The 56,455-nt window shown below is 46.2% G+C and carries 62 protein-coding genes, 1 pseudogene and 1 riboswitch (2 of these 64 running past the window's edge); of the genes and pseudogenes, 14 read left to right on the top strand and 49 right to left on the bottom strand.

The features are described 5' to 3' along the window. Together rffA and B2M23_RS10760 are read right to left on the bottom strand one after the other, a co-directional pair. Positions 1–1,109, bottom strand: partial view of a dTDP-4-amino-4,6-dideoxygalactose transaminase gene (rffA, locus tag B2M23_RS10765; RefSeq protein ID WP_038353556.1) — the 5' portion only. Its footprint begins 22 nt before the window's first position; only the first 1,109 of its 1,131 coding nucleotides appear in the window; it begins with the start codon at positions 1,107–1,109; the stop codon falls past the left edge of the window. Between the two features lie 117 nt (positions 1,110–1,226). Beyond that, a complete protein-coding gene (locus B2M23_RS10760; protein WP_038353555.1) occupies positions 1,227–1,544 on the bottom strand; it encodes a carboxymuconolactone decarboxylase family protein in 318 nt (105 codons plus the stop codon). Positions 1,545–1,688: 144 nt separating this feature from the next. Between B2M23_RS10760 and B2M23_RS10755 the strand changes: the two genes are divergently transcribed. The 3 genes from B2M23_RS10755 to B2M23_RS10745 all read left to right on the top strand — a co-directional run bounded on the left by B2M23_RS10755 (position 1,689) and on the right by B2M23_RS10745 (position 4,146). Then, complete coding sequence (locus tag B2M23_RS10755; protein ID WP_038353554.1) at positions 1,689–2,324, top strand: ABC transporter ATP-binding protein; 636 nt, start codon at positions 1,689–1,691, stop codon at positions 2,322–2,324. Next, a complete protein-coding gene (locus B2M23_RS10750) occupies positions 2,317–3,111 on the top strand; it encodes an ABC transporter permease (protein WP_038353553.1) in 795 nt (264 codons plus the stop codon). Before B2M23_RS10755 ends, B2M23_RS10750 begins: the two co-directional genes overlap by 8 nt. Before the next feature lie 189 nt (positions 3,112–3,300). Continuing rightward, on the top strand, positions 3,301–4,146 hold the full coding sequence (locus B2M23_RS10745; RefSeq protein WP_038353552.1) for a DegV family protein: 846 nt from the start codon (positions 3,301–3,303) through the stop codon (positions 4,144–4,146). A 59-nt stretch (positions 4,147–4,205) separates the two neighbouring features. Here the strand turns inward: B2M23_RS10745 and B2M23_RS10740 are convergent, their stop codons facing one another. The 7 genes from B2M23_RS10740 to B2M23_RS10710 all read right to left on the bottom strand — a co-directional run bounded on the left by B2M23_RS10740 (position 4,206) and on the right by B2M23_RS10710 (position 10,444). Then, entirely contained in the window at positions 4,206–4,784 is a 579-nt protein-coding gene (locus B2M23_RS10740) for a TetR/AcrR family transcriptional regulator (protein ID WP_038353551.1), read from the bottom strand. A gap of 139 nt (positions 4,785–4,923) precedes the next feature. Further along, positions 4,924–6,372 carry a GntR family transcriptional regulator gene (locus B2M23_RS10735; protein WP_038353550.1) on the bottom strand — a complete coding sequence of 483 codons (1,449 nt, stop codon included), beginning with the start codon at positions 6,370–6,372 and terminating at the stop codon, positions 4,924–4,926. Positions 6,373–6,578: 206 nt separating this feature from the next. Next, the gene (locus B2M23_RS10730; RefSeq protein ID WP_038353549.1) at positions 6,579–7,868 is read right to left on the bottom strand and encodes a putative bifunctional diguanylate cyclase/phosphodiesterase; all 1,290 of its coding nucleotides are present in this window, start codon (positions 7,866–7,868) and stop codon (positions 6,579–6,581) included. A 404-nt stretch (positions 7,869–8,272) separates the two neighbouring features. Further along, a complete protein-coding gene (locus B2M23_RS10725) occupies positions 8,273–8,791 on the bottom strand; it encodes a hypothetical protein (RefSeq protein ID WP_038353548.1) in 519 nt (172 codons plus the stop codon). 154 nt (positions 8,792–8,945) lie between these two features. Beyond that, positions 8,946–9,221, bottom strand: coding sequence for a LysR family transcriptional regulator (locus tag B2M23_RS10720; protein ID WP_038353547.1), 276 nt, complete (start codon positions 9,219–9,221; stop codon positions 8,946–8,948). A gap of 176 nt (positions 9,222–9,397) precedes the next feature. Then, positions 9,398–9,841 (bottom strand): hypothetical protein, encoded by a 444-nt coding sequence (locus B2M23_RS10715; RefSeq protein ID WP_038353546.1) that lies wholly within the window; start codon positions 9,839–9,841, stop codon positions 9,398–9,400. A 249-nt stretch (positions 9,842–10,090) separates the two neighbouring features. After that, complete coding sequence (locus tag B2M23_RS10710) at positions 10,091–10,444, bottom strand: hypothetical protein (RefSeq protein WP_038353545.1); 354 nt, start codon at positions 10,442–10,444, stop codon at positions 10,091–10,093. A 156-nt stretch (positions 10,445–10,600) separates the two neighbouring features. Here B2M23_RS10710 and B2M23_RS10705 point away from each other — a divergent pair, with 156 nt between their 5' ends. Continuing rightward, positions 10,601–11,260 carry a DUF1638 domain-containing protein gene (locus B2M23_RS10705; RefSeq protein WP_038353544.1) on the top strand — a complete coding sequence of 220 codons (660 nt, stop codon included), beginning with the start codon at positions 10,601–10,603 and terminating at the stop codon, positions 11,258–11,260. Between the two features lie 87 nt (positions 11,261–11,347). Here the strand turns inward: B2M23_RS10705 and B2M23_RS10700 are convergent, their stop codons facing one another. The 6 genes from B2M23_RS10700 to B2M23_RS10675 form a co-directional block, all read right to left on the bottom strand. Then, positions 11,348–11,536 carry a ferredoxin gene (locus B2M23_RS10700; RefSeq protein WP_038353543.1) on the bottom strand — a complete coding sequence of 63 codons (189 nt, stop codon included), beginning with the start codon at positions 11,534–11,536 and terminating at the stop codon, positions 11,348–11,350. 101 nt (positions 11,537–11,637) lie between these two features. Then, the gene (locus tag B2M23_RS10695; RefSeq protein WP_038353542.1) at positions 11,638–12,150 is read right to left on the bottom strand and encodes a flavin reductase family protein; all 513 of its coding nucleotides are present in this window, start codon (positions 12,148–12,150) and stop codon (positions 11,638–11,640) included. A gap of 129 nt (positions 12,151–12,279) precedes the next feature. Next, on the bottom strand, positions 12,280–12,480 hold the full coding sequence (locus tag B2M23_RS10690) for a cold-shock protein (RefSeq protein ID WP_013379692.1): 201 nt from the start codon (positions 12,478–12,480) through the stop codon (positions 12,280–12,282). A gap of 257 nt (positions 12,481–12,737) precedes the next feature. Then, complete coding sequence (locus B2M23_RS10685; RefSeq protein ID WP_038353541.1) at positions 12,738–13,484, bottom strand: tetratricopeptide repeat protein; 747 nt, start codon at positions 13,482–13,484, stop codon at positions 12,738–12,740. Next, positions 13,485–13,778 (bottom strand): lipoyl domain-containing protein, encoded by a 294-nt coding sequence (locus B2M23_RS10680; RefSeq protein WP_038353540.1) that lies wholly within the window; start codon positions 13,776–13,778, stop codon positions 13,485–13,487. Positions 13,779–13,787: 9 nt separating this feature from the next. Then, complete coding sequence (locus B2M23_RS10675; RefSeq protein ID WP_052237407.1) at positions 13,788–14,366, bottom strand: DUF5714 domain-containing protein; 579 nt, start codon at positions 14,364–14,366, stop codon at positions 13,788–13,790. 219 nt (positions 14,367–14,585) lie between these two features. Between B2M23_RS10675 and B2M23_RS10670 the strand changes: the two genes are divergently transcribed. Further along, a complete protein-coding gene (locus B2M23_RS10670) occupies positions 14,586–14,801 on the top strand; it encodes a hypothetical protein (RefSeq protein WP_038353538.1) in 216 nt (71 codons plus the stop codon). Positions 14,802–14,910: 109 nt separating this feature from the next. Here B2M23_RS10670 and B2M23_RS10665 read toward each other — a convergent pair whose 3' ends face one another. The 9 genes from B2M23_RS10665 to B2M23_RS10625 form a co-directional block, all read right to left on the bottom strand. Continuing rightward, positions 14,911–16,353, bottom strand: a complete 1,443-nt coding sequence (locus B2M23_RS10665) for an alanine/glycine:cation symporter family protein (RefSeq protein ID WP_038353537.1) — start codon at positions 16,351–16,353, stop codon at positions 14,911–14,913. 44 nt (positions 16,354–16,397) lie between these two features. Beyond that, positions 16,398–16,491: riboswitch (glycine riboswitch) on the bottom strand. A 149-nt stretch (positions 16,492–16,640) separates the two neighbouring features. Further along, entirely contained in the window at positions 16,641–16,904 is a 264-nt protein-coding gene (locus tag B2M23_RS10660; protein WP_038353536.1) for a hypothetical protein, read from the bottom strand. Beyond that, positions 16,897–18,138 carry a Card1-like endonuclease domain-containing protein gene (locus B2M23_RS10655; RefSeq protein WP_038353535.1) on the bottom strand — a complete coding sequence of 414 codons (1,242 nt, stop codon included), beginning with the start codon at positions 18,136–18,138 and terminating at the stop codon, positions 16,897–16,899. The genes B2M23_RS10660 and B2M23_RS10655 overlap by 8 nt, the downstream gene beginning before the upstream one ends. Then, positions 18,122–18,640 carry an O-acetyl-ADP-ribose deacetylase gene (locus tag B2M23_RS10650; protein ID WP_038353534.1) on the bottom strand — a complete coding sequence of 173 codons (519 nt, stop codon included), beginning with the start codon at positions 18,638–18,640 and terminating at the stop codon, positions 18,122–18,124. The genes B2M23_RS10655 and B2M23_RS10650 overlap by 17 nt, the downstream gene beginning before the upstream one ends. Positions 18,641–18,700: 60 nt before the next feature. After that, the gene (locus B2M23_RS10645) at positions 18,701–19,291 is read right to left on the bottom strand and encodes a hypothetical protein (RefSeq protein ID WP_038353533.1); all 591 of its coding nucleotides are present in this window, start codon (positions 19,289–19,291) and stop codon (positions 18,701–18,703) included. A gap of 171 nt (positions 19,292–19,462) precedes the next feature. After that, on the bottom strand, positions 19,463–19,699 hold the full coding sequence (locus tag B2M23_RS10640; RefSeq protein ID WP_038353532.1) for a hypothetical protein: 237 nt from the start codon (positions 19,697–19,699) through the stop codon (positions 19,463–19,465). Beyond that, entirely contained in the window at positions 19,686–19,982 is a 297-nt protein-coding gene (locus B2M23_RS10635) for a hypothetical protein (protein WP_038353531.1), read from the bottom strand. Before B2M23_RS10635 ends, B2M23_RS10640 begins: the two co-directional genes overlap by 14 nt. After that, positions 19,966–20,367, bottom strand: a complete 402-nt coding sequence (locus B2M23_RS10630; RefSeq protein WP_146209144.1) for a phage antirepressor KilAC domain-containing protein — start codon at positions 20,365–20,367, stop codon at positions 19,966–19,968. Before B2M23_RS10630 ends, B2M23_RS10635 begins: the two co-directional genes overlap by 17 nt. 329 nt (positions 20,368–20,696) lie before the next feature. After that, a complete protein-coding gene (locus B2M23_RS10625) occupies positions 20,697–23,045 on the bottom strand; it encodes an ATP-dependent DNA helicase (RefSeq protein WP_038353530.1) in 2,349 nt (782 codons plus the stop codon). A 117-nt stretch (positions 23,046–23,162) separates the two neighbouring features. On the opposite strand from B2M23_RS10625, the gene B2M23_RS10620 reads away from it, so the two are divergent. After that, positions 23,163–23,837, top strand: coding sequence for a DUF3786 domain-containing protein (locus tag B2M23_RS10620; RefSeq protein ID WP_052237405.1), 675 nt, complete (start codon positions 23,163–23,165; stop codon positions 23,835–23,837). A gap of 88 nt (positions 23,838–23,925) precedes the next feature. Then, the gene (locus B2M23_RS10615; protein ID WP_038353529.1) at positions 23,926–24,966 is read left to right on the top strand and encodes a YdcF family protein; all 1,041 of its coding nucleotides are present in this window, start codon (positions 23,926–23,928) and stop codon (positions 24,964–24,966) included. Between the two features lie 48 nt (positions 24,967–25,014). Here B2M23_RS10615 and B2M23_RS10610 read toward each other — a convergent pair whose 3' ends face one another. The 3 genes from B2M23_RS10610 to B2M23_RS10600 form a co-directional block, all read right to left on the bottom strand. Continuing rightward, positions 25,015–26,397: a sn-glycerol-1-phosphate dehydrogenase gene (locus B2M23_RS10610; protein ID WP_038353528.1), complete on the bottom strand. Its 1,383-nt coding sequence runs from the start codon at positions 26,395–26,397 to the stop codon at positions 25,015–25,017. A gap of 175 nt (positions 26,398–26,572) precedes the next feature. Then, the gene (araD, locus tag B2M23_RS10605) at positions 26,573–27,271 is read right to left on the bottom strand and encodes an L-ribulose-5-phosphate 4-epimerase (protein ID WP_038353527.1); all 699 of its coding nucleotides are present in this window, start codon (positions 27,269–27,271) and stop codon (positions 26,573–26,575) included. 182 nt (positions 27,272–27,453) lie between these two features. Then, positions 27,454–29,124 (bottom strand): ribulokinase, encoded by a 1,671-nt coding sequence (locus tag B2M23_RS10600; RefSeq protein ID WP_038353526.1) that lies wholly within the window; start codon positions 29,122–29,124, stop codon positions 27,454–27,456. Between the two features lie 186 nt (positions 29,125–29,310). Between B2M23_RS10600 and B2M23_RS10595 the strand changes: the two genes are divergently transcribed. The 3 genes from B2M23_RS10595 to B2M23_RS10585 all read left to right on the top strand — a co-directional run bounded on the left by B2M23_RS10595 (position 29,311) and on the right by B2M23_RS10585 (position 32,751). Beyond that, positions 29,311–30,075 carry a DeoR/GlpR family DNA-binding transcription regulator gene (locus B2M23_RS10595; protein WP_013379671.1) on the top strand — a complete coding sequence of 255 codons (765 nt, stop codon included), beginning with the start codon at positions 29,311–29,313 and terminating at the stop codon, positions 30,073–30,075. A 71-nt stretch (positions 30,076–30,146) separates the two neighbouring features. After that, positions 30,147–31,493 carry a M20/M25/M40 family metallo-hydrolase gene (locus tag B2M23_RS10590; RefSeq protein ID WP_038353525.1) on the top strand — a complete coding sequence of 449 codons (1,347 nt, stop codon included), beginning with the start codon at positions 30,147–30,149 and terminating at the stop codon, positions 31,491–31,493. 127 nt (positions 31,494–31,620) lie between these two features. Beyond that, positions 31,621–32,751 carry an aldo/keto reductase gene (locus B2M23_RS10585; RefSeq protein WP_038353524.1) on the top strand — a complete coding sequence of 377 codons (1,131 nt, stop codon included), beginning with the start codon at positions 31,621–31,623 and terminating at the stop codon, positions 32,749–32,751. Positions 32,752–32,804: 53 nt separating this feature from the next. On the opposite strand, the gene B2M23_RS10580 is transcribed toward B2M23_RS10585, so the two are convergent. The 8 genes from B2M23_RS10580 to B2M23_RS10545 all read right to left on the bottom strand — a co-directional run bounded on the left by B2M23_RS10580 (position 32,805) and on the right by B2M23_RS10545 (position 42,967). Next, on the bottom strand, positions 32,805–35,606 hold the full coding sequence (locus B2M23_RS10580) for an ATP-binding protein (protein WP_242945792.1): 2,802 nt from the start codon (positions 35,604–35,606) through the stop codon (positions 32,805–32,807). A gap of 96 nt (positions 35,607–35,702) precedes the next feature. Beyond that, on the bottom strand, positions 35,703–36,854 hold the full coding sequence (locus B2M23_RS10575; protein ID WP_038353523.1) for a toxic anion resistance protein: 1,152 nt from the start codon (positions 36,852–36,854) through the stop codon (positions 35,703–35,705). Between the two features lies 1 nt (position 36,855). Continuing rightward, the gene (locus B2M23_RS10570; RefSeq protein ID WP_167617859.1) at positions 36,856–38,067 is read right to left on the bottom strand and encodes a 5-bromo-4-chloroindolyl phosphate hydrolysis family protein; all 1,212 of its coding nucleotides are present in this window, start codon (positions 38,065–38,067) and stop codon (positions 36,856–36,858) included. Between the two features lie 152 nt (positions 38,068–38,219). Next, positions 38,220–38,936 (bottom strand): GTP pyrophosphokinase, encoded by a 717-nt coding sequence (locus B2M23_RS10565; protein ID WP_013379665.1) that lies wholly within the window; start codon positions 38,934–38,936, stop codon positions 38,220–38,222. A gap of 122 nt (positions 38,937–39,058) precedes the next feature. Continuing rightward, the gene (locus tag B2M23_RS10560; protein WP_038353522.1) at positions 39,059–39,664 is read right to left on the bottom strand and encodes an FMN-dependent NADH-azoreductase; all 606 of its coding nucleotides are present in this window, start codon (positions 39,662–39,664) and stop codon (positions 39,059–39,061) included. Between the two features lie 7 nt (positions 39,665–39,671). Next, a complete protein-coding gene (locus tag B2M23_RS10555) occupies positions 39,672–40,622 on the bottom strand; it encodes a 2-hydroxyacid dehydrogenase (RefSeq protein WP_038353521.1) in 951 nt (316 codons plus the stop codon). Between the two features lie 127 nt (positions 40,623–40,749). Further along, positions 40,750–41,427, bottom strand: a complete 678-nt coding sequence (locus B2M23_RS10550) for a RecX family transcriptional regulator (RefSeq protein WP_038353520.1) — start codon at positions 41,425–41,427, stop codon at positions 40,750–40,752. Positions 41,428–41,488: 61 nt separating this feature from the next. After that, on the bottom strand, positions 41,489–42,967 hold the full coding sequence (locus B2M23_RS10545; RefSeq protein WP_052237404.1) for a M23 family metallopeptidase: 1,479 nt from the start codon (positions 42,965–42,967) through the stop codon (positions 41,489–41,491). 201 nt (positions 42,968–43,168) lie between these two features. Here B2M23_RS10545 and B2M23_RS10540 point away from each other — a divergent pair, with 201 nt between their 5' ends. From B2M23_RS10540 to B2M23_RS10530, 3 genes are all read left to right on the top strand, one after another. After that, positions 43,169–44,488: an ATP-binding protein gene (locus tag B2M23_RS10540; RefSeq protein ID WP_038353519.1), complete on the top strand. Its 1,320-nt coding sequence runs from the start codon at positions 43,169–43,171 to the stop codon at positions 44,486–44,488. A 220-nt stretch (positions 44,489–44,708) separates the two neighbouring features. Beyond that, a complete protein-coding gene (locus B2M23_RS10535; RefSeq protein ID WP_038353518.1) occupies positions 44,709–45,155 on the top strand; it encodes a DUF6323 family protein in 447 nt (148 codons plus the stop codon). Between the two features lies 1 nt (position 45,156). After that, positions 45,157–46,128, top strand: coding sequence for a DUF6179 domain-containing protein (locus B2M23_RS10530; protein WP_038353517.1), 972 nt, complete (start codon positions 45,157–45,159; stop codon positions 46,126–46,128). Here B2M23_RS10530 and B2M23_RS10525 read toward each other — a convergent pair. Together B2M23_RS10525 and B2M23_RS10520 are read right to left on the bottom strand one after the other, a co-directional pair. Further along, complete coding sequence (locus B2M23_RS10525; RefSeq protein ID WP_038353516.1) at positions 46,125–46,919, bottom strand: TIGR03915 family putative DNA repair protein; 795 nt, start codon at positions 46,917–46,919, stop codon at positions 46,125–46,127. The genes B2M23_RS10530 and B2M23_RS10525 overlap by 4 nt on opposite strands. Further along, complete coding sequence (locus tag B2M23_RS10520) at positions 46,904–48,214, bottom strand: putative DNA modification/repair radical SAM protein (RefSeq protein ID WP_038353515.1); 1,311 nt, start codon at positions 48,212–48,214, stop codon at positions 46,904–46,906. Before B2M23_RS10520 ends, B2M23_RS10525 begins: the two co-directional genes overlap by 16 nt. Before the next feature lie 148 nt (positions 48,215–48,362). On the opposite strand from B2M23_RS10520, the gene B2M23_RS10515 reads away from it, so the two are divergent. Then, positions 48,363–49,013 (top strand): pentapeptide repeat-containing protein, encoded by a 651-nt coding sequence (locus tag B2M23_RS10515; protein ID WP_052237403.1) that lies wholly within the window; start codon positions 48,363–48,365, stop codon positions 49,011–49,013. 50 nt (positions 49,014–49,063) lie between these two features. Here the strand turns inward: B2M23_RS10515 and B2M23_RS10510 are convergent, their stop codons facing one another. From B2M23_RS10510 to B2M23_RS10455, 12 genes and pseudogenes are all read right to left on the bottom strand, one after another. After that, positions 49,064–49,462 (bottom strand): deoxycytidylate deaminase, encoded by a 399-nt coding sequence (locus B2M23_RS10510; protein WP_341455948.1) that lies wholly within the window; start codon positions 49,460–49,462, stop codon positions 49,064–49,066. Between the two features lie 74 nt (positions 49,463–49,536). Next, the gene (locus B2M23_RS10505) at positions 49,537–51,012 is read right to left on the bottom strand and encodes an IS1182 family transposase (RefSeq protein WP_038354278.1); all 1,476 of its coding nucleotides are present in this window, start codon (positions 51,010–51,012) and stop codon (positions 49,537–49,539) included. 84 nt (positions 51,013–51,096) lie between these two features. Beyond that, a pseudogene (locus B2M23_RS10500) lies at positions 51,097–51,201 on the bottom strand (cytidine deaminase); the annotation flags it as partial. Next, complete coding sequence (gene sdaAA / locus B2M23_RS10495) at positions 51,198–52,094, bottom strand: L-serine ammonia-lyase, iron-sulfur-dependent, subunit alpha (RefSeq protein ID WP_038352564.1); 897 nt, start codon at positions 52,092–52,094, stop codon at positions 51,198–51,200. The gene sdaAA and the pseudogene B2M23_RS10500, both read right to left, overlap by 4 nt. A gap of 10 nt (positions 52,095–52,104) precedes the next feature. Then, entirely contained in the window at positions 52,105–52,773 is a 669-nt protein-coding gene (sdaAB, locus tag B2M23_RS10490; RefSeq protein ID WP_038352565.1) for an L-serine ammonia-lyase, iron-sulfur-dependent subunit beta, read from the bottom strand. A gap of 52 nt (positions 52,774–52,825) precedes the next feature. Next, the gene (mscL, locus tag B2M23_RS10485) at positions 52,826–53,356 is read right to left on the bottom strand and encodes a large conductance mechanosensitive channel protein MscL (protein ID WP_052237275.1); all 531 of its coding nucleotides are present in this window, start codon (positions 53,354–53,356) and stop codon (positions 52,826–52,828) included. An 81-nt stretch (positions 53,357–53,437) separates the two neighbouring features. Then, positions 53,438–53,737, bottom strand: a complete 300-nt coding sequence (locus B2M23_RS10480; protein WP_038352566.1) for a hypothetical protein — start codon at positions 53,735–53,737, stop codon at positions 53,438–53,440. A gap of 107 nt (positions 53,738–53,844) precedes the next feature. Then, positions 53,845–54,288, bottom strand: a complete 444-nt coding sequence (locus B2M23_RS10475; RefSeq protein ID WP_038352567.1) for a hypothetical protein — start codon at positions 54,286–54,288, stop codon at positions 53,845–53,847. A 16-nt stretch (positions 54,289–54,304) separates the two neighbouring features. Then, complete coding sequence (locus tag B2M23_RS10470; RefSeq protein ID WP_038352568.1) at positions 54,305–54,865, bottom strand: TetR/AcrR family transcriptional regulator; 561 nt, start codon at positions 54,863–54,865, stop codon at positions 54,305–54,307. Positions 54,866–55,195: 330 nt separating this feature from the next. Continuing rightward, the gene (locus B2M23_RS10465) at positions 55,196–55,543 is read right to left on the bottom strand and encodes a DsrE family protein (protein WP_038352569.1); all 348 of its coding nucleotides are present in this window, start codon (positions 55,541–55,543) and stop codon (positions 55,196–55,198) included. A 75-nt stretch (positions 55,544–55,618) separates the two neighbouring features. Next, positions 55,619–56,071 carry a large conductance mechanosensitive channel protein MscL gene (gene mscL, locus B2M23_RS10460; RefSeq protein WP_013379644.1) on the bottom strand — a complete coding sequence of 151 codons (453 nt, stop codon included), beginning with the start codon at positions 56,069–56,071 and terminating at the stop codon, positions 55,619–55,621. Positions 56,072–56,146: 75 nt separating this feature from the next. Then, a protein-coding gene (locus B2M23_RS10455; RefSeq protein WP_050814042.1) for a magnesium transporter CorA family protein crosses the window boundary here: on the bottom strand, positions 56,147–56,455 show its 3' end. It continues 612 nt past the right edge of the window; 309 of the gene's 921 nt are visible here — the last part of the coding sequence; its start codon lies beyond the right edge, outside the window; the stop codon is at positions 56,147–56,149.

Below are 56,455 nucleotides of genomic sequence, written 5' to 3'. Positions count from 1 at the left end.
ATGGCACTGACCACCCGGTTCTGGTCTTCCCTTGCCAGTCCATAATACATTGGCAGCCGCATAATCCGTTCACTTTCCCTGGTCGTATAGCGGTCCTCGCCGCTGAAACGGCCAACCTTCAGCCCTTCAGGCGCGGTGTGCAGCGGAATATAATGAAAGATCGCCTGGACGCCGGCTTCCTTCATATGGGCCATAAGCGCGGTTCTCTCCTCAAGATCCCGGGCTTTGATATAAAACATGTGGGCGTTGTGCGTGCACTCCTCTGGAATAAAGGGCAGCTCAATCTGCTCTCTCCTGGCAAGGGGCAGGAGCGCGTCATGGTAATAATCCCAGCTGGCCAGCCGATCATTGTTGATTTCATCCGCGTGCTCCAGCTGTGCCCACAGATAGGCGGCGTTCATATCGCTCGGAAGATAGGATGAACCGTGGTTCACCCAGGTGTATTTGTCGATCTCACCCCGGAAAAAACGGCTTCGGTTGGTCCCCTTTTCCCGGATGATTTCAGCCTCTTCCTTATATTTCAGATCATTGATCACAATGGCGCCGCCCTCGCCCATGCTGTAGTTTTTGGTTTCATGAAAGCTGAAGCATCCAAAATCACCGAGGGTGCCGAGGGCTTTTCCTTTATAAAAGGCCATCACTCCCTGGGCAGCGTCCTCTACCACCTTAAGGCCATGGGCAGCTGCGATGCCGTTTATGGTGTCCATCTCGCAGGAAACACCGGCATAATGCACCGGGACAATGGCGCGGGTTTTTGGGGTGATCGCAGCTTCAATCTGTTTTTCATCAATATTCAGGGTATCCGGCCGGATATCCACAAAAACAATGCGTGCCCCCCGCAGAACAAAAGCATCGGCGGTGGACACAAAGGTATAGGCAGGCATGATGATCTCGTCGCCCGGCTGTATCTGCAAGAGCAGTGCTGCCATCTCAAGGGCGTGGGTACAGGAGGTTGTCAGCAGTACCTCCGGCGCATTACAGCTTTTTTCCAGCCAGGCTTTGCATCTGGCCGTAAAGGCACCGTCACCGCTGATCTGCTTATTGTCGATTGCCTCCTTAATATATTTGAACTCATCCCCCATAAAGGGCGGTTTATTAAATGTAATCATATTGTCGCCTCGTTCGTTTATTTCTCACGCTACCTATTATACGTCATATAAAAAGGCGGGTCAAATTCAACACAAAAAAAGATCCAAAATTCAGATCTTTTTAATTATTTCCTTAAACTATGCCGTCACTGTTTCATCATAGGCGTTAAGCGCCACCTCTAAAGCCTCCAGAACTGCAAGCCCTACTGCCGGCAGCCCCACCAGCACAGCGTCCCTGACTTCGTCTCTGCTTGCCCCCACCTGCTTTGCCATCATCACATGAAAAGCCAGGCCGCCTGTCATTTGCGCGGCCGCCAATGCGGAGATATAAGCCAGAGCATGGGTTTTTTTATCCAACGCGCTGCTTTGGGCCATTGTCTGAACGAGCTGTGAATAGGCTTTGCCTACCTCGCCTGATTCTTCCATAAACATCTGAAATCCTGTGGTTACCTTCATTAATATCACTCCTTTTTAGTATTAAGATCATTTTACGCTGGCTTTCTTTAGTTTATCCCGCACCTTTTAAAAGCACGCCTTCCCTTTTGGGCTACTCCCAGAACGCAAAATGTGCTAAAATAAAAATAAAAAAGGAAAAAAGCTGTGTTTGAAATCTGTAATCTGAAATTCAAAAATATTCTGGACATTGAGGCTCTAACCATTGACCGTCCCATCACCTGTATCATCGGCTCCTCGGGCAGCGGAAAAACTACACTGCTCAAGCATTTAAACAAGCTGTATACCCCCGACAGCGGCGCCATTGCCTACAACGGCAGCGATCTCGCTGATATCCCGGCTGTGTCTTTGCGCCGCGAGGTGGTCATGCTCGGGCAGACTCCGGTAATTTACAGCGGCGACCTGGAAGAAAATTTACAGATCGGCCTCCGTTTTTCTGAGAAGCTGCCCGCGTCCAGAGACCGCCTGCTAAACGCCCTCGAGCAGGTGAAGCTGGATAAGCCGCTGGATGATCCCTGTCTCAGCCTTTCGGGCGGTGAAAAGCAGCGCCTCTGCCTGGCCCGCGTCATGCTCATGGATGCAGAAGTTTATCTGCTTGACGAGCCCTCAGCAGCGCTGGATAAGGAAACGGAACATTTTATCATCACTAATCTGGCCGATTTTGTGACGCGCGAAAAGAAAGCGCTCATCATGGTCACCCACTCCGAGGAGGTCTCCGGCCTTTATCCCGAGGGGACCATCCGCATCGAAAACGGACGGACAGGAGGCTACGCCCATGAATAACAGCACGGTTATGGATCTTTCCATTTTTAATCTCGCCATCGCCTACATCTTTGTGCTCTTGCTGCTGGTCATCTTTAAGGCAAGGGGCATCAAACGTGAAAAGATGATCCTCATCGCCACCACCCGCATGACCCTTCAGCTCACAGTGATGGGCTATATTTTAATGTATGTTTTTGAAAATCCCAGCTGGTGGCTGACGCTGCTCATGCTCTCCGTCATGGTTGGATTTGCCATCTTTAATGCTTTGAAACGTGTGAAAACACCCATGAACAAAAAGCTCAGGCAGCTCATCGCCGTATCGATGGTGGCTGGCTATGGTGTCACTGCAATTATTTTCATGCTGGCAGTGCTGCATGTTACTCCCTGGTTTAACCCGCAGTACATTATTCCCATATCAGGCATGATTGTCGGCAATGCCATGACAGGTATCGCCCTGGGGGCCAACAAGCTGTGCAGCGCCATACTTGAAAGACATGACCAGATTGAAAGCGCCCTCATGCTGGGCGCCACCCCCAAGGCCGCAACCCGGGATATCGTCAACGACGCCTTTGACAGTGCCATTCTCCCCACCATGAACAATATGCTTACCATGGGCATTGTCTCCCTGCCGGGCATGATGACCGGGCAGATCCTCTCCGGGACCTTTCCCCTGACTGCCATCAAATACCAGATCGGTATCATGCTGGCTATTCTGGGCTGCACAGCCATCACCGTGGTTCTGTTTGTCACTCTGGGCTATAAAACCTTTTTCACGAAAGATGCCCAGTTTATCAGCAGCCAGCAGTAACCGCTCCCTTTAATTTTCTGCCAGCTTACCCGCCGCAGCCAGTCTTTGGCTGCGGCTTTTTACTTTAGGAAAATGAAAACTTTTGAAAACTCCTTGACATTTAAGCATTCTTTGATAGAATTATAAATGCTATTAGTTTTAAGTTAAAGTTATTTTAAATTTCAAATGTAAAACAGAGAGGAATTATCCATGTCCATAAAAATTATTACCGACTCAACTTCTGATATCTCACAGGAGGAGGCTAAAAAGCTGGACGTCTCCATCGTCCCGCTTAAGGTTATCGTAGGCGATAACCAATACGATGAAGGGGTGGATATCAGCATTGAGGAATTTTACCCGATCCTTGAGAGCTCAAAAACCCTGCCGACCACCTCACAGCCAACACCCACACAGTTTCTCCCCTATTTTGAGGAAGCTAAAAAGGCCGGCGACGATGTCATTGTCTTGCTGCTGTCCAGCAAAATCAGCGGAACGGTTCAGAGCGCAACTCTGGCCAAAAACATGGCCGAATACGACCGCATTCACATCATCGACACCTTAAACGCCAGCATGGGCCTGCGCCTGCTGGTTGAATATGCCGTAAACATGCGGGCTGATGGTAAAACAGCTGATGAGATCGTTTCTGTCCTTGACGAAGCCCGCCACCGCCTGGTGCTGCTGGCCATGGTCGACACGCTGGAATACCTGCAAAAGGGCGGCCGCCTTGGCAAAGGCGCGGCCACCATGGGCTCCCTGCTGCGGATCAAGCCCATCGTTACCCTGAACCAGGGCAGTCTTGAAATGCTGGCAAAGGCCCGCGGCTTAAAAAACGGCAATAAGATCCTTTCTGAGCAGATCGCCAAGGCCCAGGGTCTGGACCCCAATGTGCCTGTCTATCTTGGTTATACCCGGGACAAGGAGCAGGTTATGGACTTTAAAGCCCAGGCCGTCCGCGACCACCATCTGGACAAAATTGAAATGCACCCGGTAGGCTGTGTCATCGGAACGCACACCGGCCCCGGGGCGGTCATCCTTGTCTTTTTAAAGGCGAAATAAGCTTATAAAACAAAAATACACAGCCGAATTTTTTGATTTGGCTGTGTATTTTTTATTATCTAACTGGCTAAAATCGGTCTTAAAAGCAATCCGAACTGTTCCTCAATCCGAGGACCCGGAAAGTTTAGCAGGGGTAATGACAGCTGCATGCTGTTGATAAAAAGAGCCAGATGCCTGGCAAAGGCCGCAGTGTCAGGCAAAACAAACTCACCCTTTCGAACGCCATACTCCAAAATTTCCCGCAGCATTTCGGAAATGCCGTCAAACTGCCACTGAAAGATCACCCGGTCGTCGGGGTTTTCAAGAAAGAACTCATAGGCAGCATTGGATAAGGTGGTTCTCTCCTGCTCAAAGGCACACTTCTGCCGCTTCATATAGGAAAAAAGAATGTCTCTGGCAGACATTTCCTCCCAAATCGCCACCTCTACACGCTCCAGCTCCTCTTTGGCGTCACGCTGGAACAACGCCAGAAAAATATCCCGGGTCGATCCGTAATAGCGGTACAGTCCGCCCCGGCTGATATCGCAGGCCTCCACAATGTCCTTCATGGTAACGGCGGCAAAACCCTTCTGGATAAAAACATCCCGCGCCTTGTCTAAAATATAATTCCGCTTCATATCGGCCTTCAGTGTACTCATAAAACCTCCAAAACGACATACGTGTCGCTTTTAATTATAAGTTTTATCGCTGCGTTCGTCAAGTAAAGCAAGAGTAGTTTTTTGTCAGATTTCAGCAAAAGCTTTTTACCTGTTTAAATCCGGCAAATCCCTTTTTGGCTTAGGTAATAACCTGTTCTACCGGAACCCCCATTCTGCGGCAATAGTCCGCTGTAACGTCGTATTGTATGCGGATAACCTCATACAGGTTTTTTTCCAGATCTTCCTCATTTCCCTCAAGGTAAGCGTTGAGGGCCCTTTCATAGTTTTCCATAATAACACTGACCCGACTGCTGTAATCATAGTTCGCGGTCTGTCTGTAATGGCTGCCCTTAATCATGATGTTTTCAAGCTGCATGTAAATATGCCGCAGCGTCGGTGATTCCATCTGCAGAGCCATTTCATTAAACAGAGGAATCGGCGAATGATAGGTCACTGTTTTCAGCCGGCTTCCCTGCTGCTCCGTTTTCTTATTTTTCCGTTTTCCCTTCATCGCCTCACGGACAAAGGTTTTATGGGTAAGCATCATCGCAGCCCGTGCATCCAGCAGGTTTTTCAGGTCGTTTTGCATCTGCTGGACCGGTATTTTTTCCTGCTCTATCCGGATAGCCTCACGCTTAATGACAACTGCCTTTTTCCCCTGGGAACGCTCGATCATGCCAGTCTCCTCCAGTCCGCTGAGCGCATTTCTGGCCGTTTTGACTGAAACCTGGAATTCTTCCCGGATCCTATTAAGGGATGGGATGGAATCACCTATCTGGTACTCTCCAATTTCAATGCGTTTCAGGATAACATTAATGATGGAATCCGTCAGATTATGACGTTCACTGCTGATAAACCAGTAAAATGGGACCTGTTCTTTTGCGCCCAGTTTGTCATTGTACCTTTCAGAATACGCCACAAACTCGCTATCTCCAAACACTGCACCCAGCCCCTGCTGCAGCTTATCCAGGCTGACTTCCTCCATTCCCTGAAAAAAGACCTGCAGATAAGGCAGCGACCATTCTTTAAAATCCATCATCATTTTCTCTTCAAAAATAATGGAAAACAAGCCGGTAAACTGGACCATCTGCTGGTAAAGCTCCTTGACAAGCGGATTTTTCAATGTTTCCAGAAGCTCTATCCAAAAGCGGCTGAAGCAAACGACGATGTTTCTTCCGCGGGCTTCCTGATAATCTGCGTAAAGCTGTTTAAAACGGGCAATGTCCTCAGGGCCACAGTTCAAGGCCGCATGAATCATAATATCCGAAAAAAACAGCGATGTGGCCCGCATCACATCCACGATGGAGCCGACACGTTTAGACATAAAATTCCAGTAAAACTGCGAGTTTTCATCATGCTGCATATCAAAGATGACAACCGTTCCCTTTCCCTGAGAGGTGCTCACCAAACTGTTGAGTGCCAGCATCTGGATCGCTGTGCGGATGGTAATCTCTGCGACATTATATTCTTCGGCCAGCTGCTTTCTGGACGGCAGAACATCGCCTTTTTTTAGTATTCCCGTCATGATTCTAAGCAGCAGGTTTTCATAAACATAGGTTGCCAAATTCTGGGTGGCTAATTCACTCATACTCTGTCCTCCGGTTCCAGATTACACACATTTAACAGCCTTGATTATACCATAATCGTTCTAAAAAACCTACAATATTAAAAATATTATTTATAAAGCATTTTTTCAGCAATAAAAAAACTCCCACAAAGCAGAACACACAGCTACGATACCCCCGTTTATTTGTGCTTTTCCTGTTTTGTTGGAGTTAAAAACACAAGCTTTGCTTATGTTTTTGGCAAATAGTTTGTCAGCATCTCTGCGGGCATGGGCTTCGCATAATAAAACCCCTGAACCCGGTCACACTGGTATTTTTTTAACAAAGTTTCCTCTTCCCGGCATTCAATGCCCTCCACATGTGTTTTAATTCCAAGTTTTTTAACCATCCGCAGCATCGAATCCAGCAGATTCTGGGCGCGCTCATTCTCTGTACAGCCATTCAAAAACGATTTGTCAAATTTAATCACATCGAAGCAGGCTTCCCTGAGCAGGCTTATGGAGGTGTTCTCTTTACCGAAATCGTCCAAAGCCAGTGAAAATCCGGCTTTTTTCAGTGTGCCCAGTCCTTTCCTGAGCGTCTCATTTTCTGAGAGCTCAAAGGTCTCGGTCAGTTCAATTTCAATGTATTCTGGTGGCACCCCATTGGTCTTGCAAATCTCAAGCAATCTGTCTGCCAATCCCGGTTCCCCGATGTGGCGTCTTGAAATATTTACCGCAATGGGTACTGGTTCCAGAGCCTGCTTTTTCCAGCCGCTTAGCACCTGACAGGCTTGCTCCATCATATAGAAGTCCAGTTTTCTGATAAAACCGTTTTTCTCAAACAAAGGAATAAACTGATCTGGACAGCTAATTGGCCCTGCCTCTGGATTGATCCAGCGGACCAGGGCTTCAGCACCGGAAAGGCGTCCTGTTGCCAGTTCAAACTGCGGCTGAAGATATATTTTAAATTCTTTATTCTCAATGCCGAACTGCATCCGTTTTTCAATCTTTCGAATCTCATGAAGATTTTTCCGCATGGCGTTATCATAAACCGCAAAACCATCGCCCACAGGCAGTTCAGCGCTTTCCAGCGCATAATTTACCCGTATGAGCCATTCGTCACCGCTTTCCACATCTTCATTGTATTCACAAAGCCCAAGGCTCACCACTAACGAATAGGGATAACTAATGCAACGTACAAATTCTGCTTCAATCTGCTGTCTTATGGCTTCCAGCCTTTCCTTTATGGTATTCACCGGTCCCAGCAGCAGCAGATAAAAACGATCCTTAAAAAAGCGAGAAATACTCTCGCCACTGCCCAGGAATTTTAGCGACTGGTCGATAATGATTGACAGCAGACGGCTGCCATTGCTCATACCCCAGATTTCATTTACCGATTTAAAATTCTGAATATCCATGGCGGCTAAAACCGCTTCTGTTCTTTTTTCTTTCAGGATTTTCTCCAGCTGCCGGATAAAAAGCTCCTGTTTTTGCTCCTGTCCCGGCAGATAGTCTGTCTTATATATTTGAGCAGTCATTTTTTGCTCCTTCATAAAAGCCAGCATTTGCTGATATCAAGAGAGAGACAGCATGAGTGCTGTCTCAAAGAAGAGTAAATGGAGGAAATTGGCGCGCTCCTCCACCCGTCGCACAGGGCAGCCCCTGCGCAAGAAATGTAAATGTCTATTCAATCAGAGAGGGAGTCTCTTAAGAATAGCTGAGTTTTTGCCCGGATTGTAGCATCTGCTTTAAAGCAGCTTCATCTTTTATCCTTATAATCCAAGCAGCTATATTATACAGGATTTTCTTTTACAGTGCAATCTTAAAATAAAAAAATCATATCACCATTTACAATGTGATATGATTCTTTATGCTAAATATTATAACCATCAGTTTTGTTTTAAACTATGTTTAGGAATATCCAATTATAATTACTCCTATTTTAAAAATATGTCTGATATTCAACCGAAGGCTTATTCCTTAATACAAAGACGAAAAAGGGTTCTGTCACCGGAAAAATTATACTTAAAATCAGGAAAACCAACGCCTGGTTGGACGTGCCATAGAGGCGGTAAAGCCGGTAGTGTGCTGCAAAAGCATAGATCGTATAGGCAACCCCGTAAAGGTAGCCTATAATCGGAATAAAGGCGACTGCCGGTACCAAAATAAAACCGATGGGCAGCAGAACATGTGCATTGGAAATTTTAGCACTGCCAAAATAAACGCGTCGGTCTATAAGCATCCCCAGCAGGTAAAGCTGCGCGATAGGTATCCAGGCGGTCCAGGCGTGGGGCAGACCCCGGTTTTTTGCCATTCGGTAATAAGCATATGCTAAAAGCAGGTATAGCGCAATACCGATCAGGGCAGAGATAATAGCCACGACGCCGGCAGCTGCGCCAAAAAGGGCAGTCATAAAAGTATTCAAAGTGTTACTGGTGCTATAATAATCAAGTGATTCCATTTGTTGAACCTCCAATGTAAGACATACATACCATATACCCTTATCACTTACTGAAAATCACCCTTAATGCTTTGCCACTCCCCTATAATGCACAAAAAAAGAACAGCTGATGCTGCTCTTGCCTCTTTAAATATTCTGTTCGTATCTTTTCAGACTATGCCTGTTCCTCTCCGTCCATATTCTGGATAAAACGGACACCGTCCTCCAATTGGGCAATGGCAATGGCGACATACTCTTCAAAAGCCTTCCCATAACTGGTCAGTACCACATTTCTGCCTTTTTTCCTGAACAGAGGAACGCCGAGCTCTTTCTCCAGTCCCGCAATCGCATAGCTCAAGCTTGGCTGACTGATGTTAAGCTCTTTGGCAGCCTTCGCATAATGTTCCAATCCAGCCAGAGTTTTAAAGTAATATAGATGATTAAGATTCATTTTTTCCGGCCTTTCAATAATTTCTTGAATGTATTGATACAATTATACAAAATTCTAGAGATAATGTCAAAAAAAGATATGAAAATAGAAACTTTTCACAGTGTTTCTTCTTTATTTTCAATAAAAATGCCAGAGAATTTAGCTCTATGCATCTTCTCTGGCTTATTTTGTTATAATCAATCATCCATCGCAAACTTGTTTTCCAGTTTTTCTTTTACAGCCCCAAGGTCATCGTCCGCCTTTTCAATATCCATTTTGGCAACCTTATAATCCCTCTCAGAAAGCTTCTGGTTTTGATAGTCTGCTTCGATCTGGTCCTCATAATTGTCAATTTTTTGATCCAGGGTGTTGATTCTCTGCATCATCTCGTTGAACTGCTGAGTTTTTTCATTCATGTCATTTTCAATGGGCACCACGGCGTCCACTTTCTGCGAGATTTCCGAGGTTTCACGTTTGAATTCATTGATTGTGCTGTCGTTTGAGGCTTCTTCATCCATTTCCTGGGTTCTGCTGTCAGGGTTTGACGCGCTTTCGCCAGAAGGCTGCGTCATGCTGCAGCCTGCCCCCAGAAATAAAAGAGCGGTCAAAAGCAGCACTAAAACAAAGGATTTCCGTTTCATTGCTTCTCTCCTTTTCATTAATACTGCTTTTGATATACCCTGTTTCTTTCTTATTTAAACTAAGTTATTGGCGTCATGCCTCATGATGCCTTCGGATTTCTCCGTGTTTCACACTCCCGAAATCCAAAAAACATTCGAAGTCCGCTCATTTTTCTACGAAAAATGGCTGCTTTCTCATGTTTAACGGATCCCAAAGTCATGTTTTTCACGCAAGCATGAAACACATGCCCTTTTGACCCTTGCATCAAACTAATTGAACATTTTAAAAATATTCAGCATAACGGTATAGCTTTCACCTGAGAGCTCGTTGATTAACGCTGAAACCGACGGGCTTTCATACCTTGACGGATCATAAAAGTTGGCGGCAAACTGAACGAGAATCTTTTCCTCACTGCCCAGCCCTCCGTTCAGAATTTTGGCGAAATCAATGGCTGAATCGTTCATGCAGGGCTCGGTTCTGGCCATCAGCTCAGGGGTTGAACTGAAAATATAAGCGCTGACCAAGTATCCCGGCACCTGGTATACTCTGCCATTGCGGCGAGCCATATCCTTAAATCTTGCTTTGTGAAAACTGTTCAAAAAATATCCATCATTAAAATTCATCTCTGCCTCCAAAAGAAGTGTTTTTTTCATTATAGCACTGCACTGTTCCCATTAACAAGATACATTTTAGTTCATAAAGGACACACAAATGTCTTGAAGTGTGTTATAATATACAGACTGTTAAATGTTTACATGCGGATAGGAGGCATTACACCAATGGGGCAATTATTAATTGCGTGCGAAACCCTGAAGGATGAAATTCAAAAAGTAATGGATTCACATCAGCTGGAAATACCGGTTCACTGGATGGGAAACTCACTTCATGCCGCACCGGACCGCCTGCGAGAGGCCCTGCAGGAAGTTTTAGGCTCTATAACAGATTTCGACCAGGTTTTACTGGGTTACGGAAACTGCGGAAACGGCCTTGTAGGCATTGAGTGCCCTGGTGCTGCCATGGTGATTCCCCGTTTTGGCGACTGTATTGACATGCTCCTGAACGATAACTCAGCCCTGGATGAAATACGAAGCAACACCTATTTCCTCACAAAAGGCTGGCTTCGGGGAGAGTGTCCTGTGACAAAAGACCTGAACTACCAGCTTAAACGCTACGGAAAAGAGCAGTCAAAAAAAATCATGCGGGTGCTCTTCAAAAACTACACCTACATGATGATGATCCGAACAGGCTCCTACGATATGTCTGAGGTACAGGAGGAGCTTGACGCGTTTTCATCCCTTACAGAGCTTGAGCTCATCGAGGGTGAAGGCAGCCTGACCATTCTGGAACAGCTGCTGACAGGACACTGGACACAAAATTTCTGCATTATCCCGCCCGGGCAGCAGACCACCCTGGAGGATTTCAAGGCACTGAATCTATAAAAACCTCCGGTGTCGGCAGCGGATACCGGACCGGAGGCCTGCGAACCCTCAGGAAACGACCGGTAAAATCTACCGGTCGTTTCCTGCTTATTCTACTGTGATCACTTCTACTGGGCAGCCATCAGCGGCTTCCCGAACATTGTCTTCCAGATTTTCCGGAACTTCTTCCATAATGACTTCGGCTACGCCGGAATCGCCCATTTCAAAAACCTCTGGACAAACCTGTGTACATAATTCGCAGCCAATGCAGCCGCTTTCATCAATACTTACATTCATGATATTCAATCCTTTCTGAATCAATTCAACTGACAATTAATAATTACCCTTTTAAGGCGCCGTCAAACTGGCTCTTCAGAAAATTTCATGACCGCTGAAAATCAATGCTGTTTAATATAAGCCTTTTCGATTTCTCCCACATACAGGGTGTGGTAGTCTTTATCGGCATACCATTTTTCATCGAGCTCCGGCCCATTGGTAAATCCCTCTGGCCCCATGTCCATGGCGTAAAGCTTTTTGCAGACCAGAGCGAGATTCCCCTCTTTAAAATACGGGGCATCATCCGGCACCAGCGTCAGACCGCTTTTAGCAATTTTATCTTCATCCCGCCCGGAGACAGAACCCAGATAGCCCAGTTCCTTTTTATAGTCTTCATCGAAAAAGGTCAGGGAAAAATGCTCTGAGCCATCCACAAATTCTTTTGTAAAACGGCTTTCACGGATGACAATAAAAGCGACATCCTTTCCCCACATTACTCCCAGGCCGCCCCATCCCGCGGTCATTGTATTGGCTTTTCCATCTTTTTCAGCGGTGATCAGCATCCAATCCTTCGCGATGCGCTTAAACGGGTTCAGAGATAAATCTTCAGTTGTTATTTCTTTATAATCAGACATGGTGTATCACTCCTTTGTTAAAATTATTAATCATTATAAACCTTCTGGTTTAAAAAGTATACCCGTATCAAAAAATAAAAACAGCCAGATCAGCAAATGCCGTTCTGGCTGTTTTCGGCTTAATTTAAATTAAGCAACACTAACGTTTTTAGCCTGTAAGCCTCTTGGACCTTCTTCTGTATCAAAGGTAACTTCCTGACCTTCATTTAAAGTTTTGAAGCCATCGCCTGTAATAGCGGAGAAATGTACGAATACATCATCGCCTTCTTCTCTAGAGATAAATCCAAAACCTTTTTCGCTGTTAAACCATTTTACTGTACCTTTATTCATTTTACGGTACCTCCTAAATTAAAACTTCATTCCAGGAACATATAAATAAAAAAACACATATTTTTGTAAATCATTTCGAAAAGTAAAACCAAAATGACTTGCAAAAATATGTGAAATCAATTGATACTTCCTTGAATACAAGACTTATTATATCCTCTTTTACGCATTCTGTCAATCCCCCAAAGAAAAACTTTTTCTTTTAAGACTTTTTAAATAAAAGCTGCTGTCTGAAAAGTACCAGACAGCGGCTTTCCATATCAGGTATACTGCACCACCGAACGCGTTCCGGCGATGGCGGTCTCAAGCAGAGCGCGTGCCTCTGCCAGATCCTCCTTAACACCCGGAAAGGAAAGATGCGCGAAAGCATCCCCCCTGAGCAGAAACTGGTAACAGCCGTACTCTGCCGCCTGAAGCCATTTCAGGGCGCACAAAACATCCTTTTCCATACCTTCGCCTTTTAAGGCACAGTGCCCAAGGCGAGCCGCGATATTTGGATATTCAGGACAATCCTCGTCGATTAAGCTGATGGCCTTCCGGTACCAGTACACAGCTTTTTTAAAATCCTGGCCCACATATCTGCCGTGATAGTACATATCGCCGATTTTATACATACCGCAGTGGTTACCAAGGGCCGCGGCGCGCCCGAAATAAGTCCAGGCCTTCTGGTCATCCACCTCCACCTCACGCCCGTAATAGTAACAGTAGCCCAGGTTGTTAATCCCCCAGACATCACCGGCGGCGGCAGCTCTTTCATACCATTGCCGTGCTTTGGTATAGTCCTGTTTTATATTAACACCCTCATAGTACATAGCGCCGATTACTGCCATGGCATGCCCGTTTCCCTGCTCTGCCAGTGTGTGATACCATGACCAGATACGGTCAAAGGTCTCTTTACTCAGCTTTTGCTTATTGGTTTTATAAAAATAGTAATCTGCTGCCTGCTCCATGGCCTCCGCATCACCAGCCTCGGCCAGTCCCATCAGCAGTTCGGTTTCCTGCTCCATTTATACCTCACTTTCAATATAACCCAGAGGTGTGCCCACCCCGGCTTTTTGTCCTTCCGCCACACAGATCTCACTGAGAATGCCGCCGGCCGGCGCAGTCACAGCAATGCTCTGCTTTTCAATCTCGCTCTCTGCCACCAGCTCACCCTGAGCCACGGGCGCGCCGATTTCTTTCTGCCAGTAGATCACAGCTTTTTTATACGTCATGAGTACTGGTTCTTTCTTACATTCACAGGCATTCTCATCCTTAACGACAGGCGCTGCCCGATGGTCGATTAATATCGGAATCTTCATCTCCATACCTCACGCCCTGAAAAAGGGACAGGCGTCCCCTTTGCAGTCCTCATTCATGGCACTGAAGGTGCACTCCATTTCTTCTGGGGCCTCGAGCCTTATGTCTAATGCTTCCTTTAAAAAGGGCACCGCATACTGTAACGCCAGAAAGCAATTGCGCTTGCAGCAGCGTGGACCATCTATTTCCGCAATCTTCATCAGGCTGCCGGCTGTAATCCGGTTGGTCATGGCCCAGGTTTCCTCCGAATGCGGTGTGGTACCTGTCAAAATGCTCATAAAAATCCCCAGCCCCACAGCTGCGCCACAGTCGCCGTACAGTCCGCAAAAGCCCTTGAGAACATTGAGCGCCCGGCTCTTCGCTTCTTCCAGGGCGGCCCTTAAAGCCTCCTCCGCTTCACTCCGAAGCCGGTACACTGCTGTCAGCATCACTGCTGGCACCAGATAGTGGTGATAAGGATAATGCATGGGAAATTCCGGATGTTTCATAATCTGGACGGCCAGCTCGGCCGGCACAATGGGCTTGTCCATCCTAAAAACGCCGAGACATTCCTCCGTAATATAGGCATAGCCATCAAAACATGTTTCCATTTCTTCACTCCTCATTATTAGACTAAATCCAATGTTGTTTCTATTATAATAAGTCTCTCAGAGTGCGTCAAGGAGACTTTTAATAAAGTCTTAAAAACGACCTGGATATACCAGTAAAATTTCATAAAATAAAATAAAATTTTGGATATTGTGTTGATTATACCTCAATAAGGGTATAGAGTATACATAGAAAAAACATTACAAGCAAAGGAGATGCTAATGATGAGTAATGAAAAAGAACGTAACGATGAAATTATGTTTGGTGCGGATGTAAAGGATGATCCGGCAAGAACCGGTGAAAAAACCAAAGAACAGGAACGCGATGACGAGGTATTCTTCGGTGCTAAGGTAAATGAAAAGGAAGATAAGCCACTTTCCAGCGAAGAACAGGAACACGCAGACGAAGTTCAATTTGGCGCAAAAGTGAAAAAATAAACATAAAAAACTCCTGAAGTGCAAAGCTTCAGGAGTTTTTTATATCCATTTTTCCCTACAGCCTCTTGCCAGACTGCAAAGAATATCAAAAGAGGGGTTGAAGTCCTTTCTATGCTTCTTCCGGGTCTGTGTTAAGCCCCATGGGGTTTAACGCCTCTGCCCTGTTAAAATACGCTCTGGTTTCCGCGACCACCACACCGCTGAGGGCAATGATGGCGATCAGATTCGGCAGCGCCATCAAAGCGTTAAAGATATCCGCAATGGTCCACACCGCTGAAACCGTCATAAACGGGCCGATAAAAACAGCCAGAATATATAGCCAGCGATAGGTTGTCACCGCTGCGCTTCTTCCATTGGCCAGATATTCCAGGCAGCGTTCGCCGTAATAATTCCACCCCAGAATCGTGGTAAAGGCAAAGAACACCAGACAGGCCATCAACAGAAAGGAGCTAACCTGCGGAGCAAAGGGCAGGCCTGTTTGAAAAGCATGGGTCGTAACCGCCACTCCCTCAAGGCCGATGTCCCAGGCACCGGTGATGACAATGCTGAGTCCTGTCATGGTACAGATAATAATTGTATCAATAAAGGTTCCTGTCATGGAGACCAACCCCTGACGGGCAGGCTCTTTGGTCTGAGCGGCAGCCGCCGCAATGGGGGCGCTCCCCAAACCCGCTTCGTTCGAGAATATACCTCGGGCAATCCCCTTCTGCATGGCCACAATAATGGCCCCGATAGCCCCGCCGGTTACCGCGCGCATGCCAAAGGCACTCTGAATAATTTCGAGCAGTGCGGCCGGAATCGCTTGAAAGTTCATGATCAGAATCAAAAGACAGCACAGAAAATAGGCAATCGCCATAAAAGGTACAATAATTTCAGAAACCCGCGCAATACGTTTGATACCGCCAATAACCACCAGCCCCACACAAAGCGTTAAAATCAAACCGCTGATCACAACGGTCCAGGAGTAATCCGAACCAAAAAGGCTGACCGTCCAAGCATTGCCAGGATCAAAAAAACCATTGACCGCAGAGGCAATCCCATTGACCTGCGTAAAGGTCCCGATGCCTAAAAGGCCGACTCCCGCTCCAAAGAAAGCGAAAATTTTTCCCAGCCAGCGCCATTTTACCCCCATGCCGCGTTCAATGTAATAGAAGGGGCCGCCCAGCACATGGCCGTCCTCCTCGATGACGCGGTACTTAATGGCTAAAACGCCCTCGGCATATTTGGTGGCCATCCCAAAGAAAGCCGCGATCCACATCCAGAACAACGCGCCGGGGCCGCCAGCAACAAGCGCCGTTGCCACACCGACGATGTTGCCTGTTCCGATGGTGGCCGATAAAGCTGTGCACAAAGCGCCAAAGCTGGTGACCTCGCCGGTCCCGCCTTCTTCATTTTTAACCATAAACTTAAGCGCTTTTGGTAAGTGACGAATCTGTAAAATATGCAGACGGCAGGTCAGGTAAATACCGACTGCCAAAATCAAGACAATGAGCGGAATCCCCCAAACCTTATCATCCACCCATACTAGAAAATCAGTGAATTGTTGAAACATTTTTGTTCCTCCTTCTTAATGTCGTTGGAGTTGAACAAAAGCAAAATAACTGCTCTGTCCTTTTGCCTGAGAGATAGCCCTGAAAACAGGGGGTACACCTTCGGCGCTCTTTTAAAGAGACTCTCCAGAGTTTTGTTGCATCTTAAGCCTTTCTTAAGGCAACGTATAAAAGTGTACCACATCTTAAAACAAAAGACAATAGTCTTTTCAACAAAGACAAAAATAAATATGCGCAAAAGTAAAAACAGCAGACCCGGCACACAGGAGGCACCAAAATCTGCTGTTCTCTATTTTTTGAATTTCACGGCAATCTGAGGCCAGACAGGAACGGGTATAAGAACCACCCCCAGCTCCTCCTTTACCCTTGTGGTAAACTGATACGCCAGCACATCCGGGTTGACGCACCGTGCGTTGGCCGCGTAGTGGGTGGTGCTCTCTGCAATATCCTTTATCTTCCTGTATTCGCTGTATTCCAGATTTTCCTCCGTCTCGTACACATATTGCTGTCCCTTAACCCCAACAACCAGAAACGGCTTTTTCTGCTCATCCATTTTTAGTTTTCTCCTGTTCTGGGAAATGGTAACGCCCTGCTGCAATTTTCAGCAGCTCCCTGCCGAGATTTCCCTTTTTAATGGTATTGATATCCAAAATCACGATGCCCATCTCCCTTGCCCGGATATAAAGGCTGTGATTTGTATTCAGACAATTGTCCGCAGTAATAAGAACAGCCTGTGCCATGTCTCCGCCAAAGCGCTCACACAGTGTCTTAATCTCATATAAATCATAGGGCGAACGCTTGGTGATGCTGGTTTTACAGGAAATAAACAGCGCCCGGATCCCCTTCAACAAGACCACATCGATTTCATTCTGCGGATAATTAGCCTTGTTTTCATAGTCCCATCCGATGACAGCACTCATGACCAGATCATCGAAACCGCCGGTTTGGGCGGCGCTCAGATAAGTGCAGAGCTCCAGCCAGACCCCCTGGTTTGTGAGAAGCCGCCGGATGTCCGTATTTTCAAACCGAAAGCGGATACGCCGGCTGTCAATGGCCAGATCGTGGATCGCGCCCGCCTTCTGCAAAGCGTAAAACACATCCAGATTTTTAAACTGCCGCAGCAGCATATTGACCCTGCCATCTCGCTTCTCGCTGACCTCCAGGCAATCATAGCCCCGGTCCTCCTCAGCCGCGTTGCGGCACACATACTGGAACCAGACGCTGACATGGGGCCACTCCTCCAGAAACCGCAGAAAAACCTGGCATATCCGGCCAATACAGGCCTCCTGAGCCGCGTCGCTAAGATCCGGATAATAATGGTCGGTGCGTTCCAGACGCGCGCCATAGGCCAGCAGCAAATCACTGATACCAAGCTTAGGCAGCACCAGCGGCTCACGCCGCTCTCCTTCACTGGTAATCCAGACCAGCTCCTGGCTGTCCACATCCTTATACAGCTGCGGAACACCGCGCAGCGCACAGAAATGCCCTACCAGGGCCAGGAGCAGATCCGGGCCTCCGGAAATTTCAAAAACACAGTCCGCATGTTCCCAGGTAATCTGCTCAAGCATTCGCACCACCCGGTTGCCGTCCTTTAAATCCGTCTCCATAAAACGCAGCTCTGCCTCAATGCCCTTTTGCCTAAGCAGACGCTCAACAAGGCTCTGGACCCGGTCGGTAAGACTGCCCTTCAGGCCGATAAATATCAGGACTTCCGGCTTAAAGATCAGCGCTGTCAGAATATTTTTGACCGGATGAGCCGGATCATAAAGCTCAATTAAGGTCTTCATAGGCTTTTTTGTAAGCCGCCAGCGTCCGCTCGTCAAACAGAACAAACAGGACGCGGTCAAAGCTGTCCGCATGGGCATCCCAAAAATCCTGGACGGTCTTCAGTGCAATGGCGGCCGCCTGGTCCACCGGATAGCGGTATACCCCGGTTGAAACCGATGGAAAGGCCACCGAACGTGCGCCGGCTTCCTGAGTCCGCATCATGGCGTTCTCATAACAATCCCTTAATAGCGCTGCCTCATGCTGCCCGCCGCCGTGCCACACCGGCCCGACCGTATGGATAACATATTGACAGGGCAGCCGGTAAGCGGCCGTTGTTTTCGCCCCGCCGGTGGGGCACCCCTTCAGTGTTCGGCACTCTGCCAGAAGCTCCGGCCCCGCCGCACGGTGGATGGCGCCATCCACGCCACCGCCGCCCAGCAGCGAGCTGTTGGCCGCGTTGACAATAGCCTCCACACCGTGATCCTTTGTAATATCGCCCAGTAAAAGTTCAATGTTTCCCATCCTTTTCCTCCTCTGCTTCCATTTCGCATAAAATTATCCAGACATGCAGCCCTGCCCATCCTATTCCTGTTTGATCAGATCCTCCCAGTTAACCTCATAGGGCGAATCGTACGACGGATTGCGCACAAAGGAAAAGGAGGCCTCATCATAATAGAAATAATTGGTATCACAGATGATATCATCCCGGATCTTCTGCATTTTATCAGAATAATCCCGGGCGCTTTTCAAGCGTCCATCCTTAAATTTGAGTAAATACACATCCTTGTAGGCATAATGCTTCTGAACACCTGTGGATTCATAAAAATCCTCCACCAGTTCCCGCCCAATAAACATACCGCCGCTGTAGGCCGCCGGAATATTGACGCCCCGATAAACCTTAAACAGGCTCAGAAAAAAGTCCTGGCGGTTTGCCTCTGGAGCCACGCCCCTGATTTCCGGGTAATGGCCCAAGGTGGTCATGTACAGGTTTCTCAGGCACAGGCGGCCCTCACGCAGGCCGTACTGCCCGTAAAAGCCTTTGGCGCAGGCCGGGCAGAAGGAAATTGAAAAGGCGCCGTAATCCGAAGGATCAAACACCAGCGGATTTTCCAAGGCTGTGATATCATACGCTTCATTTTTGAAAATATACTGATCTGTAAATTGAACGGTCATTTTTGATTCCTTTCCGAAACGGAAATTTCTTCTTACTTCCCCATCATTTTATGAAAAAAGGCAGACCTGAATAAAACCTCAGCCCTGCCCTCTATCATTTTTCATTATACCCCATCGGCTAAAAAAAATCAACGCGGGTAAAGTTTTATACCCCAGAGCTAAACCGCCGAATCAGGCCGCTTTCCTGCGCATAGCGGCCAGAGCCCGTTTGTATGCTTTTGTCACTGCCGCCGGGCTCACACCTTTTTGGGCCTTCAGTTGTTTAAAGCTTCCCTTCTCCTCATACAGCCAGGAAAAAAACTCCTTCTGGCAGGGCGTCATCCTCTTAAAGACCTGCGCCGATGTCTCCTTCTGTTCCATGGTCAGGCTGGCCGCCTCCACATCGGCTTCAGGGTCAAAATCCCGCACACTTTCCAGAAAGGCGCAGCAGGCGTCCTGCCCGGCATCCTCGTAAAATGAGCCTCTGCCTCTTTGTCCAGAGCGCCTGGCGGTTTTTAAGCCCCAGGGCCGCCATCAGCGTGGTGTTAGGCACATTAAAGCGCACAGGCCAGTACCAGACATTATCCTTTCCCAGCACAGCGGCCTTGTTGTTGTAATACATCAGCAGGTGCCAGTAGGCCTGTAGCAGCGGGGACAGCCGGGCGCTCTCCAGCCATTTGTAAAAGGCCAGCACCTCAGTCAGATAGTTCATTGTCTTTACCCAGCTTATCCATCAGAAAGGCTTGGCCTTTAGGTGTTACCCGGGTGGCAGACCACAGCCACCGTTCAGGCATTTCATAAGAGGGACCAGAGCACCACTCCTCGATCTCAAAGTAGCCGGCCTCCATAGCCCACTGCAGCGGTTTATTCCATCTGCCCTTCTGACATCTGAACACCCCAGAGCCCCGCAGCGTCTCAAATAGCCGGGTGCGCCCCATGGCGTTCCCATTCTGCTTGAGCAGCTTGGCCATATCCCCCATGGAGATGGATCCCTTTGAGGCCATGATACTGTCCGCGAACAAAAGCTTTGGCCTTGCCCGGCCAAGGGTTTCCTTCAAAACAAGCAGCTCCTCCTGCAGCAGCCGGCTTTTGTCCATTTCCTCCGCCAATGCCTGAATCAGGCGGTCTCTGACCTCAGGGTCCTCCTTATCCCCTTTAAGGTGTCCGGCGCCATATAGGCTCCATATTTTAAAATAGAGGGCACCACCACACCTGTCACCCAGCTGCGGAATCGCTTCGCCTCGGTTGTCCTGCTGCTTTGGTCAATGATATGGCCAGAATTTTCTCAGACTTTTATTTCTCCCGGTGTACAGCGATCTACTCGCAGACTACTAAAAGTCCACGAACAATCCCGCCACTATTTCAACCATAAAAACACGCGTATTCCCCTGATTTTATCACGGGATACGCGTTTATTTTTTACACTTTACTCATTTTCATTCCAAAACTCCCGGGTCTCCTGCCGGACGTCCTCTGCATTTCTCACCTTTATATAATGGGATAAATGCGGCGGGAAGAGCCTGCGGTAGCCGCTGTTTGAAAACCGGCTGTCGATAAAGAGCACCATTCCCCGGTCAGCCTCATCCCTGATGACGCGTCCAACGGCCTGGAGAACTTTATTCATGCCGGGAAACTGATAGGCATAGGCAAAGCCGCTGCCCTGCTTATCGTCATAATAATTCCGGATGATATTGCGCTCATCGCCAATTTGCGGCAGGCCCACGCCCACGATAACGGTTCCGATGAGACGGTCTCCCTTGAGGTCAATCCCCTCGGAATAGATACCGCCCATCACGCAGAATCCGATGAGGGTTTCGGGATTTTCGGCGTCGAAAGCTGCCAGAAAAGCTTCTCTTGCGGCCTCGTCCATATCCCGCTCCTGGGCCATGGACCGGATGTCTGGAAAACGCTCTCCAAAAACTTCATAGACTGCATTCAGGTAGGCATAGGATGGAAAGTAAGCCATGTAATTGCCCTTTTTCCCTGCCGCAAAGGCAGCGATCATTTCGGCGATGGGGGTATAGCTCTCTTCTCTGTCCACATAGCGGGTGCTGATGGTATCTGCCAGCAGAATACCAAGCTTTGACGGGTCAAAGGGAGAGGGCAGCTCGTAGCGCGGGGTTTCCTCCTCGCCGCCCAGCACTGCGATAAAATATTCCAGAGGGGTGAGGGTGGCTGAGAAGAGGACGGATGCCTTGCCGCAGGCCAGCCTTGCCCTCAGCAGCAGCGCCGGGTCCAGACACACCTGTTTCACGATCACCTCGCTGCCGTAGGTGTGGATGGTGGTGATATAGTGCTCATCATAAAACTCGGCGATCTTTAAATAGGTCCGGGCTTGAAAATAGAGCTCTAACACCGCGTCGGCCGCCGGATGGTCCGGGTGTTTTTTCTGCCAGTCCTCACAGGCAAAGCAGAAAAAGCCCAGAAGCTCGTTAAAATCTCCAAGCTCCTCCCTGCTGATGCGGGACCGGCTGTCCGGGCAGCTTTTGCGCAGGTCGATCATGGCCTGGTTCACCTTGTTCAGGGGCTCCTTCAGGCGTTTGTCCGTTTTGGTCAGCTGCCTTTTAAGGTTCAGAAAATCAGATTTCCTAAGAGCAGCCGAGTACATTTCCCTTGCCCTGTCTACCAGATTGTGGGCCTCATCCACCAGAAAGACATAGTCCCCCTTCTCGTCCATAAAAAAGCGCTTCAGGGCCACCAGCGGGTCAAAGAGATAGTTGTAATCGCAGATAATAGCGTCACACCAGAGCGTAAGGTCCAGCGAAAACTCAAAAGGGCACAGATTATTTTCAAGCGCGATGACCTCGATATTCTCTCTTGAAAAGACGGTTTCCTTCTGGAGCACCTCGTAGAGCACATCGCCCACACGGTCGAAATAGCCGTCAGCATAGGGGCAGTCGTCTGGGTTACAGCTGCGTTCCTCCAGAAAGCAGATTTTATCCTTGGCCGTCAGTGTGACCGTCCGGAGCGCCAGGCCCTTTTCCTTCATGAGTGTGAAGGCGTCCACAGCAGCCTGTCGGGTGATGGTCTTGGCTGTCAGGTAAAAGATCTTTTCTGCCATACCGCCGCCCAGGGCCTTGACAGAGGGAAACAGCGTAGACAGGGTTTTTCCGATGCCAGTGGGTGCCTGGCAGAAAAGCTTACCGCTCTTTTTGATGGTGTTAAAAACTGCCACGGCCATCTCCCGCTGGCCTCTGCGGTAAGTTTTATAAGGAAAATCTAAAGCATGGATGGATTGATCCCGCTTTTCAACCCACTGGCGCTGCATCTCTGCCCAGCGGATATAAGCGTCTAACAGGGCAAGATAGAAATCCTCCAGCTCGACGACAGAAAAGCTTTTACGGAACCGCCGGATCTCTTTTGTATCCACCTGATAGTAGGTGAGCTGGATATCAATGAAGTCAAGCCCCTGCTGGCTGCCGTAGATATAGCCGTAGCATTTAGCCTGGGCCCAGTGTACCGGACGGCTGTCTTCATCCATATCCTCCAGGCTTCTGGTGATGGTTTTGATCTCGTCGATGACAGTAATGCCATCCTCCTCAAAAATCCCGTCTGCCCGGCCCTGTATTTTAAAGGTAAAGCCCTTAATGTCTGTGGTTTCGGCCAGAGTGACCTCTGCCTGATAATGCTCTCCGGCTTCTTTTTGCAGCTTTCGATGGATACGCGCCCCCTCCGCGGCCCGGTCAAAGCCTCCAAAGCGGCTGTCAATACTGCCTGAGCGCATAATAAATTCTACCAGCTCCCGTACCGAGAGCTCAACCACCTCATAGGCCATGCTCATCCCTCCCTTCTCAGTAAAGCTATTGTAGCACAAACCCACCACAATGTGAAATTGCCTCTGCTGCTCCGGCGTGCTATAATGGGCATAACTTACAAAGCGAGGTATCATACCATGTACGATTATATGAAAAGCAACTCCGAGGAGGGTGCCTACCGCGGTGCCTTTGATGAAAGCCGGCGTAAGCTGCGCGCCCTTGACCCTTTGGTTATCAAAAAAAACACCGGCTGCGCTTATGACGAAAAAACAGGGTGCTTCAGCCTTGTCTGTTTTGGCCAACCCCTGACGATTCCCTATCTGAATGGTGATGTGTTTTTTGCAGGCACGGCCGAAAAGCCTGAGATCAGCTGGCGGCTCATCGCGCTCAATTATTTTTCCCGCGCTGTGGAGCTCCCCCTTTCGGGCAGATGGATTTCTTATAAGGATCAGCCCAGGGGCGCTGTTTTTTACCCGAACATCCGGAAGAATGTCATTGAACCCATGGGCGTTTTCTATGACCGCTGTGATCCGGAAATACTGAAGGTCGCTCTGCCGGAAATCGGCTTTTCGATCATCCCGGATAAGGCGGATCTCTGTGCACAGGGGTTCTTTGCGCCGCGTATTCCTGCCCGCATCCAGTTCTGGGCAGGTGATGAGGACTTCCCGGGTGCTTTCCAGCTTCTTTTTGACGCCACCATCAGTGAGCAGATGCACATCGAGGACAGTGTGGCCCTTTGCAGCCTGGTGGCGGATCTGGTTCAGGAGCAGTATCGGCTGAAGCTCAAAAAAACAGCTGATAACGACCAGTAATTTTTACCGGTCGTCAAAATGTCTGCTTTATTTTCATAAGGGCGGGTATATTTATACTATAAAAATAAATTTCAATCAGGAGAATGCCATGATTTTTTTTATACCTGCCATTATTATCCTTATCCTGTTTTACCGTCTGTATTATAAGCAGAGGCGCCCCATTGCCGGCGGCATTTTGATAACAGTCCTCCTTGCCCTGTTTCTGCTGGGGCTTTGCGGTTATGCGTTGATGTCCCCTCTCAGCCCGGTTATCTGGGTGATACTGGGAATTGTTGCCCTGGTGTTTTTAATGGGGCCCGTGCTGCTGCTTTTTTCAAGCATTGCATTGATGATCAACGGACAGCGGATGGTATCGCGCGAGGGAACACGTGTCAGCAATCTTTTACCCTTATTTCTAGGACTCATTATGCTTGCCGCGCTGTTACTGTTCTACACACTTCCCTTTTTTATGAATGTCAATCCTGTCATCCCACTGATCTACTCCATGCTGGCGATTGTCGTTTTGTTTTTCGGCTTTCTGTTTATCAGTTTTGCCAATGCCTCTGCCCTTTACTATTTCAACAAGCCTTCCTACGACGAGGATTTTATTCTGATCCTGGGCTGCCGGGTAATTGACGGCAAGGTTACACCGCTTCTGGCCAAGCGCCTGGACCGGGCCATTGCTTTTTATGAAAAACAGATAGAAATGACTGGAAAGAAGGCGAAATTTGTTGTCTCTGGCGGTAAAGGAACGGACGAATCGGTTTCGGAGGCCTCTGTAATGAAAGATTACCTTTTGTCCAAGGGCTATAATGAATCGGACATTTTAGTGGAGGATCATTCCCGAGACACCCGGGAAAACATGCTGTTTTCCAAGGCGATCATTGACAGGCTTAAGCCGAATGCCCGGGGCGTATTTATAACCAGCAGCTTTCATGTTCTCCGTTCCAGTCTTTATGCCCGTGACGCTGGGCTTGACTTTACTGGCATTCCCGCAAAAACGGCGTTTTACTATTTCCCAAATGCCTTTCTCAGAGAGTTCATCGGAGTGCTTTCAATGAACCGGCAGACCTACGCCATCGTCTTTGCCGCGCTGGTTCTCTGTACCATGGTTCCCCAGCTTGTCTTTTTAAACATGGGTCTTCTGTAAACTGAAAAAGGACAGACGCGATCGTCTGTCCTTTTTTATATTGAAGCTTTATTTCATATATTTGTCAATAATATCATCCGCTAATTCTTCAAGAACGCCCATGTCATAGAAGAACTGAAGTGCAGCATAGCGGTTACGCAGCTCTTTGGCATACATTAAAATATCCTTGAATTCTTCCTTTGTTACATTGAACTCTGCCGGACTGGTAAGGCCGTGGAGGGCTTTTAACAGCTCCGGCGCTTTCTGGGTATCTGCCACCACGTCTTCCATCAGGCTCACCAGCTTCGCTTCATTATTCTGAATGCTATCAATGCGTTTTTCAACCACTTCAGGATCATTCTGATGTACCTGTTTATAAAGTTTAATGACTTCATCTGCGCCCAGGCCAAAGGAACGCTTGATTTCCTTTTCCCAGGTGTCATAGTCAAAGGTTTCTGCGTGCGCGCGTGCTTTATCATAGTCGAAAGGCATGGTCAGGAATTTTGCGTACATATCGCTGACGATGCAGGTTGCCATGCCAACACAGGTGCCGTGCAGCTGGCCGTATTCGCCCTTGAAGATAGACTTCATTTCCAGGAAGTGGGAGATATGATGCTCGGAGGCAGACGCAGGTCTGGAGAAACCGATATAGCTCATGGCAATCCCGATGAGCACCAGGGATTCCATCAGGTACTGAAGCGCGTCGGATTCTCTGTTCACGAGACCCGGCACCGTATCCACACATTTTTTAACAGAGTAGAGCACCAGCTCTCCGACCTCTGGGCAGTAATATTCGCCGTTGATCAGCTCAGACATTTTCCAGTCGTTGATGGCTAAATATTTACCTAAAACATCGCCTAAACCAGCCGCGATCATGACGTCCGGTGCAGTGGCAAGAATATCGGTATCGCCGATGATGGCATTTGCACATTCTGCAGAATAGGTGATTTTGAGATTGTTGTGTACTAAAGGAGAAACGTTTGAGGCGTATCCATCCATAGATGGTGCCGTCGCTACAATATAATACGGCAGTCCAGCGCCAAATGCGACATAACGGGTTAAGTCGTTTAAGGAGCCTGAGCCAATGGCAATGATCAGCTTGGTATCAGCCGGTAAATGTTCCTTCATTTCTTCGGCATATTTATCTTCTGCGTGCATGCTCTTATGCGGGAAGATATATTTTTCAACAGGATAGCCTGCTCCCACTACCATACTTTCAACGCGTTCACCAGCTACTTCCCAGGTATTTACATCGGCCACGATAAAAACCTTATCGCTCTCGCTCAGGATGCTGCCGTCTTTTAATTTCTGGGTTTCCATAATGCCTGGCAGTTTATCTAAAGCGTTTTTGCCGATGGCGATATTTTCGATACTGGCGATATGTTTTTTGCCGCAGCTGCAATCAAACTCGTGGTTAATCAATTCGTTAATGGATAATTCTTTAAAACTCATATTTTTCTCCTTTTGATTTTATAATTAGGTTAGATTCAGATATTTAATTTGTTTTTTAAGCTTATTTTTAAAGGAACACAAAATTCCAACGATTTGTTTTTTATCCGATTTTCAATCGAAGCAAATCAATGAATTTTGCGGAACTGATTCACACCAAATCATCGTTTTGGGTTCTCTAGTTCTGGCCGTAATAGGCATTTTCGCCGTGCTTTCGGTAGAAATGTTTATTTAAAAGCACATCCTGCATCGGGTATGCGCCGCCAGCCAGCTGCTCGGTATAGAAGGCCATCATGGCCAGCTGGTCTAAAACAACAGCATTGTGGACAGCCTCATGCGGGTCTTTCCCCCAGGTAAACGGGCCGTGGCTTTTAACCAGGACTGCTGGCATATAATCGGGATTGATGTCCATATCATTGAAGGTTTCAACAATAACCTTGCCAGTATTGAGCTCGTAGTCACCCTCAATTTCTGCATCGGTCATAACACGTGTACAGGGAATCGGGCCGTTGAAGTAATCAGCATGGGTGGTTCCGTAAGCATTAATATCTTTTCCTGCCTGGGCCCAGATGGTCGCCCACTGTGAGTGGGTGTGTACCACACCGCCGATATTTGAAAATTTACGGTAAAGCTCAAGGTGCGTGTCGGTATCGGAGGAGGGATTCAAGTCTCCTTCTACCACCTTACCATCTTCTAACGCGACAATGACCATATCTTCCGGTTTAAGCTTGTCGTATTCCACACCGGAGGGTTTAATGGCGATCAGACCTTTTTCCCGGTCAATACCGGATACATTACCCCAGGTAAAGGTAATGAGCTTATACTCCGGCAGCAGCATATTGGCTTCATAAACTTGCTGTTTCAGTTCTTCTAACATGGTTCCTCCCTAAATTATTAAAATTTTCTGTCGATCCTAGAATGTTCTTTTTGTTACTTTATGTTTTTATAATAGCACATTTATAACATTTCGTCAATTGTAAATTGCTAAAATTCTCCAAAAAACAAAGATTTTTCAAGCAAAAAAAGTCATTCCCCAGTTTGAGGAATGACTTTTAATAACTATTTAGCTGCTTCTGCCTTGATGACCTTCAGACGTTTCATTACGTCGTTTTCGCCGCGGCCGAAGTAATCGTGCAAGATGGCATATTCCGCAAACAGCTTATCATATACTTTTGCGTTTTCTTCATTTGGTGTATAAAGAATATCTTTTTCATTGGCCAGAACCTGAGCGGCTTCAAATACAGAATCATAGCCGCCCTCGGCAGCGCCCGCTGCTACAGAAGCCATAACCGCAGCGCCAAGGGCCGGGCCATATTCGGAGCCCGCGATGCGGATCGTTCTTCTGGTAACGTCGGCGTAGATCTGCATCATCATGGCATTCTTCATAGCAATGCCGCCAGTTGCGTACAGATTATTGACCGTTACACCGCATTTTTCAAAGTTTTCAATGATTTCTCTGGTACCATAAGCGGTTGCTTCGATTAATGCGCGGTACATTTCCTCTGGCTTTGTCTGAAGTGTCATACCGAGCATCATACCTGTCAGGTCGTTGTCGAGGAGGACGGAGCGGTTGCCGTTCCACCAGTCAAGCGCGATGAGCCCACTTTCACCGACAGCCATTTTTTCAGCTTTTTCGGTTAAAATCTGATGCAGGTTTAAGCCGCGTGCTCTCGCTTCTTTAGCGTATTCTTCAGGAACGCAGTTATCAACAAACCATGCAAAATGATCCCCTACACAGCTCTGTCCGCCTTCGTATCCAAAATAGCCTGGCAAAATACCGTCTTCAACGACGCCAAAGACGCCAGGTACAATTTTTTCTTCTTTAGAGATCAGCATGTGGCAGGTGGATGTCCCCATGATCATGAGCATCTGGTCTGGGCCAGCCTGTTTCATCGCACCCGGCACACCTGCATGGGCATCGACATTGGCAATGGCAACAGCTGTACCAACCTTAAGGCCTGTCAGCGCAGCGCCTTTTGTATCAATTTCGCCTGCTCTGCTACCGATGGGTGAGATTGGGCAGTTTAATTTCTCTTCAACCACATTTTCAAACTGTGGGTCAAGCGCTTTATAGAAATCTTTTGATGGATAGCCGTCTACTTTATGATATAAAGCCTTGTAGCCTGCGGCACAGGAATTTCTGGTCTGTTTTCCGGTCAGCTGCCAGATTACCCAGTCGCCAGCTTCAATGTAATAGTCCATGTCTTCATATAATTCATGGTCTTCAACACAGATCTGCCACAAACGCGGCGTCATGGATTCAGACGACGCCTTGCCGCCATAGCGGGCCATAAAATCTTCTCCCCGCTGTTCTGCAATTTCAGTCAGTTTATTGGCATAGCTCTGAGCGCCGTGATGTTTCCACATCATAACATATGCCATTGGGTCGTTCTTATATTTGTCTAAGAAGCACATTGGTGTGCCGTCCGCTTTTACCGGCAAGACTGTACATGCTGTAAAGTCGACCCCTACGCCGATAACATCTGCCGGGTCTACCTGTGTGCGCGATAAAACTTCCGGAACCGCGTTCTTGAAAACATCCAGATAATCCTGCGGATGCTGTAGTGCATAGTCCATTGGCAGCTTTGTGCCATCCGGCAGTTCTCTGTCCATTACCGCATGCGGATAATTATAAAATGCCGAGCCAATTTCTTCCCCTGTTTTTACATTGACCACAACAGCTCTACCGGAGAGCGTACCGAAGTCGATACCGATTACATACTTTGCCATCTTTGTTATTCCTCCTCATGTTTTAAATGAACCTTTAACATGTTCGTTTGGATACTTTATGTTTGTATAATAGCACATTTCATGGTAGAAGTCAACCGTTTACCTTTAAGCTACTTGCAATTAATCCTAAAATGGTTTATTCTATAGATAAGTGACACAAAAGAGCACATAAAGGAGACATAAACAATGTTAAAAGAACAAAGAGAGGAACAAATTCTACAACTATTGGAACAACACGGCAGTGTGGAGGTTTCACAGCTCTGCAATCTTTTTGGCGTTACCAAAATGACGATTCGCAGAGACCTTGATAAATTAGAGAATGAAGGGAAAATTTCCAGAACACATGGCGGTGCTGTCTTAAACAATACAGACATTCTTTTAGAAAAACCTCTTTATGTGCGTTTAAACACAAATACCGAACATAAAGAGCGCATTGCCAGAAGAGCCGCCGCCATGATTTCAGACGGTCAGAAGATTTTTCTGAGCTCCGGCACCACGGTCTTTACCTTGGCGCGCCAGCTGGACAATTCCAGACGTCTGCTTATTGTGACCGATGGTCTCAACACAGCCCTTGAGCTCAGCAAGCGCACAAATATATCCATTATTATCATCGGAGGAGAGCTGCGCAGTAATACCCTGGCAACAACTGGCAGTTTTGCGGAGGGAATGATTCGGGAATTCAAGTTTGAAACAGCTTATATCGGCGTAACCAGCATTGGAACAGACGGCTCTCTGCACCACGGCAGCCTGGTGGAAATCGGACTGTACAAGGTGCTGGCTGAAATCTCAAAGAAACTCGTAATTATGGCCGATTCCGATAAGCTTGGAAAAGATGATTTTGTCTGTGTGGGAAAATTAAAATCCGGAGACACACTGATCACAGACTCTGACGCAGACCCTGACATTGTAAAGCTATACCGGGATATGGGTGTTGAGATCATTCTGGCATAATTTTCGTTTTCGCAAATTCGCAAATATGCTATAATAGCATTAGGATTAATTTTGTCAAAGGATGTGACGCCATGAATACAACCCTCACGCTCAATAAAGCAATCCAGAACCTCTCAAAGGCCATACAGATAAAAACAATTTCCAACAGGCCCGGACGCGTACCGGACTATCAGCCTTTCGATGATTTTATTGTCTTCTTGAAGGAGGCCTACCCTATCTGCCACGAGCATCTTGAGCATACCCGTGTGAATAATTACGGACTGGTTTACCGCCTGAAGGGTAAAAACCGCGATGCAAAGCCTTTGCTTTTTCTGGGACATTATGATGTTGTTCCGACCGCCCCGGGCAGCGAATCGAAATGGACCTACCCGCCTTTCAGCGGTACTGTTGCCGACGGCTATATCTGGGGGCGTGGCGCTTTAGACGATAAATTCCAGATCATTGCTCTTTTCGAAGCATTGGAACGCTTTATTACCATGGAGCAGCAGCCTGAGCGCGATGTTTATCTCGCCTTTGGATTTGATGAGGAGGTTGGCGGAAACCTTGGCGCCTCCCGGATCGCTTCTTTTTTTAAGTCGCAGAACATTCAATTTGAATGTGTACTGGATGAAGGCGGAATGTGTATTGAAGATCTTTTTCCGCAGATTAACCGCCCAATGGCGACTGTCGGTGTCGGCGAAAAAGGGCAGGCTAATTTAAAGGTTACTTTCTCGCAGAAGGGCGGACATTCCGCTGTGCCTTCACCAGGCAGCGCCATTCATCAGCTTTCAAGGCTTCTGGTCAGTATCGAAGACCATCCTATGACGCCGCACCTCACTGAACCGATTAAACAGCTGCTCAAAAAAGTCTCACCGGATGTCCATGGCAGAAAACGCCGTTTTTACGACCATATCGAGCTTTTAAAACCTGCACTCTATAAAGAGCTCTCAAAGGTCCCCATGACAAACGCTATGATAAGAAGTACCATTGCTCCGACCATTCTGCAGGGCAGTGATATGGCTAATGTGGTTCCGGGAGAGGCCTCTGCTATTTTAAACTGCCGTATGCTCCAGGGCGATACTGTGGAGGATATGATCCGGCATATCACTAAGCTTTGCGGCAAGAAAAAACCGGATTTTGAAATTTTGATGAATCATCCCCCTTCTGCATTTTCAGAAACAGATACTCAGGCCTACAGGCATCTGGAAGCCTGCATTTCGGTTATCTTCCCTGGCGCAGAAACGACACCATCCATTTCACTGGGCGGCACAGATGCGCGTAAGTATGATATTGTATCAAAAAATATTTACCGTTTTACCCCTGTTCAAGTCACTAAAAGCGAACGTGATGCCATGCACAACATCAATGAACGTATTTCCATTGAAAACCTGGGCCGGGCCATCACCTTTTACACCACGTTTATTCAAAATTACCAATAAATTTCAAAAGACACAGAGGCTTTTCCTTTTGTGTCTTTTTTATTTTTTAAAATTATATAAAAACCGCTTGCGAGTTCTCTTTTACAGCGTTATCATAAGAACAGGTTTACATAATTAGGAGGAGAGAATGTATAAACGTAATTATCGAAACACTGAAGATGCCATCTCAATTTTAGGATTTGGCTGTATGCGCCTGCCAAAAATCAGCCCAGACGGACCGGAGATTGATGAAGCGGCCGCACAGGCACTTTTTGACTATGCCTTTGAACACGGCGTCAACTACTTTGACACAGCTTTTAACTATCATCAGCGGCTGTCTGAGCCCTTTGTGGGCAAAGCTCTGAAAAAATACCCCCGGGATCAGTTTTATCTTGCCAGTAAGATGCCCGGCTTTCTAGTAAAAGAGGAAAAGGATGTCGATGAAATCTTTGAAAAGCAGTTAGAAAACTGTCAGGTAGACTATTTTGATTTTTACCTCTGCCATGCGATTTCGGATGAAAGCTTTAAGGTTTATGATGACTGTAACATTATGGAACATCTGCTAAAGCGCAAGGCTGACGGACAGATCCGCCATCTGGGCTTTTCCTTTCATGGCTCGCCGGAAAAGCTGGAGGAGCTGGTTGAACGTTATGACTGGGATTTTGTCCAGCTTCAGTTAAACTATGTAGACTGGAATGTCCAGAATGCCAAACGCCAGTATGAAATTCTTGAAGCACATGGTCTTCCATGTATTGTCATGGAGCCTCTGCGCGGTGGCACCCTGGCAGTCCTCTGTGATGAGGCGGCGGCTGTTTTTAAAGAGGCTGAACCCGATAAGAGCCTAGCTTCCTGGGGATTGCGCTATGCGGCCAGTCTGCCAAATGTGCTCACTGTGCTCAGCGGCATGTCCGCCATGGATCAGGTCGCTGATAATATCAGCACCATGGAAAAATTTGAGCCCTTATCCGAATCCGAGATGGCGCTTGTCAACAAAGCCGGTGATATCTTCACTAAAACAAAGACCATTCCCTGCACCGGCTGCCGGTACTGTATGAACTGCCCCTCCGGCGTAGAGATTCCAGGACTTTTCAAGCTCTATAATGAATATATGCTGGGCGAGGACAAAAATGATTTTGTCAACGGCTATAAAGCGCTGGGCCCAGAAAAGCAGGAATCGCAGTGTACTGCCTGTGACCAATGTACAGAACATTGCCCGCAGAGCATTGATGTTCCTGAGGCCTTAAAAAAAGTGACCGCGCTGGCGGAAAAGCTTTTATAATGAACAAAAACCGTCCAGGCTTATCAAAATAAAGTTTGGACGGTTTACTTTTATTATTGGTTCATACATTTCTCAATAACATCGGTCAATTTGTTAAAATCAATGGGTTTAGAGACATAGTCGTTCATCCCTGCGGCTAACGCCTTTGCCATATCCTCCGCAAACGCATTGGCTGTCAGGGCAATAATTGGTATGCTTTTTGCCTGAAAATGCTCACAATCACGGATTTCGCGCGCTGCGGTATAGCCATCCATAACCGGCATTTGCAGATCCATTAAAATAAGCTGATAAGTATAAGGCTCTGACTGCATAAAAATTTTAAGTGCTTCTTCTCCATTTTCAGCACATTCCACCAGATACCCTTTTTCTTCAAGTATTGTCTGGGCAATCTCCATATTAAGCGGATTATCTTCGACCAGCAGCAGCTTTATTTTGTCTGCAGCCATTGGTTTCTGTTTTTGAACAGCTGCTCTTTCTGTTGGTTTCTTAATAAGATCTGGATGGTCTTCCTCTATTTTCAAATTGAGGGTGACAACAAAGCGGCTTCCTTTTCCTTTTTCACTTTCAACCTGAATATTCCCCTGCATGGCTGCAACTATCTTTTGTGAAATGGACATTCCCAGGCCCGTTCCCTGTATCTTCTGAACCTGTGGGTCCTCTGCACGTGAAAAGGGCACAAAAATATAATCCAGAAAGTCCTCATCCATTCCAATACCGTTATCCTCAACCGTAAAAACAAAGCTTCCATAACCCGATATTTTTCCAGACACTTCCTGTACTGTTAAAAGGATTTCCCCGCCATTCAAGGTATATTTAACAGCATTGCTGACCAGATTTAAAAGCACCTGCCGGATACGCCCAGCATCTCCGAACAGGACATTGTGCTCAATATCCTTAATGATCACTGTTAACTTATGATTTTTCTCCGCTGCATCCGTACGGACCATCGCGCGAATATCTTCGATCACTTCAGTGAGGCAGAAGGGTTCCTCTGTCAAAGCGATTTTCCCCTTTTCGATTTTAGACATATCTAAAATTTCATTGATCAATGCCAGCAGATGTTTGCTCGACAGGTTGATTTTTTCGAGACAATCCTTTACCTTTTGAGGATTATCGATCTGACTGGCCGCTATAGATGACATCCCGATGATAGCATTCATGGGTGTACGGATATCGTGGGACATTTGTGCCAAAAAGCTGCTTTTGGCTTCATTGGCTGTTTTTGCTGCTTCGTAAGCGGCAAGAAGTACTTTGCGGTTCTGCTCTTCCTGTACCATCTCCTCCAGCTTTTGTTCATTGATGTTCATATTGGCAAAGATGACCTTTGTCACCTCACCATCCCGTATTTCTGCAATACTAAAACGTGAACGTACCCAATAAAGCCCATCTGGATAAATTCTCCGAAAGTCAATCTCGTAAACCGGCTGCTCCAATGAGAGTGCATATCTTAAAAAATCAGGGCTGCCTGCACGATACATTTTTTCCTGATCTGCCTTATAGACATACTCCCTGACAAATTTTGAATAGTATGTGTCAAGACCTCCTTTGGGAAACTCACGACGCTTCCGAATAACTTCTTCCTGCCAGATGGCCTCCTCGGTGTTATTTTCCAAATCAAACAGATAAATAGAATAATAACATTGGCATAAATTGGACAGTATGTTTTCCCTCCGTTGCGCCTCCTGTTTATCATCAATGTTTCTCAGCATTAATATAATGCGCTCCTCATTGTCCTGGAAAATTCTGACTGCATAATAACTATAATAGTGCAGGATTTCTCTCTCTTTATTCCAAAGTCTCAGGATACCTTCAAGGTAGCCTTTTTTATCATAGCATCGGTTGTCAAAAACATTATCAAAGGATTTTTTGTCCTCCAACGGCATCATTTTAATTAATTGTTGATAAAAATCTTCATAATTTCCGTGTTTCAGCAAATGAAGCAGCTCACCATTATAGTGAATGCAGTGATACTCAAGCCGTTCAAAATCCAGGCAGATAACCAGTTTATAAATTTGTGATACCGCAATTTGTGTGGTTGTGTCATCGATCTTCTTTTCCATCTCTACATCTTGCTCATCAAAAGCGATAATAACCCACGGATACTCAGGCGAATACTCGGACGAAGGCATGATTTTGGTGCGCCGCCATCTTCCCTGTCGATTCCGGTATAAGACCTCACTCTGTTTTTCACCACTTTTTATGCGGTTCCATATATTTTCGATCCCTGCCGTTTCCAAAAAAGCTTCCTGGTACTGCGGTGCTACTTCCGCTATTGTATAGCTTTGTATAAATCCTTCATAGTCCGAAAAATCCATCTGTAATTTTCGAAAAACCTCAGATTGCTTTATCGCTTTATAAGTTTTATCCTGAAGATTACACAAAAAGATTCCCGTATAGCTTTTACTGAGTGTCTGTATAATCGTATCATATTCTCTTTTAAGCATCACTGTATTCGTGATGTTTTGGTGATAACCTCTCAGGCACAGACCCTTTTTATAATTCCAGTCTCTGACACCCCCACAACGCACATAGATTCTGCCCCATTTTGGATGCTGCCAGGGATACTGTACCTCTGCCCGGTCATCCTGGGCCATTCGCTCTACTGCGCTCTGTACCACCGGATAATAGTCCTCATCGATACGATTGTACCACCATTCATAACACATCTCCGGTGTGGGAGATTCATCAAATCCCAATAAGTCCAACATTGATTTGTCCGCATACATTCTGGGCTTTGTTCCTTCCTCCAGCTCAATGACCCACAGCCCTGTCTGCGCTTCATGCAGGACCTCCTGCATTTTATTCATATCCTTAAAATGGTCAAACATATCCTTTTCCCTTTCCTCTATCCGCATCCTTTATAAGCTCCCTTCCGCATCTTTTGAAGGGATTTTAATATTAAGTTTATTATACATAAAACCGAATAAAAAAAACAGGGCAATGCCCTGCTTTTATTTTTTAATTTCCAGCAGCTTTTGTTTTAGCTCGCTCTCGATTTTCTGCATTTCAACTTCAGCGGCCTGGCGTTTTTCGCGGCCTTCAGACTGAATTCGCAGAACCTCGTCAAAAGTAGAAATCAGTGATTCATTTGTATGCTTCAAAGTCTCAATATCCACAATACCGCGTTCAGATTCTTTGGCGGTTTCAATGGTTGCCATTTTAAGGGTATCGGCATTTTTCTTGAGAAGCTCATTGGTCATATCGGTAACCTGTCTCTGGGCCTCTGCTGCCTGACCCGAATGGACGACCCCCAATGCCAGTACCATCTGACTCTTCCAGAGTGGAATGGTATTGACGAGTGAAGACTGGATCTTTTCCGCCATCAGAATATCATTATTCTGAACCAGACGGATCTGCGGCGCCATCTGCAATGAGATCATACGGGTAAGCTCAAGGTCATGAATTTTCTTTTCAAAGCGGTTACACATGGCTGCCAGATCGTTGGCTGCCTGGGCATCCTCCGGTAAACCGCTGGCCTTAGATTTTTCCACGAGTGCCGGCAGCTCCTCGCTCTGCGTTTTAGCCAGCTTCTTTTTTCCTGCCAGAATATACATGGACAGTTCTTTAAAATAGGTTTTGTTAACCTCGTACATTTTATCCAGCATGGCCACATCCTTCATAAGCTGGATCTGATGACCTTCCAGAATTTCCGATATTTTATTGACATTGGTTTCTGCTGTTGCGTATTTTGCACGCATGGCTGTAATCTTATTTGCGCTTTTTTTGAAGAAGCCGAAAAATCCCTTTTCCTCCTCTTGGACATCAAAGCTTTTGAGCTCTGTGACCATATTGGTGAGCATATTACCAATTTCACCAAGATCCTTGCTCTTGACGCTGTCCAATGCAGTCTCCGAAAAATCAGCAATTTTTTTCTGTGCACCCGCACCGTACTGCATGATCATATTGGAATTGGTAAGCTCGATCTGCTGTGAAAAGTTTTCCACCATCTGGCGTTCTTCTGGCGTCAGCGTATTTTCATTAAAGGCTGCATCCTCTACAGCCATTTCTTTTACCGTCTCTGGCATCGGCTCCTTTACTTCCTCAAAGGGATCAAAAGTCAGAGTCGGCGTAACGGTTTCAAAATCTTTTATTTCATCACTCATTTTACTTTCCTCCAGTGTTAAAGTCTTTTTCTGTCAGGCCTTCCTGGGCCAGCATGGTCTCAAGCACTGTAATATCTGTTGAGATATCCATTGCCTTGTCCTGATAAAAGCTGTCGAGCAAGTTTTCAAAGGCATAATTGATGGTGTCCAATGTCGCCTCGATCTCATGCTTCGCGCTCCGGATATTCTCTCCCTGGATAGGCTCCGCGTCCATTTCACGGTAGGCGTTGACCAGTTTCAGGGTCGTTGGCAGATAGTAGCCCATAAATTTGCGGGTTTCAGGAAGCTCATCTGTATGGTTTTCAACATACTCAAAAATTTTGCAAAGTATGATTTCCAAACGGTCAAGCTTCTGCGAGATCACTTCCCCCGAAATGGCCTCATTAGCCTCTCGGATCTGTTCTATACTTTCCTTGCCTTCTTCTATAAGCAGACGTGTTTCCTTGAGAATCGGATTTTGAGCCTCCATTCTCTGCTGCCGCTCTACTTCTTCCTTTAGCCGGCGTTCCTCACGCTCGCGCAGACGGACGCCTTCCTCATATTTTTCATAAGCATCATAGGCTTCATCGCTTAACAGAAGATAGGTTTTTTCATCATTGATCCGTCCTTCAGGGAACATGCCCGAGCGAATCATTCTCAATAAATCCTTGACGACAAATTTATCATTTTTTCCAACACTGGATGCCAGCTGTTTTACGGAGATATAGGCCTGCCCGTTAAGGGTACGCACATACTCATAAAACCGCTTTACCCGGCCTCTGGATTTTGTTCCTGTTACGGCTAGGATGATGCATATAATCAGCAGAGGGATCAGTACCCCCATGGATACGCCCATTGCAATAAGACTGCCGGATATACCGACGGCAATCCCCACAGCTGCCAGAACAAAGGCGCTGAATCCTATCCCAAAGTACCCTAGTATCATCATAATGATACTGGATATTTTACCAGCCGGTGACTTTGCCACCGGTGCGCGCAGCGGCCGCTCTACCACCTGCGTCTCTGTTTCTGTTTCTTCTTCATCGTCAATCCTGGCATTTGTTTCATACCATACGGCTTTCCCTCTCTGCACACCTTTTTTCACTTCTTCCAGCGCGCTGTTCACCGTATTGCTTATATTTTTGTTGAGCTGTTTAAAATCCGTCGAGTTTATGGCTTCTTTCACAATGGATTTAATTTCCTCGCCAAGATTGGAATAATCATTTTTAGACACTTTTTCCTCCATAATATTCATGCTGTAAAACAATTATATCCTATAACACATAAAATAACAATTTGAAATTGCTAAAACAGGCGGTTTGCAAGGTTTTATTAAACAAAAATACAGCCGTCAGAGGCTAACGCAGCTTTCTGGCGGCTGTATTTTTATCGGATCACCTGATTATGGATATCCTGCATTCTCACATCGGTTTCTGCAATGGTGTCTGCGCACTCCTTCAGCTCACGGGCCACAGACTCCGGAATATTGGCCGAGTCCACTGCCTTATACCGAAGCTGATGTTCCAGGCTGGCCCAGAAATCCATGGCGATGGTCCGGATCTGCACTTCTACCTTGACCATTTCCTTATGGTCTGAAAAAAACACCGGCACCTTTAAAATCAAATGCAGGCTTCGGTAACCATTGGGCTTTGGTTTTTTTATATAATCTGTAACACGGACAAGCTCAATATCGTCCTGCGCCTTCAAAAGATTTTTAACAGCGTAAATATCTTCAATATACGGGCAGATGATACGAATCCCTGCGATATCATCCAGATTTTCCCGGGCGGACTGGACGCTCAGGTCAAAGCCCTTGCGGTCCAGTTTTTCAACAATGCTCTTGGGCGATTTTACTCTGGACTGGATGGTGTGGATTGGGTTGCGCTCATGGGTAGACTGAAACTCGTCATTCAGAATCTCAAGCTTCGTACGAACCTCCTTAATCGCTGCTGTGAATGTATTTTCCAAATCATATAATTCCTTGATTAAAGCCTGCGCCACCTCGTAAGGGTCTGTGGTATCGTTTCCAACAAATACCTCCGCCTCAACCTTTTTTAGTATATCCACCATGGGTGTCTTATCGGTTATTTTTGTATTTAGCATACTATCTCTCCTGTTGTGATTATAAAGCAATCTCAATAACAAACTCTATTTTAATACGTTTCGCTTAATTTTTCATAAAACAAATTAAAAAAGCAGACGCTTTTTTCGCATCTGCTTTTATTCTACCATTCTTTTGAGAAGGCTTCAACCTCTAAACAGGCATTATTCACGATCTCCTGTGTTTTATCCGGACGTTCCTCCATGCCCTGAGCGTAAAGCACAGAGACATCCTCAATCCCACACAGGCCAAGGATTCCCTTAAGCCAGTCCACACCATAACAGTGCATAATGGGATTATCGGTGTTGCAGGTACCGCCGCTGGCCAGCAGAATCAGAGCTTTTTTATTATCCAGCATGCCGACTGGCCCTTTTTCCGTATAACGAAAGCTTTTGCCCGCACGCATGACCGCCAGTGAGTAGCTGACCATCTTCGGCGGAACGATCAGGTTCCAATGCGGCAGAGCAAAAACAGTTCTGTCCGCCATCATAAATTCTTCACAAAGGTCGTCGATTTCTGTGTACACGCCATTATCTCCGTCAGACTGCCCGTTAAAATAGGCAATCAGCTCTTCGTCAATCTCCGGAAGCTCCAGACGGCTGAGATCAATACGCTTAAGCTGATCCTCCGGATGCGCTTCCTGATAGTTTTTCATAAAAATATCTGCCAGTCTACAGCTGACTGAATCCTCAGCCAGGGGACTGGCTGTTATAACTAATATTTTTTCCATTTTTTACCTATACCCTATTCTGTGGATTACCCTCAAGCCAGCAGCGAATATTATCAAATACAATGACTGCTCGTTTATAGAGGGATTCTTTTGTGGCGTATGCCACGTGTGGTGTGAGAACCGTGTTCGGTGCGCTTAAAAGCGGGTAGTCCTTTGGAAGCGGCGGATCTTCCTCGTAAACATCAATACCTGCGCCGGCCACCTTTCCCTCTTTTAGCGCGTCTGCCAAAGCCTCATTGTCAATAACGCCGCCTCTCGACGTATTGATTATAATGGCTTCGGGTTTCATAAGCGTCAGCATATCCCGGCTGATCAGTCCCTGTGTTTCTGGACTTACAGGAATATGAAGCGTTACAATATCGCTCTGCTTGAGGAGCTCCTCTAAATCCATATACTTGATACCCATTTCCAGACCCTCTGAGCGAACGGTCCGGCTGTAGGCTAAAAGCTCACATCCAAAAGCTTTTCCAATTTCTGCCACCTTCAAGCCAATGGCACCAGTTCCTACGATTCCCAGTTTTTTGCCACAGAGCTCATGGCCGATCAAGCCTCCGATGGTCCCGCCATTACGGGTTTCGTGATCACAGGTCACAATATAGCGGTAGACATCAATCATAAGGCCAAAAGCCAGCTCGGCCACCGCATTGGTCGAATAGCCCGCCGCATTGCACAGGATAATGCCCCTTTCCTTACAGGCGGCAACATCTACATGGTCAACCCCTGTAAAGGCAATATCCACCAGCTTCAGATTTTTACAGGCGTCAATAACCTCTTTTCCAAAGGGCTGGTTGGCCAGTACGACAACATCGGCGTCCTTTACCCGCTCAATCAGCTTTTCTGTGTCGGTTTCCCGGTTTTCATAAGCAATAAACTCGTGCCCGTCCGCACGGAGCAGCATGCTCAGTGTCTGCAGTGCATCCTCTGTAATGCCGAGGGGTTCCATTATTACAATCTTCATCGCTCGTTGCCTCCGAATCCTTATTTAATCCTAATAAGCTTATTATAATACAAACCCGCATGCTTTTTAAGGATAAATTTATACCAATCACCAAAATTCTTTGTAACTTTAACGGCAGAGAAGATAATTATTCGTCTTCTTCAGTCATTATTCGTATTTGATCATAACTGTAGCCCCTGCTCATCAGATTTCGGGTAACACGCTGCTTCAGCTCTCGGCCGGTGTAACCTTTGTTTTCCTGCATCCTACGGTATTTTTCATAAAAACGTCTGAGCTCAGTCATCTGTTTTTCGAGAAGCGCCTCAGCCTCTTCCTCGGTCAGATTTTCTGTTTCATCCTCAGGCAGGTTAGCCTCGATCACCTCGCGGATGACCTCACCTGGAAATCCCTTTCTCTGCAAAAAAGTATAAATTTTACCTTTACGTTTCCGGTAACTTTCCCGGCTGTACTGGCGGGCCGCTTTTTCAAACTGTTTCTCGCAGCATATCCGTTCCTGCTCCGGCGTATAAAGTTCGTCCAAGCTGGCAATCAGTTCCTGAGGAATCCCCCGTTTTTTAAGGTCATAGCGCATTTTAACCCTTCCCCAGAAATTGAAATGGATATTGTTATAGCAATAATTCCTTACATAAGCGGTGTCGTTTATAAAGGCATATTGCACAAGCTTTGCCATAACCTCTGCAATTACGCGCTCACTGTACTCTTTTTTTTCCAGATAGTCGACCATTTCCTTTTCAGTCCGATTTTTAAAGGAAATGTAATTCAGACTCTGATCATAAGCTTTCTGAACTGTTTTAGGATCGCTCATAGGGTTTCCTTTCCACTAAAAAAACTGCCGGCTGATCCCGGCAGTTTTATTTTAACAAATTTTAAACATAAGCGCCAGACGAAACAGGAATATAATCCTGAATAAGCTGGGCAACGCCGCCAACCTTCACTTCAAAATGAAGATGGTTGGCCGTTGAAGATCCGGTAGAACCAGTTCCTCCAATATATTCACCCTGACCAACAGTCTGGCCAACACTGACATCAATGCTGCTCAGGTGGCCGTACAATGTCGAGTAGCCGCCTTCATGCTGAATTTCAATGCAGTTTCCATAGCCGCCAAAGCTTGACGCGCGTGTTACTGTTCCGGCCGCTGATGCGTAAACCGGGGTGCCATAGCTGTTCAAAATATCCACAGCGCAGCCATTGGAGTGGTTGCTTGATCCGCCGCCCGGACGTCCTATTTCACCCACAAGGCCGCTGGTTGGTATCAGGAACTGTCCGCTGCCGCTGATAGAGCCTCTGAATACAGGTGCAGATGCTGCTTCCTTTGTTCCTACACGCTTAACTGCCTTAACCGGTTCCTTGGTGGTATTTTCTGATTTAACTTCCTTGCCGACCTCCTGGCCGTTTTCATAGGTGAAAACAGCATCGACATCTTTCTGTCCATTTTCGCCCTTTTGTACTTCTTCCTCTTCGCCAGTCATCAGCTCATCAGTAGGCTGTTCCTCTGTCTCGAAGGGGATTTCTTCCTGATACTGCTTTTCGACAACGGTAACCACTGTCAGTACTGGCGCTTTCTGAGTTGTATTCAGGACGTCGCCTTCCTTCAAAGCGTTCAGATCTTTATCAGCATTCATGGCTGCCAGACGGTCAACGGTTGTTCCACGATTGGCTGCGATAAGATTTCCATCGGTTTCTCCCGGCTGAACGGTGGTCTGAGCGGTAATCTCATTTCCTTCTTTCAGGTATGACATGGTAGCGTCATAATTCCTGGCGTTAGGCACTTCCACATTTTGTTCATCAATGGTGACGTTCTGCTTAAGCTCTGAGCTCAAAACTGTCGCCCCCTCTACCTGGGAATACTGCTGTTTAAAATCGTTCACCGCCTTTTCTGCCGTCTCTTTGGAGTCGGTCTGAATGGCCGCCTTTCCATCAATCATAATGGCAGCCCCCTTGAGCTTAACATCAACTCCGGCATTATAAATGGTTTCAGCACACTGATCCACATCAAGTTTTTCTCCCATTGTGCGGGCTGGCTTAAGCTTGATATCATCCGCTATAATAACATTCTCATTACCATATTCCTTTGAAAGCTTCTGCTGCAGCTCTCCAAGGGCACTGTCAAAGGTACTCTGATCCTTAACATATCCAATGCTCTGCCCATTATACAACACCTCGTAAGCTGTTGTCTGAGCATGGGCGATTCCCGTTCCGGCACAGACCATAAAGGCTGTTACCACAAGGGCAGACGCTCTGGCAGTGAAAATCCGCTTTCCAATTTTATCATTAAATTTGTCCAGCTTTGCGTTAATCTTTTCTTCAACAGAATTCAGCTTGTCTCCGAATTTTGAGGTTTTCAATTTATATTTTCTCCTTAATTAGCGCTAAAACATGTTGTTAGTTGAATTTTAACACAAACGTAAACTTTTCTCAAGATTTTTGTAACTTTTTTGTTACAAAAAAGATGAATCTTTAAGATTTTTTGTTTTTTAGTCCCATCACGCAACCGCTTATGCTATAATAGAATACAAAATACAATTTACTATTGAGGTGAACAAAATATGACAACTGAAAGCTCTGATAATATAAATCGTGTGATTGCGACAGATATCTTTAACACGCTTTCCTTTTACCGTCCCGTTCTGGAGCACCCGATCCTCAAGGATTTCCTGGTTCTTTCAAAAGCCTATGAATCCGGCTTAAGGGGTGCCGAATATCGGAGGGAATATCTGGATACCTATTATCATTTAAAATCTCTGATGCTGGGCTACTCTTTTAATAAAAGCGAGGATACCAATTACGCCAAAACTCCCTGGAAAGATTTTCTGATCACCCAGATCGTTGGGAATGAGAACCCCCTAACGCTATTGTTCGAAAGAGGGTCGGTCACCAAGCAGCACCCTTTTGCCAAAAGCATGTACCATGAATTTGAAATTTTCATGAAGCTCTATCACTTTGACTGGGATACCTTTTTAAAGGAAACAAATCTTGATGACACCAATATCTTTTCTGCCCATATCTTTTTCCCGGTTCCGCCCTGTGATGAAATCGACCTGGCCTTTTCAACCGAGGACATCGACAAAGCTTTTACCGCCACCAACGAATACATCAACCATCATGGTCTTGGGATTTTTGAAATTAACGTCAGCTTTAAAATTGTGGAGGGCGGACGTCTTTCCCCCATTACCAATCAAAAATATAAGCCTATGGATTCCCTGGTCGGCTATGATATGCAAAAAAAGGAGCTCATTGCCAATACTGCCTCCTTTATAAACAATTATACTGGTCTGAATGTATTGCTCCAGGGCGATATGGGCACCGGAAAATCGACCATGGTCAAAGCTCTGCTGGATACCTTTAAGGATACCAAGCTCAAAATGGTCGAAATAAAAAAAGACCAGCTGGAGTATATCCCCTCGGTCATCGAATACGTTAAAAAGCGGCCCTACCCCTTCATTCTTTTTATCGACGACCTCTCCTTTGACGAGGACGACGCCGACTATAAAATTTTCAAAAATGTTATGGAGGGCTCCCTCGAGGAAAACCCACAGAATGTGCTGATTTATGCAACCTCCAACAAACGCCACCTGGTAACTGAGACCATGTCCGAGCGCGATAACGCAGTCCATACCAAAGATGTCATGGAAGAAAAGCTTTCACTTTCCAGCCGTTTCGGCCTGGTGCTCACCTTTGAGGTTCCCAATCAGAAGGGGTATCTCTCCATGGTTCTGGAACTCGCAAAGGAAGCGGGCATCGACATGCCCACCGCGAGAATTGAGTCTCTGGCCATTCAGTGGGAGCTGCGTCACCTTAACCGCTCCGGGCGTACAGCTGAGCAGTTCATAGACTATTTAAAAATAAATCCCTTTACAGAAGATTAGCCATTAAAAAAGCCGCTGCAATCACCTTTCAGCGGCTTTTTTTCGGATTATCGACGACCGGTAGAATCTACCGGCCGTCTTTTTTTTAAAAAAAGAAAAAACATTGACAGCACTGCGCGATCAATGTTATACTAGTGTTTGCGTTCAAATTATTTATATGTATTAATTTTATAATTATATCACATATCGGTCATTTTGTCAATAGGCAAGGAGGATATTTATGAAGAATTTTCAGATTGCACTGCTGAATTCTGGTACTCTGGACATTGCTGAAAAAGAAAATGCTATTCTCAGTACCAATGATGATGCCGCTAAATACGGCCTTTCCCTCACTCCCGACGAAGCCCATGAGCTGATAATGCGCAATATCAGCGAGCTTAAAAGCCATGGACGTGTAGAAATTGGCCAGGGTATACTGCCAAAAATTACTCGCGCAGTCTGCCATTCTCAAAGTCTCTGGCCAGAAAACTATGCTCAAACTCTGGAAGAACTGATCGAAGCCTTCTATATTATTAAAGAAGATACTCTGGATCGTATCCGCGACGACTGCATCATCGAGCATCTGGCCGATGCTTTGGACCGCGGATTGACAAATGCCGAAGATATCCTGATGGATCGACAAATTAACGCACTTTGCAGAAGCAAATTACACAAACAGGAGATTTAAAATGAAACAAATGGAGCCCATTAACACACTAAAAATCAAAAATTTAGACCCTGCCGAGTACACAAAAACACTGTTATACGAGGGTGTGCGCATTGGAATGATTAACAAAAACAACCTTGAAACCTTTCAAAAGCACCTCAGCGCACTGCTTACCCGCCAGATCAGCCATTACACCCAGGGAGGGAGCTCTGTCAAAACAGAAATCGCCGGTGTCCTGACTGATGGCATTTTTTATTGCATCGACACCATCTTATCCCAGTATGAAAATCCCGAAGACGCCATCGAAAAACTTCAAACCTCAACCCTTCCAAGTCTTTTTACCGAGGGGCTGACCCAGATCAAACAGGAAATCAACCAGACGAAGCTGCTCTACACAAGGCTGAAGGGGAACCGATTGAAAGTAGATGTTTATGCCTACAACACCACCATTGATGACATACCTTTATTTTTTAAAGAGTATAACCCCGAATTCAAGGCAACTGAAACTCCCGGCATGCTGGAATATCTTCCCTGCTACTATCAGAAAAATCTTTCCGGTATCCATTATATGAAAGATATTATCAATAACCTCTATCTTGAAAATCACTTTTGTAATCAGTTTGACTATAATGAAATCAATACACTTTTGAACCAGTTTGCCGCCAATATCGGATATCCCAGCAGAGACCTTACAGAAAATATTTTTGGTCTGGTGCTCAATAATGCCGTAGCCCGTAAGCTCCTGGATGATGATAATGCCTCAATCCTTCTGACAGAACAGGAAGCCTTGTCGCTGTCTGAACGATTTGAAGGACAGCCTCGAAAAAAATGCAAAGAAGCTGTCAGCCAGGCAATCTCTGCCATCATCGTTGAAAAAGGACTGCGCTGGCCTTCACTTAAAACCTATTTAGGCAAATCTCAGGATAAAACCGTTGCTGGATTATACCGAGCAGTCAAACAGGAGACCATCTGCTCTTTTCTGGCTGTCCGTTAGGTTCTGCTCAAGCGCCTTTTCTCCTCAGATGCGGCAAGTCTCTCAGGCTGGTGCTCAACAGTGTGGGACCAATAGCGTTTCGGCATATGTGTTATCTGGCATTTGGGATTAAAACGCTGTTTAATGCCGATCGTTTTATAAAAACGCTGCCACAGCTGCTGGAAAAGAAGCTCCTCTGCATCTGCCTCCGGCAGTGTGAAATTTTCAACTGGCACGAGCATCCACTCATAGGGGTGATAAATAAGGGCTGAGTGGTGGACCTCGTCATAGATCATGAACGTTTCTCCGTTATAACGATCGCTGAAATGCTCTGCTAAAAGGGGGAGCACCCAATTTTTAGGTTCGATCACCGAGACAAGGGTTTTATTATATTCACCAAAGCGGATAAAACCGCGAAGGAGATGCGCTTCGTTTTTAAGGTGTTTTACCGCTTTATAAAGCTCATGGACATCCGGGTCAGCCAGACAGTCAATGATGCCGCCGCCCAAACGATAGCCCTTGCGGATAAAACGATACATCAGCATTTCCTTTTTAGGGTGACAGGTTAAAAATCCGCACTTTATAAAATCAGTCACTTCTGGGGACATTTTAATATCAAACGAACGGAAAACCCTGTCGGCGTGTCCGCGGTTTGTTTCAATTTCCTTAACAGGATAAAGAAAAAACTGCTCAAAGGTGTTCGGCACAATATCGGCAGGGGTTTCTTTTTTCATATAACTTTCAAAAACACAGCACAGAAAGCCTTCAAAGGTGCCATCATAGAGATAAACCTGTTTCATTGTGTCAGACATTTTAAAACCTCCCTGTGCAATACAGGCGACTGATCCTTGTCAAAAAAGGAAAGCTGCTCATATTTTCGCTCAATTAAATCACGCTGTCCCTGCTCTGAAATCAGCGCTCTCAGCACACCGTCCGGCGTTACCTTAAGCCCCTCGACCATTTTCCCGCTGCACAGAATAAAATACTGCGCCCGTTTCAAAACCACGCCGATTTTACGCAGCCCTTCAAAATCCAGCCTGCCCATCCGCCGCGCCTGAATAATGCGCATGGTACTTTTAACCCCAATGCCTGGCACCCTCAGAAGCATTTCTCTGGAAGCGGTGTTCACTTCAATGGGAAACTGATCCAGATGTGCCAGTGCCCAGCTACATTTCGGATCAACCAGAGGATTAAAATTTGGATGCTCGGCATCCAGCAGCTCGGCCGCGTGAAAGCCATAAAACCGAAGCAGCCAATCTGCCTGGTACAGCCGATGCTCCCGCAAAAGCGGCGGCTTTGTATTCAGGGCTGGCAGCAGCTTATTCTCTGACACAGGCACATAAGCAGAAAAAAACACACGCTTAAGCGAATATTTCTGGTAAAGACCTTCCGTCAGATTTAATATTTTGTAGTCTGTGTCCGGGGTTGCACCGATGATCATCTGTGTGCTCTGACCGGCTGGAACAAATTTAGGGGTATGACGGTATTTGACCACGTCGTAGCTGTTTTCTTCGATTTTATCTGTAATCATCCCCATGGGCTTAAAAATGGAAGTCTTTGTTTTATCCGGCGCCAGTCTTTTAAGGCCCTCCTCTGACGGAAGCTCAATGTTAATGCTCATCCTGTCTGCCAGATAGCCCAGCTGTGTCAAAAGCCTTGGATCGGCTCCTGGGATGGCTTTTACGTGAATGTACCCATTAAAATTGTATTCATTCCCTCTCAAAAGCGCCAGAGTTTCAAGCATCCTTTCGCAGGTATAGTCGGGGTTTTTAATAACCGATGAGCTAAGAAAAAGGCCTTCGATATAATTTCGCCGGTAAAAGCCAATGGTCAGATCTGCCAGCTCCCTGGGGGTAAAGGCAGCGCGCTCAACATCCTGAGAAACCCTGTTCACACAGTACTTGCAGTCATAGACACATACATTCGTCATCAGCACCTTCAAAAGGGAAATGCAGCGGCCATCCGTTGCAAAGCTATGGCAGATGCCATCCGCTACCGTATTTCCCAGAGCACCCTTCTTTCCATTCCGTTTTACCCCGCTGGAGGTACAGGCTACATCAAATTTTGCAGCATCGGTTAGAATTTTCAATTTGTCCAACAGTTCCATTTTAAACCCTCATCTCTTCAAATATCCGTTCTTTCTTTAAAAACAGTATAAAACATTTGATCTTATTAGTCAACCGAAAAGAACAAATTTTCTATTTAATTCTGATATCTGTTATGCTATAATGAATCATCACGAAAGGAGTGTCCTTATGCGCTTACAACCACCGGCTTTTCCCGACCCACTAAAGCCTTATAATGACCTGCTCACTATTATTTATGAATGTATTGATGCGGAAGAAGATGTTGAAAGTTTTGAATTCAGCGATACTGGTCTTGAAGCTTTTCACCATTCAAAGCTTGAATTTCATCACTGCCAGTTTAAAAACTGCCAGTTTCTATCCTCTGGCCTGACTCATACTTTTTTTGCTGATGTTATTTTTACGGGCTGTGATCTATCGAACCTTGACCTCAGTGATTCCACCTTTCACCGCGTTGTTTTCAAAAACTGCAAACTCCTTGGCACAGATTTTAACGCCTGCATTTTGGAAGAATGCCACTTTTCAGAATGCCTTGGTAATTTCATGAACTTTTCCACCAGCAAAACCAAGCATGTCCTTTTTGAAAACTGTCCCCTCCAAAATATCAGCTTTCAGGACTGTAAATTGAGAACCACCCAGTTTCAGCAATGCGACCTCTCCGAGGCCGATTTTCTTCACACCCCTTTAAAGAGTATAGATTTCACGAGCAATACGCTGAGCCGGATCACGGTTTCAGGCAGCCAGGAGTTGCGCGGCGCTGTTGTAAATATTTTTCAGGCTGCTGAGCTTTCAAAGCTTTTAGGCGTTGTCATTAAAGAATAAAAAAGGTAAAAAAATAAGCTGCCGATAGAATCCGGCAGCTTATTTTGACCTTACAGCTCAATGACAATTTTTTTATGCTTAACCTCGTAAGCTTCATAGGTGATCCCAACCATATCAAACATTCTTTTAGAGGCGACGACCGCATCCGTATCCGCGTATTTATCCTCCATATAAATAACCTTTTGGATTCCTGACTGAATGATCGCTTTGGCGCATTCGTTACAGGGAAAAAGAGTCGCATAAAGGGTCGCCCCCTTCAGGGAACGGCCGCCGTTGTTTAAAATAGCATTAAATTCGGCATGACAGACGTAAAGATACTTTGTTTCAAGGGGATCACCCTCCCGTTCCCAGGGCATATCGTCATCATGACAGCCTGTGGGCATACCATTATAGCCCATGGTTAAAATTTTATTGTCTGGGCTTACAATACAGACTGTGTCAAAACACAGTCTCTTGTTGGTGACTCCGTCCCCAAACCCCTGGGTAAAGGTTGAACTTTGAAAAAAGAGCAAAAAAAGAAGCGCTATGCTCGGATTGCTTGGATTAATGGCTGGATTCCCATGATATGGATGGCTCTTTTAAGATTAAAGGCAAGAAAAGCAAGCGCAATCTCACCTTCTACCTTTTGCTTGCCTTTCAGTAAAAGATAGGAGATGCCCATTGCGCGTTTTACGGTTCCAAAGGGGTGCTCAACAATGGCCTTTCTTTGTCGAACGATCTCTTTATTTTGAAAGATGTGAACTTTTCGAAGGAATAAGTCGGAATCATCGAAGGCCTTGGTGTATTCTGACGGTTTCATGACACGCTCGGCGCGGTAATAGCGCATTTTTGTACATTTTTTAGGACAGTGTCTACAGGCTTGTGTATTATCGTATTTGGCAACATGTTTATTTTTATTATAAGTACAGGGCCTTAACACTTTTCCTAGTGGACAGATGAAAATATTACGCTCTGGAAGATAAATCGCGCGTGCAACGTTCGAATCATAGTCGGTAATCTTTTCAGTATTTGCCGCATCTGTAGGAATACAAAATTCATAATCCCCTCCAGCAACAACAGGACGATGACCACTGAGATAAAGTTGAGCCACATCACTTACACTGTCGTAGCCGTTATCTGCAACGACGGTCATGGCGGGCACTTCCAATAAATCTGCCGCTTTTTGAGCTAAAGGACCCATTAAATTTTTATCCTGAGCTTGATTTTCAACCGTGAATTCAACAATCATTTTGTTTTTACTGTCGACAGCGGTTTGAATATTCAAACAGACATCAAGCCCGTTTTTAGTTTTCATCAGACGGCTATCGGGATCGGTAAGCGAAATTTGGGTTTCGTCGCTTTCAGCGAGCTCCGCTAAAAAAGATTCATAAAGTGTTTTGCGGTCAGTGAGCTGATGAATAACTTCGCTTATATCGCTGGATATTTCAGAAGTGCTTTGATTTTCAAGTGCATCATTCTGATTTAAAGCATCAAGATAGCTTTCGATTTTTTCTTCGATATGCTGAATCCGATCCTTTAGTTTGTTTTTGGTGAAGTTGCGGTCTTTGGTATTCCAGGCTTTAAATTTGCTGCCATCAATCGCAAGCAGTTCTTTACCGTAAAGCTCCCATTGGGTACAGAGCTGTACAAAGTTTTTAAAGACATTCTTAAGTGCCGTTGGATTTTGCTGGCGAAAGCGGGCAATGGTTTTATGATCCGGGGAAAGTTTTTGAAGCAGCCAAATCACTTCGAGGTTTCGTTTGGTCTCAATTTCCAGACGCCTGGAAGAACGCACGTGATTCATATAGCCATAAATATAAAGTTTTAGAAGATCACGTGGCGAGTACATCGGGCGGCCTGTTTGATTGGGTTTCCACTTATTAAATCCGAGATTTTCGAAATCTAAGGTATCAACATAAGCATCAATGACACGTACAGGATTATTTTCATCGACATAATCCTCGATACAGTCTGGAAGTAACATCCCTTGATGACGATTATTTCCAATAATGAAATCCATAAGAATACCCTCCCGATTATTTTAAGATTATGTATTAATTATACCACGATTTTGGGGATTTAGGTGGACTTTTGACACAAACTCAATACAGGCCCCTACCTGTGTTCCGGGGTCCTTGCTCCTTTTAGCCGCCAGCAGGGCGATTCCCATGAAATATTCATCCCAGGATAAATAATCTTCTCTTTTCATTCTCTTTCCTCCTCATCCTGTCCTTTATAAATTCGCTTGCACAGTGCGCAGCCGGTCGGCGTTGCAGCCATGCCTCCAAGGGCTGTCTCCCGCAGCTCTGGCGGCAGCCTTCTCCCAACCTGCAGCATGGCACTGACGGCTTCGTCAAAGGGAATGAGGTTTTCCACGCCGCTCAGCGCGATCTCTGCGCTGATGATGGCATTGGATGCCCCGATGGCGTTACGCTTCTGGCAGGGCGCTTCTACTAATCCTGCGATGGGGTCACAGACCAGTCCCAGCAGATTTGAAAGGGCGTTGGCGGCTGCGCCCAGGCACATCTGCGGTGTGCCGCCGAAGAGCTCGGTCAGCGCGCTGGCGGCCATGGCGCTGGCGGCGCCGACCTCGGCCTGGCAGCCGCCCTCTGCTCCGGCTACGGTCGCGTTTCGTGAAATAATGTAGCCGATGGCCCCGGCGTTAAATAAGGCTTTTTCCATCTCGGCATCGCTGAACCCGTGTTCCTCCTGAACGGCCAAGAGTACGCCGGGCAGTACACCGGAGGAGCCGGCGGTGGGGGCCGCGACGATCAGCCCCATGGAGGCGTTGACTTCAAGCACGCCCATGGCATAGGCGATGGCTTTGGCGGTCAGGGGCCCGCTGATGCTTTTACCGGCCAGGCGGCGCGCATTGAGCTTGCGCGCTTCGCCGCCGATGAGTCCGCCGACGGAGGTCAGCTCTTTTTCGAGGGAGGTTCTGACTGCGTCTTTCATGATTTCCCAGGCGTGATGCATCCGGACTTCTGTTTCCTCAGGTGTGTTTTCCAGATAGGTGGTTTCTCTTCTGAACATGGCCTCGGAAATCGGACACTGATGGCGGTGGCAGCTTTTTAACAGGGTACTTCCATTTGTAAAATTCATCGCTTTCCTCCTACAGCTCGATGCGCGTAGCGCTGATAATATTCTCGGATGCTTCGATGGCGGCAATGACCTCGCCTGTGATCTCTTCGTCAGTTTCGATGATGGTGTAGGCGATTTCGCCTTTCTTTTCCCGATAAAGCTTTGTAAAAGCAATGTTGATCTGGCAGTCGCTCAGGCAGCGGGTGATGTGGGCCAGCACGCCGGGTTTGTCCCTCTGCTTGACCAGTATGGTGTTATATTCGCCGGAAAGGGCAATCTCGACACCATTGATTTCCCGGATCACTGCGGCTCCGCCGCCAATGGACTCTCCGACGACAACGGTGGTCTGTCCCTCTGTGTCGGTGATAGTAATGGCCACAGTATTGGGATGGATATCTTTTTTCTCAGTATTGGTGATAAAACGGTATTCAAGCCCTGCTTTTCTGGCGTATTCAAAGGAATCCCGGATGCGGTAGTCCTCGGTGCCAAAGCCCAAAATTCCGGCCACCAGCGCTTTATCTGTGCCGTGGCCGCGGTAGGTCCGGGCAAAGGAGCCATAGAGCACAAACTCTGCTTTCCGGATGCTTCCCTTGACCATTTTTCGGGCCAGCAGTGCGATTCTCAAGGCTCCCGCGGTATGGGAGCTGGAGGGCCCGATCATATTTGGCCCGATAATGTCAAACACGGTTAATTCTTTCAATAGCTTCCTCTTTATCTTTTAGAAATTCTTCCAAATAAGTTTACTCTTTATTTTAATGGATTCTATACTTTTTATCAAGCCGCAGCTTCTGCGCATTTTTGGAAATCCGAACATTTTGTACTGGCAGGTCTGTTTTTTGAGCCCTTAAACTGTCCGCTGACGTTGCCGGTGGGCTATTCTGTTCCTTTTCCAATATATTTTTTATATCCGTCAACAGGTCAATCTCCGTCACTGCGTCCTGCTGATCCTGATTCTGCTCCTTGCGGCTAAGCTTTCGGATAACTCTTGTCACAATGTAAATGGATAGCGCTATGATAAAAAAATCAACAACATTCTGTAAAAAATCCCCATAGGAGATCACAAGCTCTGGACGGATAATTTTATCTCCCTCAAGGGTTGCCGGGTGCAGCACCAGTCTCAAAGTCTTAAGATCTATACCTGCTGTCAGATAGCCAAAAAAAGGCATAAGAATATCGCTGACCACCGAAGATACGACCCTGTTGAAAGAATTCCCGATGACCACACCGATGGCCAGGCTGAGGATATTCCCCTTAAATGCAAATTTTTTAAAATCGTCAAACACAAAGCTGCCTCCCTTCATGTTATACTTATTACCCTTTTTCAAAAAATAAAAAAAGAAAGCCTGAGCTTTCCGAGCGAACGTTTAAGCTGTCAGACTTTCTAATGTGGATTTCACATAACATTTTTTAGCAGACTGTCCGCTTGGAAGTGCATTGATTATCGCATCTTCAAAGCCCGCCTGCTTCACTTCATTAAGTGTCAGACTTGTTTCTTCCATTGTCATTTTTAACAGAGCAATGACGGTCTCCTTCTCTGTTTTCATTTTTTCTGCTCTTGCACAGGCCATTAAAAACAAAGATCTTCCTTTTCTGTCGATACGGTCTGAATAAGCGTGTCTCGCGAGGGACATTGCTTTCCGCATCATTTCTGTACTATATAACATGATTTTAGCACTCCTTTCTTTTTATATTTCTATTATACATATTTACCCAACAGATATAATTAAAAACATGTTAAAACTTGTGCCCAATCGCATTAAATCAGAAAGGCTTAAGCATTCACAGCCACAGCATTTCTCCGGTACTGGATAAAGAAAAAAACACCTGCGCCGATTAAGGATGCCCCCATCCCGGTGTAAAAGGTACCGAGATAGAGCGGAGGGATTAAATGTGACATTCTTAAGGTTACCCCAAAGGTAATCATAAAAATCATAATCAGATAGCTCTTTTTATCAAAAAAACGGTAAAATGGGATCTTTCCGTCTCCGTAATTCATAATACGCGCGCTGTGCTTAACCACCATCTTATGAAACACAAATTTAAAAAACAGACCGAATACCACCACTGAAAACAAAAGCGGCAGCAACGGGTTATGCCAGTTCGCGATCATATCCGGTGTGCCGATACGCATAATGTTAAAGCCTGCGATAAACCAGACTGCGCCAGCCAGTACCAGCAGTGTAAGCTTATCAACTTTGGGAATTATTTTTTTCACTTAATTTATCCTTTCTTTATTTGCAATAGAGCACCTGCTCCAGCATCTGGGTTAAAAAGCCGCATTCCTTTTCTCTTTTTCCCATGAGCAGCAGTAAATTGTCAAAAACAAAATCAATCAGGCCAGTTTTTGTGAACTGGTCATTCCAGATGTCCTGTCTTATGGCAGTGTCGTTTTCCAGAACCTTCAGCAACCCTTTTTTAATATGCTCAAAATAACGGGCTTCCTGCTCCTTACCGCCCTGGCCCAGATCCAGTCTGGTAATTTCTTCCAGCCAGCTCTCATAGACTTCCTGTACATTGCGGTATAGACGCTCATAGACACCTTTTATAAAAAGGCAAAAATTCTTTTCTTTAAATAAATCATCCCCCACGCCATGAAAGGCCGATCGCCAAAAGTCTTCAATAACAGCAAGCATCAGCTCACTTTTGGTTGGAAAATAATTGTATATAGCCCCGACTGAGATACCGCATACAGAGGCCACTCGCCGGATACTGATTTTAGAGAGACTTTCTGTCCGCGCGATTTCCCGGGCAGCTGTCACCAGCGCTTCCCTGGACGTTACGTTTATATTCATTGTTTCCTCCAAAATGAACATTGTTCATATTACAATATTAAATCTTTTTTGCAGTTTTGTCAATCTTTTAAAACAGAACTATTTTAATTTAAGAATTTCTAAATAATCCACCGTTTATACAATGCTGCTGAAAACATGGCAGATAAACTGAATAAAGCTGCCGGTAAACGCAAGGAACAGCAAGCGCACTGAGCCTGCTGACCACACATCCTAAAACCTTCTCAGGCAATATAAAAAGCTATCGCTCAAAACACAGCGATAGCTTTTTTCGCGTAACGGGTACGAAAACTGACTGACATAAAAAACACCTGCAAAAGCAAAGTATTTCTGTCAAGGCTTAATATAAGCATAGCCCTCTTCCTGTTTTTTTGCCAGCTCAATAACCCCTGCGGGAACAACAGTGACAAAATCACACAGCTCCTCTTTTGAAAGCTGATGGGCCTTCAATGCGTTTTGACAAGCTGCAATACGCACCTTCCCGTCTGTCAGCTTTTTCATACTTTTGTATAAGGGCTCTTCAATACAGCGGCGGACCAGCCCGGTAACAGCTTCGCCATTCACCACAATCTCAGCCTCCAGCGTAAGCTCGTTATCCTGAACATACTTAACGGCATTGGCAGCATTGGTGGCCGCCATACCCAACCGGTCTGTATCATCCACATGAAACAGTATTTTCATTTTAAAACACTTCCTTTAATGGTTTTTTCTTATTATACCCGGACCAGCGCTTGTTTACCTGAGCCCAGGCAGGTTTTAATCTTCACTTTGGATTTCTGCTGACGCTTGTTTTTTTCGTTTAACCAAAACAGTGGTGCAGTGCGGGCAGCGTACTGCCTTTTGGGGTATTTCGGTATAGCAGTAAGGACAGGTTTTTGTTTTTTCTTCCTCTTCCTCACTGTCCTTTGTTTTTCTGAGACCCGCCAGCTTATTCATGCCCTTGACCATCAGAAAAATAACAAAAGCCATGATAATGAAATTGATAACTGCTGTTATAAAAGCGCCGTAGCGGATACTGGCATCCCCGATATTGATTGCGAGATTGCTGAAATCAACACCACCAAAAAGGCCGAGAACCGGTGAAATAATATCCCCGGTTAATGAACTGATAATTCCCTGAAAGGCCGCGCCCATAATCACCGCGACAGCCAGTTCCATCACATTGCCTCTGAGCGCAAACTCTTTAAATTCTTTTAGTAAATTTTTCATAAACACAATCCTTCCCTAAGTTGTTTTAATAAATATATCCAACTTACAGAAAAAAGCAACATTTTTATCAACTTTTTAAAACCAGTGGTTCCGCTTAAAATAGATAACCGAGGCAACGATCACTCCGGCGCTCAGGATAATAACCATGGGATAACCGTAGAGGCTTTGATACTCTGGCATATTAAAATTCATACCATACCAGCCGGCAATCAGACTGAGCGGAAAAAAGATGGTAGTGATAACAGTAAACAATTTCATGGTCGTATTGAGGTTTATGTCCACCTCGGCCTGATAAGCCTCACGTATCTGTGCCACATATTCAATAAGTGAGAGCACATTGTTATAAAGGCGGTCCACCTTCCCCGACAAAATCCGCAGCAGCTT

Origin of the sequence: Eubacterium limosum (assembly GCF_000807675.2) — a bacterium.
In the GTDB taxonomy this organism is placed as follows: Bacteria; Bacillota; Clostridia; order Eubacteriales; family Eubacteriaceae; genus Eubacterium; species Eubacterium limosum.
The sequence above is the reverse complement of the archived record's forward strand: the minus strand, read 5'-3'. Positions and strand labels throughout refer to the sequence as shown.

Coding starts and splice junctions, on each gene's coding strand:
- B2M23_RS10760 (WP_038353555.1), bottom strand. CDS start 1,544: ATGAAGGTAACCACAGGATTTCAGATGTTTATGGAAGAATCAGGCGAG.
- B2M23_RS10750 (WP_038353553.1), top strand. CDS start 2,317: ATGAATAACAGCACGGTTATGGATCTTTCCATTTTTAATCTCGCCATC.
- B2M23_RS10745 (WP_038353552.1), top strand. CDS start 3,301: ATGTCCATAAAAATTATTACCGACTCAACTTCTGATATCTCACAGGAG.
- B2M23_RS10740 (WP_038353551.1), bottom strand. CDS start 4,784: ATGAGTACACTGAAGGCCGATATGAAGCGGAATTATATTTTAGACAAG.
- B2M23_RS10735 (WP_038353550.1), bottom strand. CDS start 6,372: ATGAGTGAATTAGCCACCCAGAATTTGGCAACCTATGTTTATGAAAAC.
- B2M23_RS10730 (WP_038353549.1), bottom strand. CDS start 7,868: ATGACTGCTCAAATATATAAGACAGACTATCTGCCGGGACAGGAGCAA.
- B2M23_RS10725 (WP_038353548.1), bottom strand. CDS start 8,791: ATGGAATCACTTGATTATTATAGCACCAGTAACACTTTGAATACTTTT.
- B2M23_RS10720 (WP_038353547.1), bottom strand. CDS start 9,221: ATGAATCTTAATCATCTATATTACTTTAAAACTCTGGCTGGATTGGAA.
- B2M23_RS10715 (WP_038353546.1), bottom strand. CDS start 9,841: ATGAAACGGAAATCCTTTGTTTTAGTGCTGCTTTTGACCGCTCTTTTA.
- B2M23_RS10710 (WP_038353545.1), bottom strand. CDS start 10,444: ATGAATTTTAATGATGGATATTTTTTGAACAGTTTTCACAAAGCAAGA.
- B2M23_RS10705 (WP_038353544.1), top strand. CDS start 10,601: ATGGGGCAATTATTAATTGCGTGCGAAACCCTGAAGGATGAAATTCAA.
- B2M23_RS10700 (WP_038353543.1), bottom strand. CDS start 11,536: ATGAATGTAAGTATTGATGAAAGCGGCTGCATTGGCTGCGAATTATGT.
- B2M23_RS10695 (WP_038353542.1), bottom strand. CDS start 12,150: ATGTCTGATTATAAAGAAATAACAACTGAAGATTTATCTCTGAACCCG.
- B2M23_RS10690 (WP_013379692.1), bottom strand. CDS start 12,480: ATGAATAAAGGTACAGTAAAATGGTTTAACAGCGAAAAAGGTTTTGGA.
- B2M23_RS10685 (WP_038353541.1), bottom strand. CDS start 13,484: ATGGAGCAGGAAACCGAACTGCTGATGGGACTGGCCGAGGCTGGTGAT.
- B2M23_RS10680 (WP_038353540.1), bottom strand. CDS start 13,778: ATGAAGATTCCGATATTAATCGACCATCGGGCAGCGCCTGTCGTTAAG.
- B2M23_RS10675 (WP_052237407.1), bottom strand. CDS start 14,366: ATGGAAACATGTTTTGATGGCTATGCCTATATTACGGAGGAATGTCTC.
- B2M23_RS10670 (WP_038353538.1), top strand. CDS start 14,586: ATGATGAGTAATGAAAAAGAACGTAACGATGAAATTATGTTTGGTGCG.
- B2M23_RS10665 (WP_038353537.1), bottom strand. CDS start 16,353: ATGTTTCAACAATTCACTGATTTTCTAGTATGGGTGGATGATAAGGTT.
- B2M23_RS10660 (WP_038353536.1), bottom strand. CDS start 16,904: ATGGATGAGCAGAAAAAGCCGTTTCTGGTTGTTGGGGTTAAGGGACAG.
- B2M23_RS10655 (WP_038353535.1), bottom strand. CDS start 18,138: ATGAAGACCTTAATTGAGCTTTATGATCCGGCTCATCCGGTCAAAAAT.
- B2M23_RS10650 (WP_038353534.1), bottom strand. CDS start 18,640: ATGGGAAACATTGAACTTTTACTGGGCGATATTACAAAGGATCACGGT.
- B2M23_RS10645 (WP_038353533.1), bottom strand. CDS start 19,291: ATGACCGTTCAATTTACAGATCAGTATATTTTCAAAAATGAAGCGTAT.
- B2M23_RS10635 (WP_038353531.1), bottom strand. CDS start 19,982: ATGAACTATCTGACTGAGGTGCTGGCCTTTTACAAATGGCTGGAGAGC.
- B2M23_RS10630 (WP_146209144.1), bottom strand. CDS start 20,367: ATGGACAAAAGCCGGCTGCTGCAGGAGGAGCTGCTTGTTTTGAAGGAA.
- B2M23_RS10625 (WP_038353530.1), bottom strand. CDS start 23,045: ATGGCCTATGAGGTGGTTGAGCTCTCGGTACGGGAGCTGGTAGAATTT.
- B2M23_RS10620 (WP_052237405.1), top strand. CDS start 23,163: ATGTACGATTATATGAAAAGCAACTCCGAGGAGGGTGCCTACCGCGGT.
- B2M23_RS10615 (WP_038353529.1), top strand. CDS start 23,926: ATGATTTTTTTTATACCTGCCATTATTATCCTTATCCTGTTTTACCGT.
- B2M23_RS10610 (WP_038353528.1), bottom strand. CDS start 26,397: ATGAGTTTTAAAGAATTATCCATTAACGAATTGATTAACCACGAGTTT.
- araD (WP_038353527.1), bottom strand. CDS start 27,271: ATGTTAGAAGAACTGAAACAGCAAGTTTATGAAGCCAATATGCTGCTG.
- B2M23_RS10600 (WP_038353526.1), bottom strand. CDS start 29,124: ATGGCAAAGTATGTAATCGGTATCGACTTCGGTACGCTCTCCGGTAGA.
- B2M23_RS10595 (WP_013379671.1), top strand. CDS start 29,311: ATGTTAAAAGAACAAAGAGAGGAACAAATTCTACAACTATTGGAACAA.
- B2M23_RS10590 (WP_038353525.1), top strand. CDS start 30,147: ATGAATACAACCCTCACGCTCAATAAAGCAATCCAGAACCTCTCAAAG.
- B2M23_RS10585 (WP_038353524.1), top strand. CDS start 31,621: ATGTATAAACGTAATTATCGAAACACTGAAGATGCCATCTCAATTTTA.
- B2M23_RS10580 (WP_242945792.1), bottom strand. CDS start 35,606: ATGCGGATAGAGGAAAGGGAAAAGGATATGTTTGACCATTTTAAGGAT.
- B2M23_RS10575 (WP_038353523.1), bottom strand. CDS start 36,854: ATGAGTGATGAAATAAAAGATTTTGAAACCGTTACGCCGACTCTGACT.
- B2M23_RS10565 (WP_013379665.1), bottom strand. CDS start 38,936: ATGCTAAATACAAAAATAACCGATAAGACACCCATGGTGGATATACTA.
- B2M23_RS10560 (WP_038353522.1), bottom strand. CDS start 39,664: ATGGAAAAAATATTAGTTATAACAGCCAGTCCCCTGGCTGAGGATTCA.
- B2M23_RS10555 (WP_038353521.1), bottom strand. CDS start 40,622: ATGAAGATTGTAATAATGGAACCCCTCGGCATTACAGAGGATGCACTG.
- B2M23_RS10550 (WP_038353520.1), bottom strand. CDS start 41,427: ATGAGCGATCCTAAAACAGTTCAGAAAGCTTATGATCAGAGTCTGAAT.
- B2M23_RS10540 (WP_038353519.1), top strand. CDS start 43,169: ATGACAACTGAAAGCTCTGATAATATAAATCGTGTGATTGCGACAGAT.
- B2M23_RS10535 (WP_038353518.1), top strand. CDS start 44,709: ATGAAGAATTTTCAGATTGCACTGCTGAATTCTGGTACTCTGGACATT.
- B2M23_RS10530 (WP_038353517.1), top strand. CDS start 45,157: ATGAAACAAATGGAGCCCATTAACACACTAAAAATCAAAAATTTAGAC.
- B2M23_RS10525 (WP_038353516.1), bottom strand. CDS start 46,919: ATGTCTGACACAATGAAACAGGTTTATCTCTATGATGGCACCTTTGAA.
- B2M23_RS10520 (WP_038353515.1), bottom strand. CDS start 48,214: ATGGAACTGTTGGACAAATTGAAAATTCTAACCGATGCTGCAAAATTT.
- B2M23_RS10515 (WP_052237403.1), top strand. CDS start 48,363: ATGCGCTTACAACCACCGGCTTTTCCCGACCCACTAAAGCCTTATAAT.
- B2M23_RS10505 (WP_038354278.1), bottom strand. CDS start 51,012: ATGGATTTCATTATTGGAAATAATCGTCATCAAGGGATGTTACTTCCA.
- sdaAA (WP_038352564.1), bottom strand. CDS start 52,094: ATGAATTTTACAAATGGAAGTACCCTGTTAAAAAGCTGCCACCGCCAT.
- B2M23_RS10480 (WP_038352566.1), bottom strand. CDS start 53,737: ATGTTATATAGTACAGAAATGATGCGGAAAGCAATGTCCCTCGCGAGA.
- B2M23_RS10470 (WP_038352568.1), bottom strand. CDS start 54,865: ATGAATATAAACGTAACGTCCAGGGAAGCGCTGGTGACAGCTGCCCGG.
- B2M23_RS10465 (WP_038352569.1), bottom strand. CDS start 55,543: ATGAAAATACTGTTTCATGTGGATGATACAGACCGGTTGGGTATGGCG.
- mscL (WP_013379644.1), bottom strand. CDS start 56,071: ATGAAAAATTTACTAAAAGAATTTAAAGAGTTTGCGCTCAGAGGCAAT.